47 protein-coding genes, 6 tRNA genes, 1 rRNA gene and 1 pseudogene are annotated in these 53,625 nt (G+C 42.9%); 6 read left to right on the forward strand and 49 right to left on the reverse strand.

The window, feature by feature from the left end; translation table 11 throughout:
• Positions 1-191: 191 nt before the first annotated feature.
• Positions 192-307, forward strand: a 5S ribosomal RNA gene (rrf, locus tag D3222_RS16980).
• Positions 308-436: 129 nt separating this feature from the next.
• Positions 437-600: pseudogene (locus D3222_RS16985) on the forward strand (IS630 family transposase); the annotation flags it as partial.
• A 282-nt stretch (positions 601-882) separates the two neighbouring features.
• Here the strand turns inward: D3222_RS16985 and pssA are convergent.
• Positions 883-2,238: a CDP-diacylglycerol--serine O-phosphatidyltransferase gene (pssA, locus tag D3222_RS16990; RefSeq protein ID WP_198672842.1), complete on the reverse strand. Its 1,356-nt coding sequence runs from the start codon at positions 2,236-2,238 to the stop codon at positions 883-885.
• 163 nt (positions 2,239-2,401) lie between these two features.
• Positions 2,402-5,044 carry a bifunctional acetate--CoA ligase family protein/GNAT family N-acetyltransferase gene (locus D3222_RS16995; RefSeq protein ID WP_118987212.1) on the reverse strand — a complete coding sequence of 881 codons (2,643 nt, stop codon included), beginning with the start codon at positions 5,042-5,044 and terminating at the stop codon, positions 2,402-2,404.
• 320 nt (positions 5,045-5,364) lie between these two features.
• On the opposite strand from D3222_RS16995, the gene D3222_RS17000 reads away from it, so the two are divergent.
• The gene (locus D3222_RS17000) at positions 5,365-6,381 is read left to right on the forward strand and encodes a tRNA/rRNA methyltransferase (protein WP_118987253.1); all 1,017 of its coding nucleotides are present in this window, start codon (positions 5,365-5,367) and stop codon (positions 6,379-6,381) included.
• A gap of 47 nt (positions 6,382-6,428) precedes the next feature.
• Here D3222_RS17000 and emrB read toward each other — a convergent pair whose 3' ends face one another.
• From emrB to nrdH, 13 genes are all read right to left on the reverse strand, one after another.
• Entirely contained in the window at positions 6,429-7,970 is a 1,542-nt protein-coding gene (gene emrB, locus D3222_RS17005) for a multidrug efflux MFS transporter permease subunit EmrB (RefSeq protein WP_118987213.1), read from the reverse strand.
• A 14-nt stretch (positions 7,971-7,984) separates the two neighbouring features.
• Complete coding sequence (emrA, locus tag D3222_RS17010) at positions 7,985-9,169, reverse strand: multidrug efflux MFS transporter periplasmic adaptor subunit EmrA (protein WP_118987214.1); 1,185 nt, start codon at positions 9,167-9,169, stop codon at positions 7,985-7,987.
• 232 nt (positions 9,170-9,401) lie between these two features.
• On the reverse strand, positions 9,402-9,929 hold the full coding sequence (gene mprA / locus D3222_RS17015; RefSeq protein WP_118987215.1) for a transcriptional repressor MprA: 528 nt from the start codon (positions 9,927-9,929) through the stop codon (positions 9,402-9,404).
• 129 nt (positions 9,930-10,058) lie between these two features.
• Positions 10,059-10,397 (reverse strand): L-valine transporter subunit YgaH, encoded by a 339-nt coding sequence (ygaH, locus tag D3222_RS17020; protein ID WP_118987216.1) that lies wholly within the window; start codon positions 10,395-10,397, stop codon positions 10,059-10,061.
• Positions 10,394-11,152 (reverse strand): AzlC family ABC transporter permease, encoded by a 759-nt coding sequence (locus D3222_RS17025; protein ID WP_118987217.1) that lies wholly within the window; start codon positions 11,150-11,152, stop codon positions 10,394-10,396. Before D3222_RS17025 ends, ygaH begins: the two co-directional genes overlap by 4 nt.
• A gap of 125 nt (positions 11,153-11,277) precedes the next feature.
• Positions 11,278-12,468: an MFS transporter gene (locus D3222_RS17030; RefSeq protein ID WP_118987218.1), complete on the reverse strand. Its 1,191-nt coding sequence runs from the start codon at positions 12,466-12,468 to the stop codon at positions 11,278-11,280.
• A gap of 375 nt (positions 12,469-12,843) precedes the next feature.
• Positions 12,844-13,842, reverse strand: a complete 999-nt coding sequence (gene proX / locus D3222_RS17035) for a glycine betaine/L-proline ABC transporter substrate-binding protein ProX (protein ID WP_118987219.1) — start codon at positions 13,840-13,842, stop codon at positions 12,844-12,846.
• 69 nt (positions 13,843-13,911) lie between these two features.
• The gene (proW, locus tag D3222_RS17040) at positions 13,912-15,000 is read right to left on the reverse strand and encodes a glycine betaine/L-proline ABC transporter permease ProW (protein ID WP_118987220.1); all 1,089 of its coding nucleotides are present in this window, start codon (positions 14,998-15,000) and stop codon (positions 13,912-13,914) included.
• Positions 14,993-16,192 carry a glycine betaine/L-proline ABC transporter ATP-binding protein ProV gene (gene proV / locus D3222_RS17045; protein ID WP_118987221.1) on the reverse strand — a complete coding sequence of 400 codons (1,200 nt, stop codon included), beginning with the start codon at positions 16,190-16,192 and terminating at the stop codon, positions 14,993-14,995. The genes proW and proV overlap by 8 nt, the downstream gene beginning before the upstream one ends.
• A 593-nt stretch (positions 16,193-16,785) precedes the next feature.
• On the reverse strand, positions 16,786-17,745 hold the full coding sequence (gene nrdF / locus D3222_RS17050) for a class 1b ribonucleoside-diphosphate reductase subunit beta (protein ID WP_118987222.1): 960 nt from the start codon (positions 17,743-17,745) through the stop codon (positions 16,786-16,788).
• A 21-nt stretch (positions 17,746-17,766) separates the two neighbouring features.
• On the reverse strand, positions 17,767-19,896 hold the full coding sequence (nrdE, locus tag D3222_RS17055; RefSeq protein ID WP_118987223.1) for a class 1b ribonucleoside-diphosphate reductase subunit alpha: 2,130 nt from the start codon (positions 19,894-19,896) through the stop codon (positions 17,767-17,769).
• A gap of 2 nt (positions 19,897-19,898) precedes the next feature.
• Positions 19,899-20,315, reverse strand: coding sequence for a class Ib ribonucleoside-diphosphate reductase assembly flavoprotein NrdI (gene nrdI, locus D3222_RS17060; protein ID WP_198672846.1), 417 nt, complete (start codon positions 20,313-20,315; stop codon positions 19,899-19,901).
• 13 nt (positions 20,316-20,328) lie between these two features.
• Entirely contained in the window at positions 20,329-20,559 is a 231-nt protein-coding gene (gene nrdH, locus D3222_RS17065; protein ID WP_118987225.1) for a glutaredoxin-like protein NrdH, read from the reverse strand.
• Between the two features lie 331 nt (positions 20,560-20,890).
• On the opposite strand from nrdH, the gene D3222_RS17070 reads away from it, so the two are divergent.
• Positions 20,891-21,352 carry a methylated-DNA--[protein]-cysteine S-methyltransferase gene (locus D3222_RS17070; protein ID WP_118987226.1) on the forward strand — a complete coding sequence of 154 codons (462 nt, stop codon included), beginning with the start codon at positions 20,891-20,893 and terminating at the stop codon, positions 21,350-21,352.
• 218 nt (positions 21,353-21,570) lie between these two features.
• Complete coding sequence (gene cspE / locus D3222_RS17075) at positions 21,571-21,780, forward strand: transcription antiterminator/RNA stability regulator CspE (RefSeq protein ID WP_157975347.1); 210 nt, start codon at positions 21,571-21,573, stop codon at positions 21,778-21,780.
• Between the two features lie 76 nt (positions 21,781-21,856).
• Here cspE and crcB read toward each other — a convergent pair whose 3' ends face one another.
• The 24 genes from crcB to miaB all read right to left on the reverse strand — a co-directional run bounded on the left by crcB (position 21,857) and on the right by miaB (position 45,663).
• Positions 21,857-22,231, reverse strand: a complete 375-nt coding sequence (gene crcB / locus D3222_RS17080) for a fluoride efflux transporter CrcB (RefSeq protein WP_118987228.1) — start codon at positions 22,229-22,231, stop codon at positions 21,857-21,859.
• Positions 22,232-22,392: 161 nt separating this feature from the next.
• The gene (lipA, locus tag D3222_RS17085; protein ID WP_118987229.1) at positions 22,393-23,358 is read right to left on the reverse strand and encodes a lipoyl synthase; all 966 of its coding nucleotides are present in this window, start codon (positions 23,356-23,358) and stop codon (positions 22,393-22,395) included.
• A gap of 110 nt (positions 23,359-23,468) precedes the next feature.
• A complete protein-coding gene (gene lipB, locus D3222_RS17090; RefSeq protein ID WP_198672847.1) occupies positions 23,469-24,110 on the reverse strand; it encodes a lipoyl(octanoyl) transferase LipB in 642 nt (213 codons plus the stop codon).
• A gap of 131 nt (positions 24,111-24,241) precedes the next feature.
• Positions 24,242-24,505: a DUF493 family protein YbeD gene (gene ybeD / locus D3222_RS17095; RefSeq protein WP_011145617.1), complete on the reverse strand. Its 264-nt coding sequence runs from the start codon at positions 24,503-24,505 to the stop codon at positions 24,242-24,244.
• A gap of 157 nt (positions 24,506-24,662) precedes the next feature.
• Positions 24,663-25,874: a D-alanyl-D-alanine carboxypeptidase DacA gene (dacA, locus tag D3222_RS17100; protein WP_118987254.1), complete on the reverse strand. Its 1,212-nt coding sequence runs from the start codon at positions 25,872-25,874 to the stop codon at positions 24,663-24,665.
• Positions 25,875-26,035: 161 nt separating this feature from the next.
• Positions 26,036-27,034 carry an endolytic peptidoglycan transglycosylase RlpA gene (gene rlpA, locus D3222_RS17105; protein ID WP_118987231.1) on the reverse strand — a complete coding sequence of 333 codons (999 nt, stop codon included), beginning with the start codon at positions 27,032-27,034 and terminating at the stop codon, positions 26,036-26,038.
• A gap of 13 nt (positions 27,035-27,047) precedes the next feature.
• Positions 27,048-28,160: a peptidoglycan glycosyltransferase MrdB gene (gene mrdB / locus D3222_RS17110; RefSeq protein ID WP_118987232.1), complete on the reverse strand. Its 1,113-nt coding sequence runs from the start codon at positions 28,158-28,160 to the stop codon at positions 27,048-27,050.
• 8 nt (positions 28,161-28,168) lie between these two features.
• Positions 28,169-30,064, reverse strand: coding sequence for a peptidoglycan DD-transpeptidase MrdA (gene mrdA / locus D3222_RS17115; RefSeq protein WP_118987233.1), 1,896 nt, complete (start codon positions 30,062-30,064; stop codon positions 28,169-28,171).
• 39 nt (positions 30,065-30,103) lie between these two features.
• On the reverse strand, positions 30,104-30,574 hold the full coding sequence (gene rlmH, locus D3222_RS17120; protein WP_118987234.1) for a 23S rRNA (pseudouridine(1915)-N(3))-methyltransferase RlmH: 471 nt from the start codon (positions 30,572-30,574) through the stop codon (positions 30,104-30,106).
• 2 nt (positions 30,575-30,576) lie between these two features.
• Positions 30,577-30,903 (reverse strand): ribosome silencing factor, encoded by a 327-nt coding sequence (rsfS, locus tag D3222_RS17125; protein WP_191214694.1) that lies wholly within the window; start codon positions 30,901-30,903, stop codon positions 30,577-30,579.
• A 98-nt stretch (positions 30,904-31,001) separates the two neighbouring features.
• Complete coding sequence (gene nadD / locus D3222_RS17130; RefSeq protein ID WP_118987235.1) at positions 31,002-31,679, reverse strand: nicotinate-nucleotide adenylyltransferase; 678 nt, start codon at positions 31,677-31,679, stop codon at positions 31,002-31,004.
• On the reverse strand, positions 31,663-32,703 hold the full coding sequence (gene holA, locus D3222_RS17135) for a DNA polymerase III subunit delta (RefSeq protein ID WP_118987236.1): 1,041 nt from the start codon (positions 32,701-32,703) through the stop codon (positions 31,663-31,665). Before holA ends, nadD begins: the two co-directional genes overlap by 17 nt.
• Positions 32,700-33,248: an LPS assembly lipoprotein LptE gene (gene lptE / locus D3222_RS17140; protein WP_198672843.1), complete on the reverse strand. Its 549-nt coding sequence runs from the start codon at positions 33,246-33,248 to the stop codon at positions 32,700-32,702. The genes holA and lptE overlap by 4 nt, the downstream gene beginning before the upstream one ends.
• Before the next feature lie 13 nt (positions 33,249-33,261).
• Entirely contained in the window at positions 33,262-35,844 is a 2,583-nt protein-coding gene (gene leuS, locus D3222_RS17145; RefSeq protein WP_118987238.1) for a leucine--tRNA ligase, read from the reverse strand.
• Positions 35,845-36,007: 163 nt separating this feature from the next.
• Positions 36,008-36,733, reverse strand: coding sequence for an amino acid ABC transporter ATP-binding protein (locus D3222_RS17150; protein ID WP_118987239.1), 726 nt, complete (start codon positions 36,731-36,733; stop codon positions 36,008-36,010).
• Complete coding sequence (gltK, locus tag D3222_RS17155; protein ID WP_118987240.1) at positions 36,733-37,407, reverse strand: glutamate/aspartate ABC transporter permease GltK; 675 nt, start codon at positions 37,405-37,407, stop codon at positions 36,733-36,735. The genes D3222_RS17150 and gltK overlap by 1 nt, the downstream gene beginning before the upstream one ends.
• Positions 37,408-38,148 carry an amino acid ABC transporter permease gene (locus D3222_RS17160; RefSeq protein ID WP_118987241.1) on the reverse strand — a complete coding sequence of 247 codons (741 nt, stop codon included), beginning with the start codon at positions 38,146-38,148 and terminating at the stop codon, positions 37,408-37,410. It lies immediately after the preceding gene.
• Positions 38,149-38,281: 133 nt separating this feature from the next.
• Positions 38,282-39,175: an amino acid ABC transporter substrate-binding protein gene (locus D3222_RS17165; RefSeq protein ID WP_118987242.1), complete on the reverse strand. Its 894-nt coding sequence runs from the start codon at positions 39,173-39,175 to the stop codon at positions 38,282-38,284.
• Positions 39,176-39,626: 451 nt separating this feature from the next.
• Positions 39,627-40,088 (reverse strand): carboxymuconolactone decarboxylase family protein, encoded by a 462-nt coding sequence (locus D3222_RS17170; RefSeq protein ID WP_118987243.1) that lies wholly within the window; start codon positions 40,086-40,088, stop codon positions 39,627-39,629.
• Positions 40,089-40,212: 124 nt separating this feature from the next.
• Positions 40,213-41,742 (reverse strand): apolipoprotein N-acyltransferase, encoded by a 1,530-nt coding sequence (gene lnt, locus D3222_RS17175; RefSeq protein ID WP_118987244.1) that lies wholly within the window; start codon positions 41,740-41,742, stop codon positions 40,213-40,215.
• 7 nt (positions 41,743-41,749) lie between these two features.
• The gene (gene corC / locus D3222_RS17180) at positions 41,750-42,631 is read right to left on the reverse strand and encodes a CNNM family magnesium/cobalt transport protein CorC (RefSeq protein ID WP_118987245.1); all 882 of its coding nucleotides are present in this window, start codon (positions 42,629-42,631) and stop codon (positions 41,750-41,752) included.
• A 72-nt stretch (positions 42,632-42,703) separates the two neighbouring features.
• A complete protein-coding gene (gene ybeY, locus D3222_RS17185) occupies positions 42,704-43,171 on the reverse strand; it encodes an rRNA maturation RNase YbeY (protein WP_118987246.1) in 468 nt (155 codons plus the stop codon).
• Entirely contained in the window at positions 43,168-44,145 is a 978-nt protein-coding gene (locus D3222_RS17190) for a PhoH family protein (protein WP_198672848.1), read from the reverse strand. Before D3222_RS17190 ends, ybeY begins: the two co-directional genes overlap by 4 nt.
• 87 nt (positions 44,146-44,232) lie before the next feature.
• Positions 44,233-45,663, reverse strand: a complete 1,431-nt coding sequence (gene miaB / locus D3222_RS17195; RefSeq protein ID WP_118987248.1) for a tRNA (N6-isopentenyl adenosine(37)-C2)-methylthiotransferase MiaB — start codon at positions 45,661-45,663, stop codon at positions 44,233-44,235.
• Between the two features lie 189 nt (positions 45,664-45,852).
• Between miaB and ubiF the strand changes: the two genes are divergently transcribed.
• A complete protein-coding gene (ubiF, locus tag D3222_RS17200; protein ID WP_198672844.1) occupies positions 45,853-47,043 on the forward strand; it encodes a 3-demethoxyubiquinol 3-hydroxylase in 1,191 nt (396 codons plus the stop codon).
• Between the two features lie 123 nt (positions 47,044-47,166).
• Here the strand turns inward: ubiF and D3222_RS17205 are convergent.
• The 10 genes from D3222_RS17205 to nagE all read right to left on the reverse strand — a co-directional run bounded on the left by D3222_RS17205 (position 47,167) and on the right by nagE (position 53,155).
• A tRNA-Gln gene (locus D3222_RS17205) sits at positions 47,167-47,241 on the reverse strand.
• A 5-nt stretch (positions 47,242-47,246) separates the two neighbouring features.
• Positions 47,247-47,323: transfer RNA gene (locus D3222_RS17210), tRNA-Met, on the reverse strand.
• A 55-nt stretch (positions 47,324-47,378) separates the two neighbouring features.
• Positions 47,379-47,453 (reverse strand) — tRNA-Gln (locus D3222_RS17215).
• Between the two features lie 52 nt (positions 47,454-47,505).
• Positions 47,506-47,580 (reverse strand) — tRNA-Gln (locus tag D3222_RS17220).
• A gap of 28 nt (positions 47,581-47,608) precedes the next feature.
• A tRNA-Leu gene (locus D3222_RS17225) sits at positions 47,609-47,693 on the reverse strand.
• Between the two features lie 5 nt (positions 47,694-47,698).
• Positions 47,699-47,775: transfer RNA gene (locus D3222_RS17230), tRNA-Met, on the reverse strand.
• 151 nt (positions 47,776-47,926) lie between these two features.
• Positions 47,927-49,150: a DNA-binding transcriptional regulator NagC gene (nagC, locus tag D3222_RS17235; protein WP_118987249.1), complete on the reverse strand. Its 1,224-nt coding sequence runs from the start codon at positions 49,148-49,150 to the stop codon at positions 47,927-47,929.
• 15 nt (positions 49,151-49,165) lie between these two features.
• Positions 49,166-50,326: an N-acetylglucosamine-6-phosphate deacetylase gene (nagA, locus tag D3222_RS17240; RefSeq protein ID WP_118987250.1), complete on the reverse strand. Its 1,161-nt coding sequence runs from the start codon at positions 50,324-50,326 to the stop codon at positions 49,166-49,168.
• 84 nt (positions 50,327-50,410) lie between these two features.
• Complete coding sequence (gene nagB / locus D3222_RS17245; RefSeq protein ID WP_118987251.1) at positions 50,411-51,223, reverse strand: glucosamine-6-phosphate deaminase; 813 nt, start codon at positions 51,221-51,223, stop codon at positions 50,411-50,413.
• A gap of 402 nt (positions 51,224-51,625) precedes the next feature.
• Positions 51,626-53,155, reverse strand: a complete 1,530-nt coding sequence (gene nagE / locus D3222_RS17250) for an N-acetylglucosamine-specific PTS transporter subunit IIBC (RefSeq protein WP_118987252.1) — start codon at positions 53,153-53,155, stop codon at positions 51,626-51,628.
• Positions 53,156-53,625: the final 470 nt, after the last annotated feature.

Below are 53,625 nucleotides of genomic sequence, written 5' to 3' on the forward strand. Positions count from 1 at the left end.
GTGTAAGTGCAGCGATGCATTGAGCTGACCGGTACTAATGAACCGAGCGGCTTAACCTTACAACACCGAAGGTGTTTTGGCGTCATAAGACAGCGGTCGGAAGACGGAGAGAGTTTCATTCAGCTTGTTCAGAGATTGGTTTTGGGTGTTGCGGCCGAAAGGGAAGCGACAGCCGGAACGGAATGAATTTGCCTGGCGGCGATAGCGCGGTGGTCCCACCTGACCCCATGCCGAACTCAGCAGTGAAACGCCGTAGCGCCGATGGTAGTGTGGGGTCTCCCCATGTGAGAGTAGGGAACCGCCAGGCTTTAAATAGAGTAGAAACCCTCAGCGAAAGCTGGGGGTTTTTGCGTTTTTAAAATATTATTTTATTGCATATACCCGTGATCATTGAAGATGCGTGATTTTCCTCAAAATGAGGATCATGGTATCAGTCATGAAAATATTCATTACTGATGAACAGAAAGCCGAACTCGAACACCTCCATCACATCTGCCGTGATAAGAGGGGTGTGATCGTATAAAAGCTGTTCTGCTGACCTCTGAAGGCTGGAGCTCAGTCATGATCGTTCAGGCCCTGCGTCTTCATGAAACAAGCATTATATGATTAATAAGGTATTCGGAGCAGAGAAATAATATTTTAAAATAGAACATTCGAGGATTGTAATTCGATTAACTTCTTGTTGAAAATAGAGTATTGACACGATTGGTTGTTTTATATTTTTTTAATCTCTAAAATCTAAATCTATGTGCTTTTTAATATTACTGTTATTTAAACAAAGTTGAGATTTATCAAATTAAAGTTTGATGGTAAAAAATCTCCCGAAATTATTCAATATCAGGAGATTTGATTTAGAAAAAATAATTCGCTTTATCGATTCAATTACAGAATACGACTAATCAATTTGTCTACCCGGATGCGACGTAAGCGGCGGATAAGTTTACGTACTTTGACTGGGTAAAACTGGATGCTGTCCAATTCCTGATAATCACTGACAACCGTAGTATAAGTACGGATACAGTGCAGTTCTTTTGTACGTTGTTCTTGCATTTCTTTATTGGGATCGTGGATAAGAATAGCATTTTCTAAATCCAGTCCCCAGGCACGTGGATTAAGATTATTTCCTGTAATCAATTGCCATTGATTGTCCACCCACACACCTTTTAGGTGGTAACTATTATCACCATCTTTCCATAACCTGATAGTCAGTTGATTATTGTCAACATAACTCTGTAGTCTACTGATGAAACGGCGTAGATTAATTTCATATAAATAGGGTAATGCCCCAATAATTTTAAATGGTTCTTCCGGCGGAATATAAAAATCGTTGGCAGTTTTATCGCCAACAATAATTTCTACATGTTTACCTTTACGAAGCAGATGAATAATCTGCCGGACAATGATGGCGGGAAGATTAAAATACGGGGTACAAATAATCAGCTTTTGTTCTGTGCTGGCGATCAGATGACTAATGGTTTTATTTAGTAGATTTTTCTTTCCCAGCCCGGCAAGTGGAGTGACAGATAGTTCATCATTCGTTGCTTGATTATTTATTTTGTAGGTAGTGTGCCGCAGAGAAAAACGTAATTGACGGATTAGGTTTTTAATTTCAGGAATACGAGGACGGTTCTTACAATCCAGTTTCTGTACGGCCCCTGTAGCGATAATGTAATTATCAACAAAGTGTTTCATTGTTTCCGCAAGTTTTGCATTGTGAAGCACGTGGTAGCGATCATAACGATATTTATCATGTTGGTGGAGATAAACGTCATTAATGCTTGCTCCGCTATAAACCACAGTATCGTCGAAGATAAAACCTTTTAAATGTAAAACACCCAGTGCTTCGCGGGTATTTACAGGTACACCGAGTACTGGAATTTTCACATCAGGATAAGCTGCTGCCATAGAACAATACCAATCGGCATTCGTTACCATTGCAGCAGCACCAATGCGTCCACGTTGTGCTCGATGCCAGTCAACGAGCACTTTAATGTCCAAGTCTGGGCGTTGTTGTTTAGCTGTATAAAGTGCATTAAGGATATCTTTCCCTGCGTCATCATTTTCCAGATAGAGGGAGATGATATAAATATGTTTTTCAGCGTTAGCAATTTTTTCCAGCAGGGTGCTGCGGAACACTTCAGGTTGATAAAGTGTTTTAACATCAGCAACTGACTGAGGTAGCTTAGGCAGTTGTGCAAGGTGTTGTTGATGTTTAGCTTGTTTGAATTTAGACAACATCACAGTGCGCTTTTTCTCTTATGTTAGATGGCTAAAAGACTACTATGTAAAGCAATGAATCAAATGATCTGGCGATAATACCATTAGTTTGGCTAATTGTGAGCATGATTTAACGCTCTAATGCCTAATGATTCAAGTCTGTGCGGTTCATCACGTAGTTGATTTAGAGTTCGAGGGATAAGTTTACAATGCTATCCTCAAATTGAACATCTATGGTAAATCCTAGTTTTTTAGCCAGTTTTATCATAGTACGGTTTTCTGGCATGGTGATAGCGTTGAGGCGGCTTATGCCATGTTCTCGTGTATAGTTAATCAGTTTTATCATAAGTTGATATCCAAGGGTGATCCCTTTTAAGTCAGAACGCACTAGCACAGCGAATTCTGCTTCGACATTATCAGGGTCAGCTATGGCACGGGTAACCCCGATAATTTCTGGGGTAGTTTTAGGATGTCGTATGGCAACAAATGCCATTTCACGGTCATAATCAATTTGAGTCATATTTGCCAGATCATCGTGTGTGAATTCGCTGATTTCACTAAAGTAGCGGTAATAGAGATCTTCTTTAGTAACCTGGCCGATAAAATCTTTCAGCAATGGTTCATCTTCTGGCAGAATCGGACGTAACAGGCATTCTGCATCCCCTCTGAGTCTTATAGTCTCTTCTAGTTCGCTTGGGTATGGACGGATAGCTAATCTAGTTCGTGAATCACCTTCTATTGAAGATAATTCCATTGATACATCCAATAATGTGAATTCATCGCCAGAAGCCAGTAACGGATGAATATCTAGTCGTACAATTTGCGGGCAATCAAGTAACAGATTAGATACCTGAACTAACAGTCGGCTGAGTGCCAGTACGTCTAATGATTGAGGAGCTCCCTTGAGCTTAATTTTTCTACTTTTAATCGCTTGAATAACCAGGTATCGCGCTAACGCCATATTAAGAGGTGGCAGCGCAACGGCTGCTTGTGTTTCGTGTGACCACTCAATACCTCCTTCACCTAACATAATTAGTGGGCCAAATACCTCATCTTGTTCGACTGCAATTCGTAGTTCTTGTGCGCCGGCACGGTTTGCCATGCTCTGAACTAACAGTCCTTGAATTCTTGCGCGTGGGAAATTCTGATTGACACGTTCGATAATCGCTTGAGCAGAAGCCTTGACCTCATTTGCATTTCGCAAATAGAGCATAACCCCCTGAACTTCTGATTTATGCGGGATATCTGGCGAGCGTAATTTCAGCGCAACAGGATAACCTATCTGTTGGGCAATATTGACTGCTTCATCACTGTTATGAGCAATCCATGTTGGCAATGTATTGAGACCATAAGCTTCCAGAATAGGTTGAACTTCATGGGTATCCAGACGAGAATTTCCCTGTTCCAGAGCCTGTTGTATGCACTGATGGGCACGCGCTGTGTTAGCTGTGATGTTTGCTGGTAGTGCGGGTGTTTCTGTTAATTGTTTCTGATTACGGCGATATTCCACCATGTGCATGAAAGCAGTAATCGCGCCTTCAGGGGTGCGATAAGTTGGAATACCGGCTTCACTGAACAGACGGCGGGCTTCTTGTGAAGAGAATTCACCGCACCAATTGGTAAAGATAGTTAGCCATTTTCCCCGTGGGTGTTTACGGATTGTTTCAATGACTTTGGTTGCGGTTTGAATACCGGGAGCAATCGCGCTAGGAGAGTGAATAAGTAACAGAGCATCATGGTCGTGGCTGTCTAGTAACGGTTTTAACGCAGCGATATAACGTTTCACCGTGGAGTCATCTTTTAAATCTAGCGGGTTATGTAGGGAGATAGTTTCTGGTAGTTGTGTTTTTAATGCCTTCGTTGTCTCTTCACCTAATATTGCGAGCTTACCGTTACGGAGGAATAACGCATCCAGCGCCATTGCAGCTGGAGCAGCACCATTGCTGACGATAAATAGCCGTTCTCCCCGTAAAGGTGACATATGGCTTAATGTTTCTACAGCAGAAAACATTTCATGTGTATCTTGCACGCGCAATAATCCTGCTCGCTGAATTGCTGCATCATAAGCCGCATCCAGATTTTGTTGTTCACCAAGTAATTTCTGTGCTCGTTTAGTACGGCCGCTTTTAACCACCAAAATGGGTTTATTGCGAGAAGCACTTCTAGATGCTGAAAGAAAGCGACGGGCATCATGAATATGCTCTAAATAGAGCAGTATAGCGCTGGTTTTACTGTCACGAGCCAGAAAATCAAGTAGATGATCAATATCGATATCTACACTGTCACCTAACGCTATAAAGTAGGAAAATCCGACTCCCCGGTGTTTTGCCCAATCAAGAATTGTATTTGAGACTGCCGCCGATTGAGAAATAAAGGCTAATTTCCCTTTGAGTATTGGAACCGGAGAAAAGCTGGCATTTAGCCCTTGCCAGGGGGCTAATAGTCCTAAGCTGTTTGGCCCAAGTAGTCGGATACTATAGCGCTGGCAGCACTGCTTTAGTTCAGCAAATTGGGACGTTGGTGAAGAAAGAATAATCACCGTTTTGCAACCCAACTGCCCCAGTTGTTTTAAACATTGCAAATTACGGTGGTGATGAGTACAAATAACAGCCAAATCTGGTGTGATCGGTAATTTATCTATTGAAGGGTAAGCTAAAACCCCTTGAACAGAACGGCTATTGGGTGTAATCGGTAGTATTGGCCCGGCAAAACCTCCTGCAAGCAAGTTGCGCATCATAACCGAACCCGCTCGTTCTGGTTTTTCTGAGGCACCAATTACAGCAATGGATTTAGGGCGTAATAAAGCTTCAAGTCCGCGCTGGCTCATCAGGAGGCTCCTTTTTGTGGTTAGTTGATAACTGTAGCGGATTTCGCAATTTGTTACTGTGATTTACGCTATCGGATGCAGTTGCTGAGAAGCAATTAAATTGCCAGCTTGTTTCAAAATAGTACCAAGCTGTAGCTTGAATATCTTCGGTGGGTGTCTGTTTCAACAGATAGCCTGACTATGCCCTCGATAGCAAGTACAGCATGTCTCGCCGAAAGCAGGAAAATTAAGAGTGCATTTTAATGGATTATGGTTGTCAGAGGTAGCTTAAGATGCGCACATCAGGTAATCTTCGCGCCATAAAGCAGTTGGAGAAACGAATGAACGATTCATACAGTGGTAAAAATGGCAAAGTCAAAGTGATGTATGTCCGTAGTGAGGGCGATAATGACAGCCGCAGCAATAACAAACGTCCATCTGGCAAGGGACACGATCAAGGTCAGCGTCGTCGGGACAATGAGCGAACATCTCGTTCTCCGCGTGACAATGAGCGTGAAAGATCGCCTTGGAAAACAGTGTCACGCCCTGAGAGTGATTCTTTAACGTCAGTGCATGGTGGTATCAGTGGGAAAAGCCAGATTGATCCTGAACAGCTCCGTCGCCAACGAATGGAGGAAACTCGGATTTATGGTGAAAATGCTTGTCAGGCGATGTTTAAAAACCGTTCTGAAGCGATAGTTCGTGCCTGGTTTGTTGAGTCAGTGACACCACGTTTCCGCAATGCGCTGAAATGGATGGCTGCTAACCGTAAAGCCTATCATGTTGTGGATGAGGCTGAACTGACAAAAGTGTCAGGTACTGAACATCATGGTGGTGTTTGTTTTCTGATTAAGAAACGCAATGGTTTGGATGCAGAGACCTACCTGAAAGGTGCTCCAGTAAAAGATTGTGTTTTGGCTCTTGAAGATGTGGGTAATCCTCACAACCTTGGCGCTATTATGAGAAGTTGCGCACATTTCGGTGTGCAAGGGGTGATTCTGCAGGATGTGGCCTTGCTGGAGTCGGGGGCGGCTATCCGTACAGCAGAAGGTGGTGCTGAGCATATTAAAGGTATTGATGCTGATAGCTTCAGCACTACACTAAATAACTTTCGTAAAGCGGGTTACACCATTGTGACGACATCCAGCCATAAAGGTAGTACCGATTTAGCTAAAGTTGAATTACCGGAAAAAATGGTTCTGGTACTTGGTCAAGAACGTGATGGTTTGAGTGACAGTGCTTGGGAACATGGTGATATGAGTTTGTTCGTTGGTGGCACGGGTTTGATTGAAAGCCTGAACGTTTCTGTTGCAACTGGCATTATGCTAGCTGAATGGTGGCGACAGAATAAAGCTTGATTAGGAAAAGCGGGAGCTGGGGTGCTCCCGGTTTTACCATTTAAGATTTAGTGGGCTCCGCTCATGCCTTCTTTACTTCCTTGGGTAAATGGTGGCTTGGCTAGCCAGACGAGCATAATCAAAATCAGGAATACTCCGGCTGAAAGCCAAAAAATTTCATTCGCTGAGATTATGAGTCCTTGATGGGTAACTTCTTTTGCTAGATAAGCAGAAATTTGCTGGTTACTCATACCTAATTCCGATAATTGTTGATAGATCTGTTGAGTATCGGGACTATAAGGATTGATATGTTCAGTAAAATGGGAATGATGCATTGACTCGCGTTGGGTCCACATGGTTGTCGTTAGTGATGTTCCTATTGAACCCGCCAGTGTCCGAATAAAATTCGATAAACTGGATGCGGATGCCACCCGCTCTGCTGGCAAGCCGGAAAGGGTAATGGTTGTGAGTGGCATAAAGAAACAGGCAATAGCAAACCCCTGGATAAACTGAGGCCATGCGACTGCTGCAAAATCCATGCCTGGTTCGAATGTATATGCACGCCAGTAATAACAGATGGCATAAACAACAAAACTGAATGTCACTATGTAGCGCATATCTGCTTTATTGCCGAATTTACCAATCAGTGGAGAAATTATTAGTGGCAACAATCCTACCGGTGCCGATGCAAGACCTGACCAGGTTGCTGTATAACCGAACACTTCCTGTAATAACTGAGGTAATAACACAATTGTGCCGAAATAGAGCATATAAGCTAAGCTCAAACAGAAGCACCCAATGGTAAAGTTGCGCTCTTTAAACAGTGATAGGTCAATAATTGGGTTATTATCGGTCAGTTCCCATACCACCAGAAATGCTAATGAGATGATTGCGATAACTGTCAAAACGATAATTTCTGTAGAATTAAACCAGTCCAGCTCTTTCCCCTGATCTAGCATAATTTGTAAACAACCAACGCCGACCACTAACAACATGAGCCCTATTGTATCGATAGGCTTGATCTCTGTTTGGGTTTCACGCCCTTTCAGCGTTTGCATAGCAATCAGAATAATCGCTATACCAACAGGAACGTTGATAAAGAAAATCCATCCCCAATGGTAGTTATCACTGATGTAGCCACCCAAAATAGGGCCAAAAATTGGCGCAATAATAATCGTGATTGACCATAATGCCAGTGCCATATTTCCTTTGGCTGGTGGATAATTGTTCAGGAGTAGACTTTGTGAAAGGGGAATAAGAGGACCGGCAACTAATCCTTGAATAACCCGGAAGAAGATTAGCATACCAAGACTGTTGGAAATACCGCATAACCAGGAGGCTATGGCAAATAGAGCGGTTGACCAGATGAATAACTTAACTTCGCCGATGCGTTTTGCCAGCCATCCAGTAATCGGGATGGAAATCGCATTGGCAACCCCGAAAGAGGTAATTACCCAGATCCCTTGAGAATTTGATGAGCCTAAATTACCTGAAATCGTGGGTATCGCTACGTTAGCAATGGTAGAATCTAACACTTGCATGAATGTTGCCAAGGATAATGCAATGGTCATCCATGCAAGTTTGGCACCTGTAAGCGGCTGTCTCGTCACCTTAGCCTCCGGTATTATTTTCCAGCATTACTATTAGTAATGTCATTAACTATTTTATTGGCAGGAGACATATCTATTGCCAGAGCAGCGGTGTGATAAGCTGATTTAGTGCGTGTTCTATCAGACAGAACGGTTCCATCAGGACTCGTAGTATCTACTCTGACTTTAGTCGAGAGGCCGATGCGTAATGGGTATTTTTCTAGTTGCCCAGGATCAAGCTCAATGCGGACGGGTAAACGTTGTACAACCTTAATCCAATTACCACTGGCGTTCTGAGCGGGTAATAAAGAGAAGGCGCTGCCGGTACCCATATCAAGGCCAGTGATTTTGCCGCTAAATACTTTGCTTCCACCATAGAAATCGCTGGTGATTTCCACGGGTTGACCAATACGCATACCAGAAATTTGCGTCTCCTTGAAGTTAGCTTCGATCCACATATCGTTTGCCGAAACTATCGCCATTAGTGGAGTATTTTTATTGATTTGTGCACCAACTTGTACACTACGGCGTGAGACATAACCATCGATTGGGCTGACTATTTTCGTGCGTTGTAACGCCAGCCAAGCGTTACGGACTTCCGTTGCAGCTTGTTCAATGGCAGGTTGCTTCTCTAGAGGTGTATCCAGGACAATTGCTTGATTAGCGTTATATTGTTCAATGGCAATATCCAGCGCAGCTCGGGCACTGGCGACAGCTTCCTGTGCATGTTGCAACTCTTCTTTGCCAATGACTTTTTGAGCACTAAGTATTTCACGACGGCTAAGATCATTTTGAACTTTGGTTAATTCGGATCTGCGTAGAGCGATATTAGCCTGATATTGTTTACTGTTAACTATCTGTTGATGAGTCTGGCGAACGCTGTTGGCTAATGTTGTTTTTGCTTTTTCTAATGCTAATTCTGCATCACGGGGATCGAGTTGTACCAATATACTACCGCTTTTCACAAAGTCAGTATTATCAAAGTTAACTGTGATTACGCTGCCAGCAACTTGCGACATGATCTGAACTTGATTACCTGTAACATAGGCGTTATCTGTTTCTTGATGGTGGCGTAAAATGAGAAACCAATAGAAAAAGTAGGCAACACCGAGCAGGGTAAAGATAAGGGTTAGTAACACTAAGGCACGACTGCGTTGCCTTTTTTTGCTACTGGTTGGATCTTGTGCCGCTTGTACTTCTATTGCCTCATTTGCGCTCATAGTAAATCCCCATGCTTGTTATTTATCTTCTAGTAATACTATTTTCAGATCACTTTCCAGTAGTGGTATATCATCACTACTGGAAAGGTGAATGACACAGGATCCAATGTTATCGAAGAATAATAGTTAGCTTTTTGCAGAAAATATCATCTTGGCTAACAGGAAAAATTTTTTCGAACAATTTAACCAGGAAAGTATTGTTTGGATAAAAATTGATCGATCAAACAACAAGCTATTTCTTGATACAATCGCCCATTGTATCAAGTCTGACCAGTAATTTTCTCATTAACTTTTCTAACTGTTTTTGTTCCTCCTGGTCAAGGCATGACCAAAGTTTTCTCAAGCAATCATGTTGAGGTGGAAGCAAACTATTTAAAAATTTTGTACCTTGTTCTGTCAGATGAAGATGAAGGCAACGGCGGTCGTTATGACTTTCCTTTCTTTCAATCCATTCCTGCTTTTCTAATTCATCAGCAATACGAGTGGCGTTAGTACGGGAAGAACCTAATGCGGCACTTAATTCCGATGGCTGAATGCTGTGGCTTTCCTTAGTATCAAGGATCATCAGAGCCATGAACAAAGTTTCATTGATACCTTGAGCTTTCAGCATATTATTACGGTTTTCAAGCAATTTACTTTGGACGTGCATTGATAACCTAGTCAACAGGATCTCTTGATAAGGGATATCTTTATTTAATTTGGCTTGCTGTGCTGCACGAATATTCAGTAATTCTTCGGTAGGCGTAAACGAACTTTCCATTATTTAGATACCTTATTAGTTTCAACTGGTAAGATAACTTTTGTTATCAAACATCCAAATGGTATATTAAAAGATAAATTTAGCAATTGTAGTTATTTGTTATCATCATATTTCTTTTGATATTGATACCTAATTCATAAATATTTTGAATGTTAGTCCAAAAAGCAGCGCTCCAAATAACGTTGCGAGTATAATTTGCCTTGTTTTGTAAAAGACTAAACAGATGGTCAGACAACCTATGAGGGTAGGAAGTAGTTTCTGACTCTCTCTCATCACATCAGGTACACCCGATACGATGAGTAAAGAACAAATGGATGCAATGCCAATACTGTCAAGAATAATGCTTGTTTTTCCACTTTTCCTACCGGCGGATTGACGTGCTTTCCCAAATCGTAGTGGCAGATAGCGAAATGAAAAATTAGCTAACCCAACAAATAGCCCGATGAGCAAAATCTTGCTATCAATCATGGTGTTTCCTTTTGTTCAGAAGAGTCATTGCCACTGTTTTGCGGTTGTAACAGTGCCGCGATACAACCGCCGACAATACCTGCCAGAATAGCAACTGGAATTGAGAAAAATGTAATCCCCAAAAGTGCTCCGGTTAGTGCGGTTGCAACACAATAACTATTTTGCTTTCTGCAAGAAGCAAGAAGAAAGCTGAGAAACAGTGCTGGTAACATGAAAATCATGGCAGCTTCTACAGCAGGATAGGATTCCAAATAACCGTTACCAAGAAATGCCCCGGCTGTGGTACCTGCGACCCAGGCCAGCCAGGAACAGATTGCAATAGCAACCATCCAGTTTTCACTCCAGCTCCGTTGGTTCTTAATGAGTTTTGCAGTAGCGGCGGCAAAAACCTCATCTGTCAGGCCAAAAGCCCAGACAACGGTTTTTTTCTCCGTTAACTTATCTTTGATTCGGTGCCTTAAAGATGGACCATAGAGAATATGGCGGACATCCATTGCCATGATTGTTAGGGCCGAAATCCATAATGATGTACCCGCACTCAGTAAAGCTGTGATGACGAACTGGCTTGCACCGGCGTAGATGATGCATGAAAAGAAAATGGCTTCTATTGGATTGAAGCCAAGTTTGACGGCATTGAGACCAAAAGCAAAGGCGACGGGAATATAACCGATAACAATGGGTAAACTGTCTATTATTCCTTCAGTAAAAGAAGACTTTTTACTGGTTAAGGATGATGTTGTATCAGAAACAGGCATAAAATCTATCTGGTCATGTGAATGTTATATAACATTAACAAAAGGAAACCAAATAGAAAATATCATCCTTAACAAATGTTTCATAAATGTTTTTATTTAAGTATTCTTTTACTATGACCTGTTTCTTACAACGTCTTTGGTTCATACTTTTTGCCTAAAAACCACACGATTAGGCTTATTATGCAGATAGTAATGCCAGCAGCGGCAACACCATACCAACCTGAGTGTTTGTAAGCATAGCCTGAAATCAGAGAGCCAAGGGCCCCACCAATAAAATAGCTGGTCATGTAAGCGGCGGTGAGTCGATTTCTGGCTTCTGGCATGATGCGGTATATCGTACTTTGATTTGTAACGTGAACACCTTGAATCGCAATATCAAGGAGAAAAATACCAATTATAAAGCCAATGAGTGATTCTTTGACTAAGCCGATCGGTATCCATGAAAGAAGTAATAGCACCAGAGAAATGCTGGTGGTCAGAGAACCTTTTCCTTTATCAACGAGTTGCCCGGTTTTGCTTGCCATCAATGCTCCGGCGGCACCGACTAATCCAAATAAGCCGATGACTCCTTCAGAATAGTTAAAAGGAGGTGCTGAGAGCAGGAATGCCATTGATGTCCATAGCAGGCTGAAATTGGCAAATGTCAGTGCACCCAGTATAGCGCGTACTCTTAGCAGCGGGCTTGTAGTGATAAGGTTTACAATAGAGCCAAGTAATTGGAAGTAATTGAGATTGGTTACTTGTTTATAACGGGGCAGGTAGCGCCACAGCGTTAGAGAAAGAATCACTAATAAGACACTGGCAACCCAAAAAACAGTTCGCCAGCCACCCAGAGTCGCCATTGTTCCTGAGATGGTTCTTGCGAGTAATATTCCAAGCAGTAAACCGCTCATAATCGTACCGACAGCTTTTCCTCGTTGATGGGGAAGAGCAAGTGTTGCGGCCAGCGGGACCAGTATTTGAGCAACCACCGAAAATAAGCCCGTCATTGCCGTTCCCAGTAACATTTGCCAGATGTTCTGCGACGTGGCGGTAATCAGTAATCCAACAGTGGCTAATATTGTCATTGAGACAATTAAACTGCGTCGTTCGAACATATCACCTAATGGCACAAGGAATGTTAGGCCAACGGCATAGCTCAATTGAGCCGTGGTTACAATAAACCCCGCTTCGTTGACGGTCAGATTAAATTGTAACGCAATAGTATCGAGTAGCGGCTGTGCATAGTAGTTGCTGGCGACAACCAGACCTGTGGCAATTGCGATCAGTGCAATCAAAGCGGGACTTAATGGTGTACGGGAAATATTTTCTTCCATAAATGTATTTTCTTATATTTAAACGGCAGGTTAGGGGTGAATGGACTGCTCGTTGAAGTCTATAGTCACGAGCTAAACTTTTTGCATTGTAATGAATTTTTATTCAGGTTCAATGGTAAAGCCGAGAGAATGGTTGCTAAAGAAACTCTATTGCGTATTCATTGTGTTAGGTAGTTTTGACCTTGTGATTTGACGATCAAATCGAACTGAGAATGAAATGTGAAAACGATATTAATTCTTATTATTTGTCATATTATAGCAATAATAACTATAAAACTGTTGAAATATAAATTTTAATAAGAATTTTGGGTCAAAAAAATAACAGTAAAAAAACAGTGAATTGTTTTATACCAATTCACTGTAACGCTCTAGATATTAATTTTTTCCAGTGGCTTCAACAGCGGTTTTAACCCAACTATCAAACAATTTCTGATGAACCTTAATCCAACCGTTGGCATGACGTTCAATATCCGCTTGTGATGCTTCACCATTATGCATTCGCAAGTTTTGGGCATTGATATCCGCAAGGGGCATTTTCATGATAGAAAATAACCTGGCGGCGGCTGGGTTGTCTTCCGCCCATTTTTTAGTGGCAGCAATATGCATAATACTGGGTGGAAAACCATAATTAGCGCCATTTGGCAATTTCGTTTCTATTTTCTCATCATTAGGCATAGCGGAGAAAGGAACTTGCAGCCAGACAACATCTTTACCCGGTTTCAGCACGTCACTAACCCAATAAGGTGTCCATGTGTAATATAAGATGGGTTTGCCTTCTTTATAGCGGGTAATGGTATCTGCCATCATGGCTGCATAGTTACCTTGATTGTGTTCAACGCTATTGTTTAAACCATAAGCTTTAAGGTGATGGTTAATGGCGATTTCACAGCCCCAACCGGGATTACAGCCAGTTAAATCGGCTTTGCCATTACCGTTGGTATCGAATAATTTGGCTATTTTCGGATCTTTTAATTGAGCAATATTCGTAATGTTGTATTTTTCCGCTGTTTTTTTGTCGATCAAATAGCCTTGTGCGGCATTTTCTACATAGCGACCAACACGGTAAAATTTGGCATTACCACCTGCTGCCTGATATTGGGTGTTGTGCAGTGGTTCCCAACTTACGGCCATAAAGGTTGCGTCACCGGAAGCAATGGAGGAATAGGCGACGTTGTAGTCCACCTCTTTGATGGGCTTGACATTATAACCAAGTTTTTCCAATGCCTTACTGACGATCAGCGTTTGGAATGTTTCTTCGCTAAGGGTACTTTGTATGGGTTGTACACTGATACCTTTACCCGGTAATTCGACAGCGAATAATTGAGAACTTATCAGTGATGACAGGGATATAGCCCAGATAACTATTTTGCGCATGGTTTTTCCTCCTGTTGCAGTCATCATGTGTTTATCAAACAATTGTGGTTTGATAGGTGTTTGGGAAGGTTATGCTTTTTGATTAAATAAACGGGTAATTAATCCAATTGGGCCAGTGGTATACCAGCGATTTACGCCTTTAGCCCGGTTGTCACGGCCAAGAGATTGTGTAAGGCGGTCAAGGAGAATCGCAAGAATAACAATCCCGACTCCACCTACTGTGGCAAGCCCCATATCGAGACGGCCAATACCTCGCAAAACCATTTGGCCTAAACCACCAACGGCAATCATTGATGCAATAACCACCATTGATAGGGCCAGCATCAGGGTTTGGTTGACACCGGCCATAATGGTTGGCATAGCCAGGGGTAATTGAACTTTAAACAGCATCTGACGAGGGCTGGCGCCGAAAGATTCAGCTGCTTCTACCAGATCTGTTGGAACCTGTTTGATGCCTAAAATTGTCAGACGGACAATTGGGGGTAAGGCAAAGATAATGGTGACGATAACCCCAGGCACGTTACCGATGCCAAACAACATGACAATCGGAACCAGATAGACGAATGCTGGTGTGGTTTGCATAGCATCAAGCAGAGGTTGGATAATTTTCGCGGCTCTCTTGCTGTGTGCCAGCCATATACCGAGCGGCAAACCAACAATAATGCAGAATAATAGCGATGTCAGAGCCAGTGATAGAGTGACCATAGCTTCAGACCATGCACCAATTGCACCAATAATTACCAGAGAAATCAGAGCAGTAATACCCATACCAATGCCTGATAACTGCCAGGCAATCAGGGCAAAAAATAGGATGGCAATGGGAGCAGGTATTGAAGTCAGACATTGTTCAAAGCCACTGAGAACAAAATCAATGGGAACGCGTATTCCCTGAAATGCGGGACGAAAATTCAGCACAATCCAATCAATAGCGTGGGTTACCCATGAATCCAAGGGGATAAGTGGATGCTGGAATGGGTCCATTATATTGAAATGTTCAGATTGTTCAGCGGTTGTAGGGGCGGCATCCAGCCAGTCAGAACCTGTTGAATTATCGGCACCGGTTCCGTTGTTCCAGGGATCTGCATTATCGGCAGCGATGGGGGAGGTATCCCATGTATTCTGTTCAGGCTGAGTTTGATGTTCGTTTTGATTACTCATTTGGTGTCTCCTTATCTAATGCCTGCAACAGCATCCCTTTGGAAATAACGCCGATATATTTGTCATTATTTCCAATCACCGGAATCGCACAAGGTGATTGTGCTACAACAGCAATCAGCTCATTGAGGGGCATATCCGCGGCAACGGCGGTCGGTTCCGCCAATATGGCGTGTTCGATAGGTTTTTTTTCCCGTAATGCTTTTTCCAATGAATTTACGGAAACTATACCGGCGAATTTTTGTCCACGCTCGATCAGGTAACCATAGTTTCTGTTTTCGTCATCGAGGACTTTCAATGCAGAAAGAGGACCAAAACCGGGTGCAATATGAAGCAGAGAGTCAGGACGGCGACGGGCAATGTCTTTAGCACTAAATACATGGCTGATATCTACGCCACGAAAGAAAGTTTTTACATAGTCATTCGCTGGATTATTCAAGATTTCATCAGGTGTCCCGACCTGCACAACAACACCGTCTTGCATAATGGCAATCCGGTCTCCGATACGCATTGCTTCATCCAAGTCATGAGAGATAAAGACGATAGTCCGTGGCTGATTGCCTTGCAGGCTTAACAGCTCATCTTGCATTTCTGTACGAATTAATGGATCAAGGGCAGAAAACGCTTCGTCCATTAGCAAAATATCTGGGTTATTAGCTAGTGCTCTGGCAAGCCCTACACGCTGGCGCATCCCGCCTGAGAGCTCATTTGGATAAGATTGTGCATAATTTTCCAAGTTTACCTGTTTCAGTGCATCCAACGCTTGTTTATTGCGTTCTTGTTTGGTGATTCCGGCAAGTTCCATACCAAAGGCGCTGTTTTCCAGTATGTTTAAATGCGGCATCAGTGCAAATGATTGGAAAACCATACTGATTTTGTTACGGCGAATTTCTCTTAACGCTGTTGCTGAAATCTCAGAAATATCTTCACCATCAATTAATACCTGGCCGCGAGTCGGTTTTATCAGACGATTGAGAAGGCGTACCATTGTGGATTTGCCGGAGCCAGATAATCCCATGATGACAAATATTTCGCCTTCTTCAATAGTCAGATTGGCATTTTGTATACCAACAGTCATACCTGTCTTTTCAAATATCTGATCTTTACTCAAACCCGAATTCAGTAATTTGAAAGCATATTCTGGATGGTCACCAAATATCTTATATAGGTTTTTAACTTCAAGTTTAATTGCCATGAAATAGTTACTTTCCTTTCAATGGTTATTTAATGGTGTTATGCGTTATTCATCTCTGCATGATTCTTTGAATATATATACCCTAACATACTGAGAGAGTCTGACAACCCTATATTAATGATAATTAATGTAAAAGTTAGTGAAATTGAATACCTTAAATTAGATATATTTGTAGTCATTTCATTGTTATTAGCAATTTTCTTACCCTAACTCATGTTGTCATTGAAAGGATGAATTGTATCTATATCACTGTTATTAATATATTTTTTAATTTTGTCAGCAAATAAATCATTCACCACGTTGTAAATAGAATCGATTATTAGTTTATCATGTTGATTATGTCTGATTAGAATGAAATTTAATTTAAAATTAATTAGCTATATTAATGTTTTTTTGTCGTTTCGGATGATATAAGAGGCGGAGATGGCAAAAAATATCCATGGAAATGGCGATAATCATGAAAAAACGCCATAAAAATATAAGGATTTCATGGCGTTTTATCGTTTAAAAAACAGGCTAAATAATAGGGCTTTTAAAATATTAGAGTATTATGGTTATTTTGAAGTATTCTATATAAAATAAAATCATTCTCTTTAGAAATTCCAATCCTCATCCTCAGTATTAACTGCTTTACCGATAACATATGATGAGCCTGAACCAGAAAAGAAATCATGGTTTTCATTGGCATTCGGTGATAATGCAGAGAGGATTGCAGGGCTGACATCTGTCATTTCTGGGGGAAATAAGGTTTCATAGCCAAGATTCATTAATGCTTTATTGGCATTATAATGCAAGAATTTCTTAATATCTTCAGTCCAGCCAACAATATCATAAAGTTCTTCTGTATATTTAATTTCATTTTCGTATAATTCCAATAATAATGAAAAAGTGAATTCTTTAATTTCTTTTTGCTCTAATGTTGAATATTTATTTAATGATTGTTGAAATTTATATCCAATATAATAACCGTGAATGGCTTCATCTCGGATAATAAGTCGGATTAAATCGGCTGTATTTGTTAATATTCCTCGGCTTGACCAATACATAGGTAAATAGAAACCTGAATAGAATAAAAATGATTCTAGAAAAACACTGGCGACTTTTTTCTTTAATGGATGCTGATAACTATAATAATTTAGTATAATTTTGGCTTTATTCTGTAATGAAAAACTCTTTTCACTCCAGTGATAGGCGTCATCCACATCAGTTGTTAGGCATAATGTTGAAAAAATGGAACTATAAGAACGTGCATGAACAGCTTCCATGAAACTAATATTGGACATAACTGCTTCTTCGTGAGGTGTTAGGGCATCTTCCATTAACGCTGGAGCACCAACAGTGTTCTGAACTGTGTCCAATAGTGTCAGTCCGGTGAATACCCGGATAGTCAGCTTTTTTTCTTCTGTCGTCAATGTATTCCATGAAGGAATATCATTGGATAATGGAATTTTTTCCGGTAACCAAAAATTGGTTGTCAATCGGTTCCAAACTTCTAGATCTTTGTCATCTTCAATTCGGTTCCAGTTAATTGCGCGTATAGGATTACTAATCATAATAAATTTCCAGAATTCATTTTACAGTGAGCATGAAACACAGCCTTGTACTTCCGTGCCTTCCAGATCAGTTTGTTTCAGACGGATGTAATAAAGTGTTTTAATTCCTTTACGCCAGGCATAAATTTGGGCTTTGTTAATATCACGGGTAGTGGCATCGTCTTTGAAGAAAAGTGTCAGTGATAATCCTTGGTCGACGTGTTGAGTGGCTGTAGCATAAGTATCAATAATCTTTTCCGGTCCTATTTCGTAAGCATCTTGGTAATATTCAAGATTATTATTTGTCATAAATGGCGCTGGATAATATACCCGTCCTGTTTTACCATCTTTACGGATCTCAATACGGGATACCATCGGGTGAATGCTTGAAGTTGAATTGTTGATATATGAAATAGAACCTGTAGGCGCAATAGCTTGGAGATTTTGATTGTAAATACCATGAGTCATAATTGAGGCTTTTAATTCAATCCAGTCTTGTTGATTAGGAATGGTTATTCCTGCTTGTTCAAACAATTGAGAGACTTTTTTGGTCTGAGGTTGCCATTCTCTTTCTGTATATTTATTAAAAAATTCACCACTGGCATAACGAGAATTTTTAAAGCCTTTAAAGTAGCTATTGCGTTCAATGGCGATCTGATTGGAAGTACGCAGAGCGTGATAAGTGACGATGTAGAAATAGATATTAGTGAAATCTATTCCCTTTTCAGAACCATAATGAATTTTTTCTCTTGCCAGATAGCCGTGAAGATTCATTTGTCCTAAACCAATGGCATGAGAATCCTGATTTCCTTTTTCGATAGAAGGAACTGAACGGATATGGCTCATATCTGATACTGCGGTTAAAGCGCGGACAGCCGTTTCAATAGAGAGGGCAAAATCAGGTGAATCCATTGTATGAGCAATATTCATTGATCCCAGATTACAACTAATATCTTTCCCAATATGGCGGTAACTTAAATCATCTTCATATTCGCTGGCACTGTTAACTTGTAAAATTTCGGAACATAAATTACTCATATTAATCCGTCCCTTAATTGGGTTAGCGTTATTCACAGTGTCTTCATACATAATATAGGGATAACCAGATTCGAATTGGATCTCAGCTAACGTCATGAAAAATTCACGGGCATTGATTTTTGATTTCTGAATTTGTTGGTTATTCACCATCTCAGCATATTTTTCTGTCATGCTAATTTCGGACATTGGCACACCATAAACCCGCTGAATATCATAAGGTGAGAATAGATACATATCTTCATTATGTTTAGCTAGCTTAAACGTGATATCAGGAATAACGACACCAATAGAGAGTGTTTTTATACGGATTTTTTCGTCGGCATTTTCCCGTTTTGTATCCAGAAAACGGAGAATATCGGGGTGATGAGCATGGAGATAAACGGCTCCTGCACCTTGACGTGCACCGAGTTGATTGGCGTATGAAAACGCATCTTCCAGCATTTTCATCACTGGGATAACACCTGATGATTGATTTTCAATCATTTTTATCGGTGCACCCGTTTCCCGTAGATTACTGAGTAAGAATGCGACCCCACCGCCACGTTTTGAAAGCTGTAAGGCTGAATTAACTGAACGTCCGATGGACTCCATATTATCTTCAATGCGTAGCAGGAAACAGGAAACTAATTCTCCTCGCTGTTTCTTACCGCAATTCAGAAAAGTTGGCGTTGCTGGTTGAAAACGGCCACTGATCATCTCATTCACCAGACGACAAGCTAACATCTGATCGCCTTGGGCTAGGGTCAGTGCTACCATGCATACCCGATCTTCATAGCGTTCTAGATAACGTTTATTATCGAAGGTTTTCAGAGTATAACTGGTGTAATATTTGAATGCGCCCAGAAAGGTTTGAAAGCGGAATTTTTTACTATAGGCTTGCTGAAAGAGCTTTTTAATAAAAGTAAAATCGTACTGTTCCAGCACGTTTGTTTCGTAATATCCCTCTTGTTGGAGGAAATCCAGTTTCTCTTTTAGGCTATGGAAGAATAGTGTGTTTGGCTTTACATGCTGGCGAAAATAATAATGAATAGCCAGTTTGTCTTTATCAAATTGAATCTTTCCTTCACTATCGTACAGATTGAGTAAGGCATTTAAAGCATGATAATCCTGTTGTGCATTAATTTGAAAAGTCATAATTACATATTCTCTAATGAATCATGTTGCCAGAATCTTTGAATACCTTGGTGTACCCGTTGTACATCTTCTTTAGTACCCAACAGTTCAAAACGGTATAGGAGGGGTATCCGGCATTTCTCTGCAATTATCCGTCCAGCGATACCGTAAGCTTCGCCAAAGTTTGTATTCCCGGCCGCGATGACTCCCCGGATTAATGCTCGGTTTTCGACGATATTTAGAAACCGGATCACTTGTGGTGGAACAGCACCTTTAGCACTGCCACCACCATAACTGGGGGTCAGTAAAATGTAAGGAGAGTCTACGTTTAATGGGCTGCCTGATTGATTTATTGGAATACGAAGGGCTGGTATCTCCAGTTTCTGAACAAATCTATGGCTATTACTGGATGAACTGGAGAAATAGATCAGCGGATTTATATTCATAATAAACCTACAAATTCTCGGTTAATGCGTTGATTTTATCAGGACGAAATCCTGACCAATGCTGTGTGCCCGCGACAACCACAGGAACTTGCTGGTAGCCCATAGTACGGATAGCCGCTAAAGCCTGCGGGTTTTCGGTTAAATCGATAATCTGATAAGGAATGTTTCTTCGGCTTAGCGCCTGATAGGTTGCGCTGCATTGTACGCAGTCCGGTTTGCTATAAATGGTAATGCTCATTAACGGCTCCTTTGTCAGTTTGTGGGCATGCAATGGCAAAATTTGGTTCATGAGTAATAATTTCCCTAAAGGCCATAACTTGAACTATACTATATATAGTGAAATTTTATTTCAACCATACTATATATGGTGTTAATTTTACATCGAGTGACTATCATTAAAATTACAATGTTGGTTATTCTCTGTTTGTTGGCAGGCTTTTCGCCTTCAGACAAGTTTAAGTTTTCTAGTCGGTGGTAAGGGAGCAACTGAATTCATCATTGCAATTTGTCGAAAAGACGATTTACTCTAATCCCTATAATGATTGATATTTTTTTCAATGGAGGTGGTTATGTATCATCACTATTTTGATGCACCCAAAGGATTTCCTAAACCGTATATTCATATCACCGCGGATGATAAGGGAGTGACCAGTCTATATTTTGTTGATGAAAAAACAGCGCCTGAAGTGAAAAATGATATTACTAAGCAGTGCGTGAAAGAGTTACGGGGATATTTTGCGGGTAAGCGTACTGAGTTTTCCGTTCCACTCAACCCAGTAGGAACTGAATTCCAGCAGCGTGTATGGTTACAGTTATGTAAGATCCCGTTTGGAGAAGTGTGGAGTTATAAGCAACTTTCATTAGCATTAGGTTCAGTTAATTATTGTCGTGCGGTAGGAATGGCTAATTCTCGTAATCCGATCTCATTAATTGTGCCTTGTCATCGTGTTATTGGACATGATGGTAAATTGGTGGGATATACCGGTGGCCTGAATATTAAAAGCTGGCTATTGGAACATGAAAAAACCTAGTCATTTGTTTGTTAGATAATTTGTGTGATAAAAGACCAGGGAAGGTTATAGATATTTATATATGTGTATTATTTAGTAATAAAACTAAATAAAGATAACATCTATCGTATTTTATTATGCTTTTCGTGATCTTGGTTGTAGACAGTGAGCCAACTTATTTGCTGTACTGTATGCGACGCAGATTTTGTGTCTTAATTTTCACGTTAAAGGTAAGTTTGATGTCAAAAATTAAAGGTAACGTTAAGTGGTTTAATGAATCTAAAGGATTCGGGTTTATCACTCCAGAAGATGGTAGCAAAGACGTATTCGTGCATTTCTCTGCTATTCAGACTAACGGATTTAAAACTTTGGCAGAAGGTCAAAAAGTAGAGTTTGAAATCACTGACGGCGCTAAAGGTCCATCTGCTGCAAACGTTGTCGCTATCTGATTTTAACTCCGTATTTCGAAAACCCGTTATTTCAACGGGTTTTTTTTGGCTTGTGTGATACGTAGGTAATTTTAATTTAAAGCTCATGCATCAATACAAAAGCTAACATGGTCATCAGTAATGATCCAGAAAGATTAAGCAAAACTGTTCCCAGTGCCCATCCTGGTTTTCCGTCCAGTAACAAATAAACAACTTCAACAGAGAATGTGGAAAAGGTTGTTAAACCTCCGCAAAAACCGGTGGTCAGCATCAATTTCCAAGCCGGATCAAGGTGTGTGGATTTATTAAAATAGGCTAACCCTAGTCCGATAATTAATGCACCAATACAGTTAACGGTAAGGGTGCCAATCGCGATATTAGAAGAAATATTATTAAGGCGGAGGCTGATAAACCAGCGTAATACGCTGCCTAAGCCACCTCCGATAAATACAGCCAGAATAATATTAGTCATAATAACTGCCTACCCAATAGGGCTATTTTATTTGCCATTTTGAACCTGGGCAGTGCTCGAAATCCTCACGTACTACGTGTACGCTCCGGTTTTTCCGCGCTGTCCGTGTTTAAACTGCCTGCAACAATTACGCCTATTTGGATAGGCACTAAGATACTGGGTTATTTGACCTCTTCACCTTTGGCTTGCAAGTCAGCATGATAAGAAGAACGGACAAATGGACCACAGGCGGCATGGGTGAACCCCATGGCTAACGCTTCTTCTTTCATTTCATCAAATTCCTGTGGGCTGACGTAGCGCTGTACCGGTAAATGATGACGACTGGGTTGTAGATATTGTCCCAGAGTCAGCATTGTCACACCGTGGCGGCGCAGATCACGCATAACATCAATAATTTCTTCGTTGGTTTCACCGAGACCTACCATCAGACCCGATTTGGTTGGAATATCAGGGTGGGCCTCTTTAAACTTTTCAAGTAATTTTAGTGACCACTCATAGTTTGCGCCAGGGCGCACCTGACGGTAAACCCGGGGTACGTTTTCCAAGTTATGGTTAAAGACATCAGGCGGTGTCGCTGTCAATATTTCAAGTGCACGATCCATACGCCCCCGGAAGTCAGGAACTAAGGTTTCAATCTTAATGGATGGATTTTTTTCACGAATAGCAGAGATGCAGTCAGCAAAGTGCTGAGCACCACCGTCACGTAAATCATCACGGTCAACGGAGGTGATGACAACGTAGCGCAGTGCCATATCTTTAATGGTTTGTGCCAGTTTTACCGGTTCGTTAGTGTCAGGTGCCATTGGGCGGCCATGCGCAACATCACAGAAAGGGCAACGGCGGGTGCAAATGGCGCCAAGGATCATAAAGGTTGCTGTACCGTGATTGAAGCATTCCGCCAGGTTAGGGCAAGATGCTTCTTCACAAACGGAATGCAGACCATTTTTGCGCATGGCGGATTTGATGCCCTGAATGCGGCTGGAATCCGCAGGAAGTTTGATTTTCATCCACTCAGGTTTACGCAAGATTTCTGTACGTTCGGTCATCACTGTTTTGACAGGGATCAGCGCCATTTTGTCTGCGTCGCGGTACTTAACTCCGCGTTCCATCTGAATTGGTTTACTCATAATCGTGCTGGTTCCAGTGTTAAATTCATCAGGTTGAGATTTATCATTCAGTCTACTGTATGATAAACAATTAAAAAATTTTTGAAAAATGTTAAAAAATTATAGCATCTTTAACTATTCAGTTTAAATCCTAACTGCTGGCAAAATTTCTCCACCAAAACAGGTTGTACTTGTTCAACAGCAATTCCAGGAACTAAGTCACTGAGTTGAATCATTTTCATGCCGGCATAGCCACAAGGGTTAATACGCTGGAAGGGTTCTAAATCCATTGCGATATTGAGGGCTAATCCGTGGAAAGAACAACCTTTGCGTATCCGTAATCCAAGAGAGCAAATTTTGGCTTCATTGACATAGACACCAGGGGCATCCGGGCGGGCATAGGCTTTCACACCAAAGTGAGCAAGGGTTTTAATGACAGTATCCTCTATCGCCGTAACCAGTTGCCGTACACCAATTTTGGCGCGTTTAATGTCAATCATGACATACATAACCTGCTGGCCAGGGCCATGATAGGTGACTTGTCCACCACGATCGGATTGAATAACCGGAATATCACCGAGGGACAGCAAATGCTCAGCTTTACCTGCTTGCCCTTGAGTAAAGACTTTTGGATGCTGTACCAGCCAGATTTCATCAGGAGTATTAGTATCTCGCTGCTCGGTAAACAAGTGCATTGCATCGGAAATCGGCTCGTAGGGCTGTATTCCTAATTGACGTAAGAAAATCGTTTTATGTTGCAATTGAAACTTTATTTGATAGCTATAAGATTTGGTCAGTATAACCCTCAGAAGAGGTTCTCACCAGTTTAGTGCACCTGAAACTGTGGTATTCCTGATAGATAAAGAATCCCCTGCGAAATTATAGGGGATTTCTCTAGTGCGTATTACAATACTACCCGTACCAATTCAAGGTTACCTAACTCTTCATACAGCGTTTCTACTTGTTCAATATGAGTCGCATTGATAGTAATGGATACTGAGTGGTAGTTACCTTTGCTGCTTGGCTTCACTTGTGGAGAGTAATCGCCCGGCGCATGACGTTGAACCACTTCAACGACCTGATTGACGAGCTCAGGCTCTGCCAAGCCCATCACTTTGTAAGTGAATGAACAAGGGAACTCAAGCAGTTCATTTAATTTCGTTTTCATGGGCGCTCCTGTTTTGCTTTCCGCGATACGTATGGTCAGTTTCTGCTGTAAAATTTGATACTTTCCTCCGCCTTAAAACGCGGAGATGCTTATTGCGATCGGGCGATAGCCCGATTCGCTTTGATTGGCTCTGTTTATCGATTAATTATCTCAAGAATTAGCCAAACCAATGATGAAATAGTAGCTTGATGTAATCGATAAAGCGGCCGAAGATGCTGCCTTCTTTTATTTCATTCATGACGACTAAAGGCTGCTGTTCAATAGTCTTGCCATCAAGTTGAAAGTTGATAGTACCTACGACTTGATTTTTCGCCAGTGGTGCATGTAATTCACTGTTATTCACGACATAGCTGGCTTTCAGATCTTTCAGACGACCACGGGGAATAGTCAGATAAACATCTTTATCAACACCTAACTGAACCCTATCATTATCGCCAAACCAGACTGGTTCAGAAGCGAATTCTTTACCTGCTTTCAGAGGCACAACAGTTTCAAAGAAACGGAAACCCCAGGTCAGCAGTTTTTTACTTTCTGTTTCTCGGCCTTTATAAGTGTGGCCGCCTAATACTGCGGAAATCAGCCGCATATCGCCTTCCGTTGCAGAAGCGACTAGGTTATAGCCCGCTGCACTAGTGTGACCGGTTTTAATACCATCGACATTCAGGCTCTTATCCCACAATAAGCCATTACGGTTTGTCTGGCGGATATTGTTGTAGGTAAACTCTTTCTCTTTATAGATGGTGTACTCTTCAGGAACATCACGGATCAGCGCTTGACCAATCAATGCCATGTCACGGGCAGAGCTGTATTGGCCTTCTGCATCCAGACCATGAACGGTTTTGAAATTCGTATTCTGTAATCCAAGCGATTTCACATAACCATTCATTAAATTAACGAAAGACTCTTGGCTACCGGCAACATAATCTGCCATTGCAACACAGGCATCGTTACCGGATTGCAAGTTTATACCGCGGGATAACATAGAAACCGAGACCTGATCGCCTGGCTTGAGGAACATCAGGGAAGAGCCTTTAAATACCGGATTACCGGTTGCCCATGCGTCAGTGCCAACAGTGACCATATCATTTGGGTGGATTTTGCCTGATTTAATTGTTTGACCAATAACATAGCTGGTCATCATTTTTGTCAGACTGGCAGGATCACGGCGTGCATCTGCATTCATCTCAGCCAGCACTTTGCCTGAGTTATAGTCGATAAGGATATAAGCTTCCGCATCAATCTGAGGCACGCCTGGGATCATCGTTTTCAGGTTGACATCATTCCCATTGGCAAAGGCAGAAGCACTTATTGTCAGCGCAATACCCAAGGTGGCGCTTTTTATAAAACGAGAAGTGGTTGTATATTTCATGGTTAGTTTGACAACATCCGTGAGAAAAGGTTGATATCGAGCCACATCATAGCAAATGAAAAAAATACTGACATTGCCAAATTTTGACAAGACTTAGGTTTACATTTTTTTACTCCTCTTACTGATATCTGAATCAAAGTGAGATATCAGTAAGAGAACGATTAGGGACTGACGATAAAAGAAGATTGTTGTATCTGGTCAGCCAGTTTTTGTTGTAAATCGGCAGCTTGCTGGCGATTGTTAAATGGCCCTAATTGTACACGATAAACGTTACTATATTGAGTTACGCGTCCTTGAACATTAAAGCGTTGCTCCAGTGTTTGTTGCCACTCTTTTGCTCGTTGCTCATTGCTAACAGCGCCAACCTGAACCATAAAACTATTTGCTGATACGGTTGTTGGCGTTGTGACTATTGAAGTACTGTTTGTAACAGGTTTAGGTGGTTGTAGCTTCATTGCGGGTAGTTGCTCAGTCGCTTCCGGTTGTACCGTCAGTTTCATCGGCTGATTTGTTAAGGGCTGGCTGCCAGTCTGATCAGGGACATTCTCCATTGTTGGTGTTCCTAATGGGCTGGTTGTCAGCGTTGGTCTACCCGGTAGAGCGTAACTTTGTTTAACTATCTGGCTGCCAATGGTACCGGGACCCGATACAGAACCATCCTGGGCAACCTCAATAAAATCAACCTTAACTTTGGTACTTTGAGTCAGGTTTAACCGCTCAGCGGAAGCCTTCGATAGATCGATAATTCGCCCTGGTTTATAAGGACCACGGTCATTGACTCTAACAATCATCATGCGGCCATTGCTCAAGTTGGTCACACGGACATAACTTGGAATTGGCAGGGTAGGGTGGGCAGCTGTCAGAGCATAAGGATTAAAACGTTCACCAATTGCGGTCATTTTACCGCTAGATTCTTCACCGTACCAACTAGCATAACCTGTCTCACTAAACTGAGAGGGGGCTTGCACAATGTGATAAGTATGTCCGTTCATCTGATAATCATTATTGGCGCTAGGATGATAAGGCTCATAGCGAGGTTCTGCACCCAGAACATCCTGCGTTGGTACTGCTGGTAACGGGGAAGGTTTTGGTTTGTCAGGAGCAGTACAGCCAGATAGCAGGGCTGCAATCATGCCGAGTATAAGCCAGTGTTGACGCATTGAAACCTCTTCTCTATAAACTTTTGGACAACAATTTTCTGTGTGTGTGAATCGACATGATAATGCCGAAACCCGCCATTAAGACGATTAACGCTGAGCCGCCATAACTGACAAATGGCAAAGGAACGCCTACTACAGGCAGGACACCACTCACCATGCCGATATTGACGAAGATATAAACAAATAGAATTAACATTAGGCCGCCAACCATAACCCGGCCAAAAGTGTTCTGTGCTCTGGTTGCGATAACCAGCCCACGCGTAATTAATAACATATATAATGTTAATAACAGTAGTACGCCAATCAAACCAAGTTCTTCCGACAGTACGGCAAATATGAAATCTGTATGACGTTCTGGCAGAAATTCCAATTGAGATTGTGTTCCTAATAGCCAGCCTTTACCTGATAAACCACCAGATCCAATCGCGATTTTTGATTGAATAATATGGTAACCCTTACCAAGAGGATCACTTTCTGGATCAAGTAGCATCATGACGCGATCGCGCTGATAGCCATGCATCAGGAAGAACCACAAGATGGGGATAAAACAGGCTAACAGTAGAGCTGCGATACCGATCAACCGCCAACTCATGCCCGAAAGGAACAAGACAAACAGGCCAGAAGCCGCGATCAGAATTGAAGTCCCCAGGTCTGGCTGAGCGGCAACCAGTAAAGTAGGCAGAAAAATGAGCATCAGAGCGATAGTCGTATTTTTCAGTGATGGGGGACATAAATCGCGGTTCATAAAGCGTGCGATCATCAGTGGTACGGCTATTTTGGCAATTTCAGAAGGTTGGAAGCGGATGATTCCTAAATCCAGCCAGCGTTGGGCACCTTTACTTATTTGCCCGAAAGCATCAACAAAAATCAGTAAAATGACACAAACAATATAGAGATGGGGCGCCCAGCTTTCATAAACTCTTGGTGGAATTTGCGCCATGATGAGCATGACAACCAGCCCAGCACCAATTTGGCTAATTTTGCGCTCCATCATACCCATATCTTGACCACTGGCACTCCACATAACAAAAGCGCTGTATATCAGCAATGCCAAAATGCACAGGAGTAATGGTAGGTCGATATGTAATCTGGTCCAGAGAGGAACCCTTTTTTGGTTTTCTGTCATGGTGTTAATCAGTCACTTTCTGTTCCGGGAGGTGTAGGGACAGCATTCGGCAATGTTGTGTTGTTATCCCCTAATAGTACATGGTCGAGGATTTGGCGAACAAGAGTTCCCACTGCTGGACCTGCACCACCATTCTCTAAAATAATGGAAAGGGCTACTGTCGGATTTTCATAAGGAGCGAAAGCGATCATCAGCTTATGATCCCGTAAATGCTCAGCAATTTTACTGGCATTGTAGGTTTCATAACTGTAGACCTGTGCTGTTCCCGATTTGATCGCGGCTTTATAAGGCGTACCGATAAAACTTTTGTGGCCGGTACCGTTTGGCAGGTTAGCAACACCGTACATGCCGCTTTTTGCCAATTCCCAATATCCTGAATGGATATCACCGATCTGAATATTTTCTATTTGTTGATAAGGGATCATCTCACCTTTCAGCTTCTTGCTTAGCAGAAGATGTGGTGTTTTTACATTACCGTCGTTAATTAAGGTTATTAGCGCTTTTACCATTTGAATGGGGGTTGCTGTCCAATATCCCTGGCCGATACCCACAGGAATGGTATCTCCTTGATACCAAGGTTTTTTATATTTTCTTTGTTTCCATTCGCGGGTAGGCATGATACCGGTGCGTTCTTCGGCTAGGTCGATTCCAGTATATTCGCCATAGCCAAACTTGGTCATCCATTCAGACAGACGATCAATTCCCATATCATAGGCAACTTGATAGAAGAAAGTATCCGCCGATTCTACAATGGCTCTATGTACATTGAGACTACCGTGTCCCCAACGTTTCCAGTCACGGTAGCGTTTTTCTGAACCCGGTAATTGCCACCAACCCGGATCAAAAATGGTGGTATTTTTATTGATAACGCCTGTACTGAGTGCTGCAACGGTAATAAAAGGTTTCACTGTCGAAGCTGGAGGATAGATTCCTTGAGTAGCACGATTAATAAGCGGCCTATCAGGATTGTTTAATAGCTCCTGGTAGTTCTTATTGGAGATACCGTTTACGAATAGGTTTGGATCATAGCTTGGGTTAGATACCAGTGCCAGAATTTCCCCATTACGTGGATCACTGACAACGACCGCGGCACGGCTGGTTGTGAGGAGTTTCTCAATGTAAATCTGCAATTCGAGATCGATAGTGAGGTAAATATCTTGTCCGGCCTGTGGTGGTTGTTCATGTAATTGGCGAATCACCCGGCCTCGGTTATTCACTTCGACTTCTTCATAACCCGTTTTGCCGTGTAAAATAGTTTCATAATAGCGTTCAATACCCAGTTTGCCGATATCATGGGTAGCTGCGTAATTAGGTAAAATACCTTCTTTATCCAATCGTTCTACATCTTTATCATTAATTTTAGCAACATAGCCGATGATATGTGTCAGTGCTGAACCATAAGGATAGAAGCGGCGTTGGTAGCCTTTTATTTCAAAACCAGGGAAACGATATTGGTTAACGGCAAAGCGTGCTACTTGAATATGATCAAGTGAAGTTTTCAATGGAATAGAGGTAAAGCGGCGCGAGCGTTTACGCTCTTTTTCAAAGTTGGCAATATCTTCGTCAGTCAGATCGATAACATTACGTAAATCATTCAGCGTTTGCTCAAGGTGTTCTACCTTTTCAGGTATGATTTCTAACTGATAGATAGTTCGATTAAGTGCCAATGGCGTACCGTTGCGATCATAGATGATACCGCGGCTTGGCGCAATTGGAACCAGTTTAATACGGTTTTCGTTTGAACGGGTTTGATAGTCTTCGTGGCGGGTGATTTGTAAATGGTAAAGATTGGCAACCAGGATACCAGTCAGTACCAGGATGATAATAAACGCCACCAATGCGCGGCGAGCAAATAGGGCTGATTCAGCCGTATAATCACGAAAAGGAGTACGTTTATTCTTCATCCCATTGCCAGAATTCGCTTTTATCCGTTGATAACCAAATTATTCCCGATGATAGGGATGATTGGTCGTAATACTCCATGCCCGGTACAGGCTTTCCGCAACCAAAACTCGGACCAGAGGATGGGGTAAGGTCAGTGGTGACAGTGACCAGCTTTGTTCTGCGGCAGCTTTACATGCCGGAGCGAGACCTTCGGGCCCACCTATCAACAAACTGACATCTCTACCATCCCGTTTCCAATATTCAAGCTGTTGCGCCAGTTGAGGCGTTTCCCAACGGGAACCCGGAATGTCCAGGGTAACAATACGACTGCCTTTGCCGACAGCGGCCAGCATTTGTTCGCCTTCTTTTTCCAGAATGCGTTTAATATCCGCATTTTTGCCCCGTTTGCCAGCCGGAATTTCTATCAGATCAAATGGCATGTCGTTGGGAAAACGACGCAAATAATCTGTAAAGCCGGCCTGTATCCAGTCCGGCATTTTTGTACCTACAGCGATTAATTGCAGCCTCAAACTCAGCTCCAGAGCTTTTCAAGTTCGTACATGCGGCGGCTCTCTTCTTGCATGACATGTACGATAACTTCACCGAGGTCTACGACAATCCAATCAGATACGCCTTGTCCTTCAACGCCAAGTGGGATCAGGCCGCTCGCACGACAGTCATCAACCAGATTATCTGCGACAGACATCAGATGGCGGTTGGAAGTTCCGGTGCAGACAATCATGCAATCGGTAATACTGGATTTCCCTTGGACATCAAGGGAAACAATATCCTGTGCTTTGGAGTTTTCAAGCTTATCAATAACAAACTGTTGGAGTTCTTTACCTTGCAAAAGGCTCATCCTTATTTTTTATCACAATTGATTAAATAGTGCGGAATAATAGCATGTCAGGTCACTTAAGGGTAAGCCAACTAAGTGACTAATCGAGGTAGATTTCGCTATTGGCGATATAACCCCTGTGAATCTATATACTTCTGTACTGAAAGGGGGAGTAAATCGTCACAACTTAACCCTTGCTGGTGGCGTTGACGGATGTCTGTTGCTGAGATCGGTAGCAGAGGTGTATCTGCCAGATAGATATAACCATTAGGTTTACTGCCAAGCTGGCTTGGATCGCGGATTTGATGTTTTGTAAGCCATTGTTGCATTTCGGTTGTGGAAAGCTGAGTTTGATAACCGGGCCGAGCACAAACCAGCAAGTGGCAGAAACTCAACAGTTCTTGCCAACGATGCCAAGTGTGCAGTGATAACAAAGCATCCTGGCCGATTATAAATGCTAGTGGTTGTTTGTTACCAATTTCCTGACGGAATGATTCTAGCGTATCAATTGTGTAAGAGGGGGTAGTGCGCTCCAGTTCACGCTTATCGACGGTAAATAGTGGGTTATCCTGTACTGCCAGCTGTACCATTTCAAGCCGCTGTTGTGCAGTGGCTTCCGGTTGTGGGCGGTGTGGGGGGACGTGATTTGGTAGTAAAATCACTTGCTTCAGGCCAGTTTGATATGCCAGGGTTTCAACTGGCTGTAAGTGCCCGTAATGGATGGGATCGAATGTTCCACCAAATAATGCTTGAATAACGGGTTGTTTCGAGCAAGTAGAATCAATGGTATGAGGCATTAAAAAAGCTCTCAGGTAAGGTTTTTCCACATAACAGCATGGAAAGCGTTTCTAAATCTGACCAAATAGACTGGCCGTAATCCTGTTTGATCTGGCGTTCCATCTGTACAAGTAAATGAATTGCTCGCTGCAAATCATGTTGAGTGAGACGTTGCAGTGCGCTTGTCAGTAATGGACGGCGGTTTTGCCATACCCGATGCTGATCTAACAAGGTTTTCATCGGGGTTGTGGTACTTTGACGTTTCAGCGTGAGTAGCAGCAATAATTCACGCTGTACGGTACGTAATAGAATAACAGCTTCGCAATCTTCCTGTTTTAACTGTTTCAGAATATGCCAGGCTCGTTTTGCTTTACCTGATAATAGCGAGTCTACCCAGTGATAGGGTGTAAAGTGAGCCGCGTCATTCACCGCATTTTCGACACGATGTAAGGTCAGTTTACCGTCTGGGTATAGCAGTGAGAGTCGCTCAAGTGCCTGAGTTAACGCCAGTAAATTTCCTTCATAACAATAACACAGTAGTTGATTAGCTTGTTCTTCCAGCATCAATTTCATGGCTTTGGCCCGTTGTGCAACCCATTGTGGCAGACGGTTCTGTTCGGGTGTCTGACAACTGACATAAACACCGTTTTTTCCTAGTATCTTGAACCAGTTACTGTTCTCCTGAGCCTTGGTCAATTTCAAACCACGTACTATTAGCAGTAGATCTGGGTGAAGTAGTCCTGCCAGTTTCAGCAGTTGTTCGGCTATGATTGCGTTAGGGCCATTTTCCGGCAGTAGTAAAGTGAGTGTTTGACGGCTAGCAAACAGACTTAATGACTGACAAATATTGAATATCTCATCCCACTCGGTGTGATTATCCAGCGTATAGGTGAAGTGTTCAGTGAAAGCCTGTTTTTCAGCAGCCTTGCGGATATGATCCTGGCTTTCCTGTAATAGTAGGGGTTCATTACCCCATATCAGATAACAGTTTCGCAGCCCCTCATTGAGCTGCGAAATCAGTTGTTCGGGATAGAGTTTGATCATTGTGCTTGCGCAGCTTGCTGTCCCACCTGTTTTTCTCTGGCTTTCTGCTTTTCTGCGTTGTGAACGGTCAATAACTGGCGAACTAACCGGCGAGCTGCTTGTTCACGCATTTCCTGATTGATTATCTCGTTTTCAGCATCTTTCGCCAGGGCCTCTAATGGATTGTCGAAAAAAGAGCGGTCAACCCTGGATTGCAGCGGGTATACGCTACCATCTGGCATAATAACCTGAGCATCGACATTTAATGTCAATTGGCGTTCTGCCGCCTTACCATCTTGGAAAACAGAGACAGTATCTTTATTTTCAGAAGAGCCAATTAACTTCAAAACAGGAACATCAGCGCTATTATCCTCAAGGATAGTGACGTTATTCAGACGAAGCTGTTGGCGAACGGAACGGGCCAGTGGCCCATATGGGTCACTGCTTGTTAATTGTAGCTTTTTGAGTTCCGCTGGCACCTGAGTGGTGCCGCGCAGATGGAAACCGCAGCCAGCGGTGACCAGCACCGCTAACCCCAGCAATAGCGTTAAAATACGATGTCGCACATTGCCTCCTTTATCAGCCGACGACCAGATTCAGCAGTTTGCCTGGTACATAAATGACTTTGCGAATAGTGACGCCTTCAAGATATTTCGCCACACCATACTCTTTTGCTGCCATATCATGAACATACTCTTTAGTCGCCTCTGCTGGCACAGTAACACGACCACGCACTTTACCGTTAACTTGAATGACGACTAACTTGGTATCGTCAACCATTGCCTGTTCATCAGCTTGTGGCCAATCAGCTGTATCAATATCACCTTCACCCTCCAGTGCTTGCCACATAATAAAGCAAGCATGAGGAGTTATTGGTGACAACATACGGACAACTGCCAGCAGGACCTCTTGCATCAGAGCGCGATCCTGCTCAGTTTCCTGTGGTGCGCGGGCCAGTTTATTCATCAATTCCATTACGGCAGCGATAGCAGTATTGAATGCCTGGCGGCGACCGACATCATCTGTGACTTTAGCAATGGTTTTGTGCAGATCTCGGAATAGATCCTTTTGTTCCACTGTCAGGTTTGTGATGTCTAGCGGTTGAGTTGCTCCTTTGCTGCTATGTTCATAAACTAGGCGCCATACACGTTTCAGGAAGCGATTTGCCCCTTCAACACTGGATTCTTGCCATTCTAGCGTCAGCTCTGGTGGCGCAGCGAACATCATAAACAGGCGAACGGTATCAGCACCATATTTTTCTACCATCGATTGTGGGTCAATACCGTTGTTTTTGGATTTAGACATTTTGCTCATGCCGGTATAAACCAGCTCATGGCCTTCTTTATCCGTTGCTTTAATGATACGGCTTTTATCATCACGCTCAACAATAGTATCAGCTGGGGAAACCCAGATTTTTTCGCCATCTTTGCCGATGTAATAAAAAGCATCTGCTAGAACCATGCCCTGACATAACAGACGCTTAGCGGGTTCATTGGAATTTACCAGGCCAGCATCACGCATCAGTTTATGGAAGAAACGGAAATACATCAGATGCATGATGGCATGTTCGATACCACCGATGTATTGGTCAACTGGCAGCCAATAGTTAGCTGCTGCTGGATTGAGCAGGCCCTTGTCATAATCTGGACAGGTGTAGCGAGCGTAGTACCAGGAAGACTCCATAAAAGTATCGAAGGTATCTGTTTCACGTAGTGCTTGCTGGCCGTTGATAGTGGTTTTCGCCCACTCAGGATCAGCTTTAATTGGGCTGGCGATGCCGTCCATTTTGACATCTTCCGGCAGAATAACTGGCAGTTGAGTTGCTGGAACCGGAACAACTGTGCCATCTTCCAGCGTTGCCATTGGAATAGGAGCACCCCAATAACGTTGACGAGAAACCCCCCAGTCACGCAGACGATAGTTGACTTTTCGCTTACCTACGCCCATTTCCACTAGTTTATCAGCAATAGCATTGAAACCATCTTCGTGATTCAGTCCGCTAAATTCACCAGAATTAAACAGGATGTTCTTATCTGTCACAGGCGCTTCATGGACGTTTGGTTCATTGCCTTCGCTGCCCAGAATAACGGCTTTTATTGGCAGGTTATATTTTGTCGCAAATTCCCAGTCGCGTTGATCGTGGCCGGGAACTGCCATGACAGCACCGGTGCCGTATTCCATCAGGACGAAGTTTGCAACCCAAATTGCTACTTTCTCTTTGGTCAATGGATGAATGGCAAACATACCGGTTGCCATGCCTTTCTTCTCCATTGTTGCCATATCTGCTTCGGCAACTTTGGTATTACGGCACTCATCAATGAAAGCAACGAGTTCAGGGTGATTTGCTGCTGCTTGTTTTGCCAGGGGATGACCTGCGGCAACCGCAACATAAGTGGCACCCAGGAACGTATCAGGACGAGTGGTATAAACAGTCAGTTTTTCCTGACTATCAGCTACATCAAAGGTAATCTCTACTCCCTCGGAGCGGCCAATCCAGTTTCGCTGCATGGTTTTGACCTGTTCAGGCCACTCTTCCAGCGTATCCAGATCGTTTAACAACTCTTCGGCATAATCAGTGATTTTGATAAACCATTGTGGAATTTCTTTACGTTCAACTTTAGTGTCACAACGCCAACAGCAGCCATCGACCACTTGTTCATTAGCTAGGACGGTCAGATCGTGGGGGCACCAGTTAACTGCGGAGGTTTTTTTATAAACCAGGCCCTTTTCATACAATTTGGTGAAGAACCATTGTTCCCAACGGTAATATTCCGGGGTACAAGTTGTGACTTCACGATCCCAATCGTAACCAAAGCCCAGTGTTTTCAACTGACCTTTCATATATTCGATGTTGGCATAGGTCCACGGAGCAGGTGCGGTATTGTTTTTGACCGCGGCGCCTTCTGCGGGCAGGCCAAATGCATCCCAACCGATAGGTTGCAAGACATTTTTGCCAAGCATACGCTGATAGCGGGAGATAACATCGCCAATAGTGTAGTTGCGTACATGGCCCATGTGTAGTCGACCAGAAGGGTAAGGTAGCATGGACAGGCAGTAATATTTTTCTTTGCTGTTGTCTTCTGTCACTTTGAAAGTTTGCTTCTCTTGCCAGTGAAGCTGAACTTGCGGCTCTATATCTTCTGGACGGTATTGTTCTTGCATGGCACCGATGATCCTATGGTGAGTAAAAAGCTACGCTTGTAGCAATCATTTAGTTGGTAAAATATGAGGTCGGCATAGCATATCTGATTTGATACGCCAGCAACAGAGGTTATGAGGGAAAATCCGGTGGTGACAGGCATCCCCACCGGGAGCAAGCGGGTGTTTAGTGAAGAATTTTAGCTAGAAATTCTTTGGCGCGATCTGATTTTGGATTCGCAAAGAAATCTTCTTTTTTGCTATCTTCAACAATTCTGCCTTCATCCATAAAGATAACTCGGTTGGCTACTTTACGGGCGAAGCCCATTTCGTGAGTAACAACCATCATGGTCATCCCTTCATCTGCGAGTTTAACCATGACATCGAGCACTTCATTGATCATTTCAGGGTCGAGTGCGGAGGTAGGTTCGTCAAATAGCATGGCAATCGGGTCCATACAAAGAGCACGGGCGATTGCTACACGTTGCTGTTGACCACCGGAAAGTTGAGACGGGAATTTATTCGCTTGACTGGCAAGCCCAACGCGTTCAAGTAATTTCAACCCCTTTTCTTCCGCTGCTTTTTTATCACGATTAAGCACTTTAATCTGCGCTAGAGTTAAATTCTCAATGATGGATAGATGGGGGAACAGTTCAAAATGCTGGAATACCATGCCGACTTTAGAACGTAGTTGTGCCAGATTGGTGTTTTTATCATTAACTTTAATGTCATTAACCAGAATTTCACCCTGTTGGATGGATTCCAGACCATTGACCGTTTTTATCAGGGTAGATTTGCCTGAGCCAGATGGGCCACAGACCACAACGACTTCACCTTTTTTAACTTCGGTTGAGCAGTCGGAGAGAACCTGAAATTGGTCATACCACTTGGATACATTTTTCAGGGAGATCATCAAACAGTCCTTTTCTTCAAATAATTAACCAGCATAGATGCGGCAATACTAATAATAAAATAAACCAAACCAGCAAATAGGATCATTTCGACCTGAGTGCCATCACGCTCACCGATATTTGCCGCAGTCCGGAAAAAGTCCGCTAGACTGAGCACATACACCAATGAGGTGTCTTGAAACAGTACGATACCCTGTGTCAGCAACAGCGGGGTCATCGCACGGAATGCTTGAGGTAGGATAACCAGTCTCATACTTTGCATTGGTGTCATACCCAATGCCAATGCCGCTGAAGATTGCCCACGGGAGATACTCTGAATTCCCGCTCGGATAATTTCTGAATAATAAGCCGCTTCGAAAAAGGCAAATGCGACCATGGCTGAAATTAAACGAATATCTGTTTTCGGAGAAATCCCCAGAACGTTCTGCACTAGGCTAGGCACAATCAGATAGAACCATAACAGTACCATAACCAGTGGCACAGAACGGAACAGATTGACATATAAAGTGGCAAACCAACTCAGTACTTTTACAGAAGAGAGGCGCATAACGGCCAGTACGGTTCCCCAGAGAATACCGACAATAACAGCAATAATCGTGATTTTTGCTGTAATGACTAAGCCTTGTAGCAGAAATGGGATACTGGGGATAATCGAACTCCAGTCAAACTCGTACATTTATTGACCTCCAATGTTACCCGGTAAACGCATTTTTTTCTCAAGCAAGTGCATGGCAAGCATAATCACCAGATTGATTCCGATATAGGCTAGTGTAATCGCCGTAAATGTTTCATAAGCATGTGCTGAGTAATCAAGTAACTTACCTGCTTGTGCTGCCATATCTACCAGACCAATAGTGGAGGCGATGGCGGAGTTTTTTACCAGATTCATCATTTCTGACGTCATGGGTGGAATGATCACTCGATAGGCATTGGGTAATAGGACATAGCGATAGGTTTGTGGCAGGGTTAGCCCCATTGCTAGCCCTGCCGATTTTTGACCGCGTGGTAGTGATTGTATGGCGGCACGAACCTGCTCACACATCCGTGCAGCGGTGAAAAGACCTAAACAGATAGTGGATGAGAGAAAAAATTGAATATTAGGGTCCAGTTCAGTTTTAAACCACAGACTGATATTTTCTGGCAGTAGTTCAGGTACAACCAGATACCAGATAAAAAATTGAACTATCAGTGGTACGTTACGAAAGAGCTCAACATAACAGGTACCTATCCCAGATAATATTTTATTGGGAACAGTGCGTAAGATGCCGAACAGTGAGCCGACAATGAAAGCGATAATCCAGGCGCAGATAGACAAGGCAATCGTCACCTGAAATCCAGCTATCAACCAGCCTAGATAAGTCGTATTGCCGAAAGGAGCAGCTTGCAAAAAGATGCCCCAATTCCAATCGATTGACATAATAATACTCCCTGTTAGGGTGTAGCTTAATCCCCTGAAAACGATTGATTGGCTGAGAAAAAAAAGCGAGGTAGGGAACGGCCACCTCGCACCCTGTGATGCCAATCAAATAGTCATTTTTTTAATTATATTTCTAGTCAAGCGCCTTATCATTTGGCGATTTAAATAGTGCTTTCATTTCATCAGACAAAGAGAAATTCAGATTCAGGTTCTTGGGCGGAATCGGGTGTTTGAACCAGCGCTCAAATGATTTCTCAGCCTCTCCGGAGGTTTGCGCTTGAACAATGGTCTCATCGATCAGCTTCTTGAATTGAAGATCGTCTTTGCGTGATATACAACCATAGGCTTCTCTAGACTGAGGTGTACCAACAATTTCCCACTGATCAGGTTTTTTCGCTTTGGCGCGTTCACCTGCTAGTAGTGCATCATCCACCATAAAGGCGATTGCACGGCCAGATTCCAGAGTACGGAATGAGTCACCATGATCTTTTGCACTGATGATGCGCATTTTCATGTTTTTCTCATCGTTGAGTTTATTCAGCAATATTTCAGAAGTCGTACCTGCCGAGACAACGACATTTTTACCCGCTAAATCTGGGAAGTCTTTGATACCGGAACCTTTTTTAGTCAGCAAACGCGTAGTAATAATGAAGATGGAGTTAGAGAAAGTGACTTGTTTCTGACGTTCAAGGTTATTGGAAGTGGAACCGCATTCGAAATCATAAGTTCCATTTTGTAGCAATGGGATGCGATTTTGCGAAGTCACGGGTATCAATTTTACTTGCAGATTTGGCATGTCCAGTTTCTTCTTCACTGCTTCAACAATCAGATTAGAATAATCCTGAGAGTAGCCGACGACTTTTTGATGGTTATCGTAGTAAGCAAAAGGTACGGAGGATTCACGATGTCCCACAATGATCACACCACCGTCTTTAACCTTTTTCAGTGTTCCCGTTAATTCTTCGGCCTGAGTAGCCCCCGCCATGCCAAGTAACATCATGGTTAATACTAAGTTACGCATACGCATATACAACTCCTTTAATGTGGCTATCGTTTGCGATGTTGTGTTTGCAAAAGTCTCTCTGTGATTTGTTTTTAATCGAGGATCATTTGCTGCTATATGTATATATAGTGTTAAAAAATAGTACAAAAGGGTTAGATAATGAAAATGAATTGTTTCTATTTCGGGAGCTATCTCGCACTATAAATGAACAATCCTACTTATCTTGCACAATTAAGGTGGGTGATTATCACTTTTCTGGTGCATTTTCCCGTTTTTATTAGTGAAACAGCTATTTCCCTTTTCATTCATAGAGATAACAGCAATTAGCATGCCAAAATAATAAAGAGGGCTAAAATTAAGGCCAATAAATCATTCAATCAGATTATTTTTGTAACATAAATCATTGAGGATTGGCATGGTTAACTATCAGTGACAGTTGTTTGGAGTTATTACAGAATAACCATGCCGGATTGTATCAGGAGGGATCAATGGTGGGATTGGGCAAAGTATATTTCATACCAATTGCCAGACGATTCCAGAGATTGATAAGGCCGATCAATAACGTCAAATCGACAATCTCTTTTTCATCAAATTCAGCCAATAATGGGGTGTAATGTTCATCATTTGCTTCAATTTCGGCAATCCGGGATAAAACATCTGTCCAACCTAAAGCGGCACGTTCCCGTGATGTGAAAATAGTGGCTTCTTTCCAGGCGCTCAGGAGATAGAGTTTTTGCTCGCTGCTTCCTGCTTTACGGGCAGCTTTGGAATGTATATTAAGACAAAAGGCACAGCCATTGATTTGGGAAGCTCTTACCTTGACGAGTTCGATAAGTTCTTTACCGAGGGTTGATTTGTAAGTTAATTCATCGACCTTGGCTACCGCGCTATAAAGTTCTGGTGAAATTTCCGCTGGCTGCGGACGGTTTGTTTGCATAACTTGTTACTCCTTTGTTTTTTCTATCGATTGAATGAAAAAATGGATTGAAAGTTAATTTGCTTCTGCATGATATAAAGGAGCTATTTCATTTCGCTCCCTTTTGTTTGTATGGATATTTGGATTAAGATTGCCGACGGTTATAGATCAGTGCAAATAGGGTAAACAATACCGTGATTCCCCATACCGGCCAGTTACCCCAGCGTGCATAGGGTGTTATCCCGGTTGCAGGTGTCACTTTAGCTACCAAAACATTACGGGTAAATTGTGGGAGTGCTGCTTGCACTTTTCCGTCCGGGCTGATAACGGCTGTAATGCCGTTATTGGTACCACGTAGTAATGGGCGTCCTAATTCGAGGGAACGCATGCGCGCCATTTGGAAATGTTGCCAGGGGCCGATTGAACCACCAAACCAAGCATCATTGGAAACCGTGAGTAAGAATTCGGTATCCGGTTTGAAATTCGCACGAACCTGTTCACCCAGTATAATTTCATAACAAATAGCAGCCGTCAGGTTATATCCTGCAACAGAAAGCTGTGGTTGAATGTAGTTGCCACGACTGAATGAAGACATGGGTAAGTTGAAGAATGGCGCTAGAGGCCGGAATAGAGACTCCAGAGGAACAAACTCGCCGAAGGGTACCAGATGATATTTATCGTAGCGGATGGCCGCAGGATATTGGTAAGGTATTTTATCACCAAGGACAATCACGCTGTTATAGATCTTATCACTGCCGCCAATAGTTCTTTCATCGACAATACCGGTAATAAGGCTGGTATGTTGATTGCGTAACAGCTCATCCAATTTTGTTAGAAAGTGGCGTTGATAACTTTCCAATGAGGGAATAGCAGACTCCGGCCAGATGATTATCGGCATTTTTCCGATGTATGGCAGGCTATTGTCCATGTAGATGTCCATAGTTTCGTTGAGCATTTTAGGGTCCCATTTCAGGGATTGTGGAATATTTCCCTGAACCAGCGCGACATCAACAGTTTTTTCAGGTAGTAGGCTGTACCACTGATAATGGCGTATTGACCACGGTAATAGCAGAATAGCGACAGCGATAATACCAGCGACTATTTTCCGATGTATGACGGCCAGAACGAATAACCCGCTGAGAGCCATTAACAGGAAAGTGATGGCCTCAACACCCAAAATTGGTGCAATGGCTCTCATTGGACCATCTAATTGACTGTAGCCGAATTGTAGCCAAGGGAAACCGGTTAGAATCCAGCCTCGCAGGAATTCGGTGAGTTGCCATAATGCAGGTGCTGCTACAGCCAGCCTCAACCCGTTCGTTTTTGCGAAGAAACGGTTGAGTAAGCCAGCGAATAAAGCAGGATAGAGCGAGAGATAGGCGGCCAGTAATATGACCAGTAGAATATTGACTGCGGTTGGCATGCCACCGAAATTAGCAATACTGACATACACCCAGTTTGTACCACTGCCGAACAGACCGAATCCCCAACAAAAGGCAATCAATGCCGCTTGTCGGGGTGTTCTGTTTAAAGTCAGAAGTTGCAGCCCAAATAAGGAGATAATGGCGGCAGGCCAGAAGCCAAAAGGTGAAAAAGCCAGTGTTCCACTGGCTCCGAAAGAGAGTGCCAGCAAGGCACGAAGCCGCTGGCAATTTAATAATGAGACTTTGTTCATCCAGACTCTATTCTTCTTCAAGGTTAGGTATTGGCGCATCGTCCGGTATCGTAACATAAACCTGAATAATCCTTCGGCTATCGGCCATGGCAACTTTAAAGAGATAGCCGTTGATATCAATGGACTCTCCTCTGGCGGGTAAATGACCGAATGCCTGCATAACCAGACCGCCAATAGTATCCACTTCTTCATCACTGAATTGGGTGCTAAAGGCTTCATTAAAGTCTTCAATCTGAGTCAGCGCTCGTACCGTATAGGTATGACGGCTCAAGGCACGAATATCGACATCTTCTTCTTCATCGTATTCGTCTTCAATTTCACCGACGATCAGTTCAAGAATATCTTCAATAGTGACCAGACCCGATACACCACCAAACTCATCAATGACGATTGCCATATGATAACGTTGAGAACGGAATTCTTTCAGCATGCGGTCAACCCGTTTACTTTCAGGTACAACGACAGCCTGACGCAGAACCTTATCTATGCTGAATGGTGGGGCATCGGTGCGCATAAATGGCAATAGGTCTTTTGCCATTAAAATCCCTTCAATATGATCTTTGTCTTCACTGATCACAGGGAAACGGGAGTGAGCCGAATCGATAATCACATCCAGACATTCGTCCAGGGTTTGATTACGTTTTAAGGTAACGATTTGAGAACGGGGGATCATGATATCGCGGACACGCTGATCGGAAATATCCATTACCCCTTCGAGCATATCGCGGGTATCAGGATCAATCAGATCGTTTTGTTCAGAGTCACGGATCAGTTCCACCAGTTCATCACGGCTTTTTGGCTCACCGTGAAAAAGTTGGTTAAGAAGAAGAGTGAAAAACCCTTTCTTAGGGCTAGGGTTGTCGTTACTTGAAGGATGGTCGTCGCTCATGGAGTTTTAATGAAAATTTCCCATTAAATAAGTTATTGTCGGTATTTTTTAGCATAAAAATGGTACGAATGGTTACTCTTTTTCTGCAAGATAGGGGTCAGCGTAACCTAACTTTTGCATAATTTCTGTTTCCAAAGATTCCATTTCTTCCGCTTCATCATCTTTGATATGGTCATAGCCCAGCAGATGCAGGCAGCCGTGCACAACCATATGGGCCCAATGTTCTTCTATTGTTTTTTGTTGCTCCTCCGCTTCTTTTTCAACGACCTGAAGACAGATAATTAAATCGCCAAGCAGGGGTAAATCAACCTCTGGTGGAGCTTCAAATGGGAAAGATAACACATTTGTTGGCTTATCTTTACCACGGTAGGTCAGATTTAAATCGTGGCTTTCTGCCTCATCAACAATGCGAATAGTGACTTCACTTTCAGATTGAAATTGAGGTAAAACCCCATCCAGCCAGTGCTGGAATAGGGTTTCTTCAGGAAGACCTTTGGCATGTTCACAAGCAATTTGTAAATCAAGTATGACTGAACTCATTGTGCTTCCTGCTTGCGTTGTTCACCGAGTGTCTGTTTGCGTTTTTGCTCGGTTGCTTCCCACTCTTCATAGGCAATGACGACTTTGGCAACCACCGGGTGACGGACAACATCATCACTGTGGAAAAAGTTGAAACTCAGCTCACCGACGCCTGATAGAACTTCAATGGCATGACGTAGGCCGGATTTCTGCCCACGGGGCAGGTCAATCTGCGTAACGTCACCGGTAACAACCGCTTTGGAGTTGAAACCGATACGGGTCAGGAACATCTTCATTTGTTCGATGGTTGTGTTCTGGCTCTCATTCAGAATAATAAAAGCGTCGTTCAGGGTTCGTCCTCGCATATAAGCTAATGGGGCAACTTCAATAACGTTACGTTCGATCAGCTTCTCAACTTTTTCAAAACCTAGCATTTCAAACAACGCGTCGTAGAGTGGGCGCAAGTACGGATCCACTTTTTGGCTCAGGTCACCCGGTAGGAAACCCAATTTTTCGCCCGCTTCTACGGCCGGACGGGTTAGCAGGATACGGCGAATCTCTTGTCGTTCCAGTGCATCAACCGCAGCAGCAACGGCCAGGTAAGTTTTTCCTGTGCCAGCAGGACCGATCCCGAATGTAATATCGTGGCTAAGAATATTGGCAATATACTGTGCCTGATTGGGCGTACGTGGTTTCACCATGCCGCGTTTGGTGCGAATATTAACGGATTTACCGTATTCGGGCATGCTCTCGGCGGTTTGCTCCAGAACCCGGCTCTCGGTAATTGCCAGATGAATCTGTTCTGGCTTGATATCAGGGATTACCCCACGGACAGGGGAAGTTTCCGCATATAAATGCCGTAGGATATTGGTGGCTGCGCTAATGCACAGCGGTTTACCCATCAGTTTAAAACGGTTATCACGACGGTTAATTTCAATACCTAGTCGGCGTTCAAGCTGCTTCAAATTATCATCAAACGGACCACACAGGCTCATTAGGCGCTGATTGTCGGCGGGTTCGAGGAAAATTTCCTGGGTTGCTATTTGTGAATGAATTTGTTGAGTCACTGATTATCTCTATATTTAGGGCTGATAAGTGCCGACCCCGATTTCGTCTTCTTTACGGGTACGGGCTATAACGGACTCAGGTGATTCGTGTATACGAAGATCCATTTGATCTTCGGTACGGATAACTTTACCGCGTAGTGAGTTGGCGTAGACATCAACAATTTCAACATCAACGAATTTGCCAATCATATCAGGCTGGCCTTCAAAGTTGACAACCCGATTGTTTTCGGTACGGCCAGAAAGCTCCATCACATTCTTACGGGAAGTTCCTTCAACCAGAATACGTTGTACACTGCCCAATATAGCACGGCTGTAGCTCATAGCTTGTTGGTTGATACGTTGTTGTAACAGGTAAAGGCGCTGTTTTTTCTCTTCTTCACTGACGTCATCAGGCAGATCGGCTGCCGGCGTTCCCGGACGAGCAGAATAGATGAAGCTGTAGCTCATGTCGAAATTGACATCAGCGATCAGTTTCATGGTTTTCTCGAAATCATCTTGGGTTTCACCTGGGAATCCGATAATGAAGTCAGAGCTTATCAAGATATCAGGGCGTGCTTTACGCAGTTTGCGGATAATGCTTTTATACTCAAGAGCTGTATGTGCACGTTTCATCAACGTTAGAATACGGTCTGAGCCACTTTGCACCGGTAGATGCAGGAAGCTAACCAATTCCGGTGTATCTTCGTAAACGGCAATAATATCGTCCGTAAACTCAATTGGGTGGCTAGTCGTAAAGCGAATACGATCAATACCATCTATAGCCGCCACCAAACGAATTAACTCAGCGAAAGAGCAGATATCACCATCATAAGTGGCTCCCCGATAGGCGTTTACATTCTGACCGAGAAGGTTGACTTCACGTACGCCTTGAGCGGCAAGCTGAGCGATTTCAAACAGAACATCATCACATGGGCGGCTAACTTCTTCTCCGCGGGTATAAGGTACGACACAGAAAGTACAGTATTTGTTGCAACCTTCCATAATAGAAACAAATGCAGACGGGCCTTCAGCACGCGGCTCAGGTAGACGGTCAAATTTCTCGATTTCCGGGAAGCTGATATCAACAACCGGGCTGCGGGTGCCTTTCACTTGGTTAATCATTTCAGGTAAACGGTGCAATGTTTGCGGCCCAAAAATAATATCTACACATTGAGCGCGCTGACGGATGAAATCCCCTTCCTGAGAGGCTACACAGCCCCCGACTCCAATGATGATATCTGGATTAGTATCTTTTAGGTGTTTCCAACGGCCTAATTGATGGAAAACCTTTTCCTGTGCTTTTTCGCGGATTGAACAGGTATTCAATAGTAAAATGTCTGCTTCTTCGGCGACATCGGTTAACTGATAACCGTGAGTACTTTCCAGCAGGTCGGCCATTTTAGATGAATCATATTCATTCATCTGACAGCCCCAAGTTTTAATATACAGTTTTTTTATCGTCGACATTTTCTTGTGCATCCGAGCTTTCTACCGTGCTGAAAGGTGTTATTACACGGCAAAAGCAATTGTGTATTAGGCATAAAGTTGTCGGATATTGTAGTCATTTGCAGGAGCAGTGACCAGACTGTTAAACAGGATATTCTCTACCGGAGAATTAAAAATTCGGTACACTGTACTAATCAATGGGTTAATAGCATGACTGAGATGAATAATTCACAACAGATTTTTGATGTAGTGGTGGTCGGTGCTGGCATGATCGGCGCTGCAACAGCATTAGGGTTGGCACAGGAAGGTTGGACAGTTGCTTTATTGGATCATCAACCACCACAATCTTATGATATACAGAGTCATCCTGATGTGCGTGTATCAGCAATCAGTTGTGCTTCTGTAGCTTTGTTCAAACAACTTGGCGCATGGGATGCAGTATTACAGATGCGCAGTGCGCCGTATCGTACATTAGAGACTTGGGAACAGAATGATTCTAATTTGGTGTTTGATGCACAAAGTCTAGAGTTGCCTGAGTTGGGCTATATGGTTGAAAACCGTATCTTGCAACTGGCGCTGTGGCAGCAGTTTGAAAAATATCCCAATTTGACTTTGCTATGCCCGGCAGTATTGCAATCAATGCAGCGACAGAAAGTGGGCTGGTTAGTGACTCTGGTTGACGGAACGGAAATAGCTGCTCGTTTGATTGTCGGGGCTGATGGCGCTCGTTCCCAGGTTCGGCAAATGGCAGGAATTGGCAGTCGTGGCTGGCAGTACAGACAGTCTTGTATGTTGATCACGGTAAAAACAGAACAGCCACGGCAGGATATTACTTGGCAGCAATTTTTTCCTTCTGGCCCGAGAGCGTTTCTTCCACTGTTTGATCAATGGGCTTCGCTGGTGTGGTACGACAAACCGGCACGCATACGACAATTACAGGCAATGTCAATGGTTCAACTTGAGCAGGAGATTTTTCAGGCATTTCCTGCGCGATTAGGTAAAGTGACTCCCGTGGCTGTTGGTTCATTTCCTTTGACTCGTCATCATGCTAACAGTTATGTGCGTGAAGGATTAGTATTGTTGGGTGATGCGGCTCATACCATTAATCCACTGGCCGGGCAGGGGGTAAATCTTGGTTATCGGGATGTGAATACTCTGCTTGATGTTTTGGTGAAGGCGAGAGAATTAACAGAAAAGTGGGATTCATTGGAAGTATTGATGCGTTATCAGCGCCGCAGAATGCCGGATAACCTAACGATGCAAGCTGGAATGGATCTATTTTACACCGTGTTCAGTAATGAGTTGCCGGGGCTGAAAGTCGCTCGTAATCTGGCGTTGATGGCAGCTCAACGGGCTGGCGTAATGAAAAAAGCGGCGCTTAAGTATGCATTGGGATTGTAACGTATAAATTGGTAGTGAATATCACAAACACGTCGTAAATCTATTTATGTTATGGCGTGGATAATTTGCTTTTTTTAATATGCGGCTAATTGACAAGAGAGAAAGGTAACACATTGATAAATATGGCTGGGGTACCAGGATTCGAACCTGGGAATGCTGGAATCAGAATCCAGTGCCTTACCGCTTGGCGATACCCCAATGAATGGTGGCTACGACGGGAATCGAACCTGTGACCCCAGCATTATGAGTGCTGTGCTCTAACCAGCTGAGCTACGTAGCCTTTTTTTGATGCGAGAAAATTTATTAGAAAATACCAATGATCACCAGCCAGTCAATGGCTGGGGTACCAGGATTCGAACCTGGGTATGCCAGGATCAAAACCTGGTGCCTTACCGCTTGGCGATACCCCAACTGAAAGTGGTCACTGTGCAACATGTTGTCGGAATTGTGCTATCAGAATTATGGCTGGGGTACCAGGATTCGAACCTGGGTATGCCAGGATCAAAACCTGGTGCCTTACCGCTTGGCGATACCCCATCTGAATAACGACAACTCGATGAATGAATGGTGCGGGAGGCGAGACTTGAACTCGCACACCTTGCGGCGCCAGAACCTAAATCTGGTGCGTCTACCAATTTCGCCACTCCCGCAAAGATGGTGGCTACGACGGGAATCGAACCTGTGACCCCAGCATTATGAGTGCTGTGCTCTAACCAGCTGAGCTACGTAGCCATCTTTTTTGCATTACCTTCATCGGCGTTGCGGGGCGCATTATGCGTATATCAGCTAAATGCGTCAACTGCTTTTTTCTCGAAATCTGTTTAAAGTCGCTTGTTTGTTTGGCATATAAGCATTTTGCTGACAAAATCAACAAAAAATAACATTACCTTTCGAGTAAGTGTTGTAACAGAACACCATTAAGCATAGCACGTTTAGTCAGAGCGAAGGCGCCAATAGCAGAACAGTGGACTAATTCAGAAACAACGATCGGCAGATCTTGACGAAATTCTTTCAGAACCTGAGAGTTGATACAGCTTTGAATAGCGGGTAAGAGCACTTTCTGAGCTTCAGTAATTTCTCCCGCCAGAACAACTTTCTGTGGATTAAATAAATTAATCGCGATAGAGATAGCTTTACCGAGGTAATGGCCGACACTTTTTATCACTTCAGATGCTAATGGATCATTTTGATTAGCGGCTTGGCAGATAGCTCTGATATTGCAATTATTCAATGTTAACTGGCTTGGAAAACCTTGTTTTAATTGATGCTGAACTCGCGCTTCTATTGCTGAGTTAGCGGCAATAGTTTCCAGGCAGCCAAAATTGCCACAGTGACAACGTTCACCGAGTGGATCAATTTGAATATGACCAATTTCACCTAAGTTTCCTCTATTATTGAGAAGTATCTGGTTATTGATAATCACCCCGGCACCGGTACCCCGATGGATACGTACCAGTATTGAGTCTTCACAATCACGGGTGGCGCCGAAATAGTGTTCAGCCAATGCCAAACTGCGAATATCATGACCAACAAAACAGGTAATGTTGAAATGCTTTTTCAAATTATCGACCAGAGTCCAGTGAGTCACTTTAATATGAGGCATATAACGGACGATGCCGGTGTCTGGGTCAACTAATCCGGGCAGGATAACTGCAATGGCGATGAGTTCGCGGATCCTTTGTTGATTTTGTTGAATAAAGTTTTCTATTGCGTTGATAAGCTGGTTTTCAACTTTTTGCTGAGTTGCTTCAGGCAGTGGATAATGTTCTTCAACCAATGCCTTACCACTCATGTCATAGAGAGCAAGAGTAGCATCATGACGGCCAAGGCGGACACCAATAGTATGGAAGTGACGATTTTCCGTAACGATGGAAATGGCGCGGCGGCCTCCGGTAGAAGCTTGTTGATCGACTTCTTTAATCAAGCCACGTTCAAGTAATTGACGAGTAATTTTAGTCACACTGGCTGGCGCCAGTTGACTTTGCTCAGCAATTTGAATGCGAGAGATTGGCCCTTTCTGATCAATCAACCGATATACCACAGCCCCGTTAAGTTGCTTTACAAGGTCAATATTACCAATTTGTTTTTGTGTGTTGTTATAACTCATCAGTTATTTCGTCCGTCAAAGTTCAGTTTCTTTTCCGTTAATGATGGTCTTGCAGATTTTAAAGTCGTGATTGAAAACACAGAGGTTAGCGATTTTCCCGGTTTCAACAGTGCCAAGATATTTATCAACACCAATAGCGCGGGCAGGGTAAAGAGTTGCCATCCTCAGTGCTTCATCCAGTGCAATACCAACATGTTCAACGCTATTTTTAACGGCATCTATCATAGTGAGAGAGGAGCCACTTAGAACGCCGTTTTTATCAACACATAATCCGTTGCGATAGTATATGGTCTTACCTGCAAAGGTGAAATGTTCCATTTTACTGATGGCAGGATCGAGCCCTGCTGGGACTGTCGCATCCGTTACCAAAATTAATTTATCGTTTTTCAAACGCTTAGTATTACGAATATTTGGCCATGAAACGTGCAACCCATCAGCGATGATTCCAGCATAGATTTCGGGTGTATCAAAGATAGCGCCAATCAAGCCGGGTTGGCGGCCTGAAATAGTTGGCATGGCATTATAAAGGTGGGTTGAGATAGTAATTCCGTTTTGGAATCCCTGTCGGGCCTCTTCATAACTGGCATTTGAATGACCGGCGGAAACAACAATACCGGCTTCTACCAACTGCTGAATATATTTTTGCTCAACCATTTCCGGTGCGAGGGTCAACTTAGTGATGACATCAGCGTTATCGCACAGGAAATTTATCATTCCAGATGTAGGCTTACGGATAAGCTCTGGATTATGAGTGCCTTTTTTTACCGGGTTGAGATAAGGTCCTTCCAGATGCAAACCTAAAGCCTGATGCTGATTATGCTTAAGATAAGTGCGCATTACCTCAACAGAGGTCATCATCAATTCGTCCGTGCTGGTAATCAGAGTCGGCAAATAGCTGGTGCAGCCAGAGCGTTCATTGGTTCTTTGCATGATATCCAGCGTTTTTTCTGAAATGTTTTTCAACTGATCGTTGAACTGAACACCACCACAGCCATTAACTTGCAAATCAATAAAGCCGGGACAAAGCACTGCACCATTCAGATCGCGCGTGACAATATCTTTTGGTAAATTTTGTATTGAGCAAACACTTTTGATTAAGCCGTCTGCAATTATAACGGCATGCTCATCTAGTCTGTCGTGACCGGTATAGATAATGCAGTTGGTTAAAGCATACATCTTAGCCTCCTATGGGATCGGGAGATGATGATTGAAGATAATGACGGTAATCAGCCTGGGAGAGGCATCAGGCTGCATGGATTCTTATTTTTTGCTGGCGAATTCGCCGATAATATCTGCTTCCAGTTGATGGAAGTATTTGACTGTTTTTACCTTCAATTCCATTGTTGCAGGTTCGTCACAGACAATGATGGATTTAGGATGCATTTGCAGACAGCTTATGGTCCACATATGGTTAACATTGCCTTCAATTGCCGCCTGAATGGCTTGGGCCTTATTTAGACCCGTTGCAAGGATCATGATTTCTTCTGCATCCATTAACGTGCCTACACCTACGGTCAGGGCGTATTTAGGCACCTGATTAATATCATTATCGAAGAAGCGGGAGTTAGCTGTGCGGGTTTCTACGGTAAGTGTTTTAATGCGTGTACGGGAAGTCAGGGATGATGCGGGTTCATTGAAAGCAATATGACCGTCATTGCCGACGCCCCCCATAAATAGATGAATCTGACCATAAGACTTAATTTTGTCTTCATAACGTTGACATTCCGCTTCGACATCAGAGGCATTACCATTAAGTAGATTGATATTTTCTTTTTGAATATCAATATGATCAAAGAAATTCTGGTACATAAACCCATGGTAGCTTTGTGGATGATTTTCGGCGATGCCAACATATTCATCCATATTGAATGTCACGACATGTTTAAAACTAACTTTCCCTGCTTTATGCAAAGCAATTAATTCTTTGTAAGTTGCCAGTGGTGTACTGCCGGTTGGTAGCCCCAAAATAAAAGGGTGCTCGGCGGTGGGGTTAAATGTATTGATTTTACTAACGATATAGTGTGCGGACCATTTACCAACATCACTTGCATTCGTTAGGGGGATCAGTCTCATAAATGCCTCTTAAAACAAGAAATTATAGCAGTTGGATAAATTAGCTGATTAACTAATCTTCTTATCGTGTGAATACTATACCCGTCATCTTTCAAGTTGCCTCTTTGTTGGCTGCACTCGCTCACCCCGGTCACATAGTTATCTATGCTCCCGGGGATTCACTCCCTTGCCGTCGCGATGTATCTTGAAATCCATAGGGTATAAATCATTTTTATGAGCAGAGATATGCTGTACGTCAAAGATATTTTTTATCTTAAAATAAGATACAAAAAATAGCCAGGAAATTAATGGAGGAAGTGATGGATTTTACGGTTTTTGTCACTTATTAAGTCATCTTATTTTTGCAAGAAAAATAAAAGGGAACGAGAGATGAGTTCCCTTTTAAGTTCGAGGTGTTTTTAGCTATGATCTTTTATTTGGCGATCTTTTGTCTGGTCTATCTAAGGGTAGCTGAGTACGTATCTGCTCGGCAATACTTTCTGCCTGGGGTCCCAATACAACTTGAACACTCTGTTTCCCTATTTTCAGGACGCCTTTCGCACCTAATTGTTTTAACTGGTGTTCATCCAATTGTGTGTTGTCTTCAACGGTTAAGCGAAGACGGGTAATGCAAGCGTCTACGGTATGAATATTTTGTGCGCCACCAAGAGCGGTGATGTAATGTTGGATTGTTTCGTTGTCTTGGGAGGCGGAAGTCGCTTGAGTTGTTTCTCCAATTTCGCGGCCTGGCGTACGTAAGTTGAAAATACGAATCATGAGGGTGAAGCAAACAAAATACAGCACAAAGAACAAGGCGATTAATGGGATTAACAACCACGGCTTGGTTGCCAGACCCCAGCTCAATACAAGGTCAATTAATCCGGCGGAGAATCCAAAGCCATGCAGAATGCCCAATGAATTGACGATAACCATGCTAACACCAGCCAATATTGCATGCAGAACATATAAAGCTGGAGCCAGGAATAAGAATGAGAATTCTATTGGTTCAGTTATACCGGTTAAGAACGTTGTCAAAGCGACGGATAATAGCATCCCGCCAATCTGAGGACGACGTTCCTTTGGTGCTGCAAGATACATTGCCAGTGCAGCGCCGGGCAAACCGCCCATAAAGATGGGATAAGCCCAGGCCATGTAGATTCCGGCATGAGGATCACCGGCGAAGAAACGGTTCAAGTCGCCGCGGCTCATATCGGTGGCTATTTGGGTAATCGTAGAGCCGTCAATACCTGGAACCGCCGCGCCGATGGTCAGAGAACGGACAACATCTGGAGCCAGGCAGATATTATGTACAGAACTGGCTAAGTCATAAGTAATTTTCAGACAATCACCCAAACTAAACCAGAAAACAGAATGCAGGATATAGTGTAAACCAAATGGAATGAGAGAGCGGTTAAGCACACCATAAGTAAACCATCCGACCATACCGCTTTTTGATACTAAAAGGCTGAAAGTATCAATACCGTGCTGAACATATGGCCATGCATAGCCACATATCCATGCAATGAACAGACAAATAATGCCTGTCATGATAGGGACTAATCGCTTACCGGCGAAGAAAGCAAGAAACTCCGGCAGGCGTGTATCTGAAAAACGGTTATAACAATGACCGGCAACAATACCTGCGATAATGCCTGCGAAAAAAGACATATTGATTGTCGAATCTATGACTGCCGTAGCTTTAGTGAGTACTAAAAAACCAACGACACCTGCCAGTGCGGCAGCGCCAGCATTATCTTTTGCTAAGCCTATCGCGATACCTAATGCAAATAGCAGAGGGAGGTTTTCAAAAATACCCCCGCCAGCGCTGGCGATGAAAGGAATATTAAATACGTCGGGTTGACCAAAACGTAGCAAAAGTGCAGCTACGGGAAGCGTGGCAATGGGAAGCATTAATGCTTTTCCCAATCGCTGCAAATAATTGAATATACCCATAATGCTTACCTTAGTTGTAGGAAGTTTTATTGAAAAAATAGCGCGCTATTAACAACAGCAATACAACTTATTTTTAGTTGAAAAATAATAAAAAGCTACACATAAGTGAGTAATTGTGATCACTGTAGCGATATTGTTTAAAATTGCATAAATTGAGTCATTTGTAGTCAACGGGTTCAAATTTTTAACTGAATTAACTTAATGATTTATTTAATTTTATGGTTTTTAGCTATCGAAATAGATTGAATAACATCAAATTTAATTATAAAAAAACAGATAATTAGATAAGAAAATCTCGGACAGATATTGCCAAGAGTTAATAAATTGCAAAGTATTTTATTGTTTATTTACGACGGTTTAAACATTAAAATGAGTGTATGCAACGTAACTATTTGTTATATTTTGGTTAATTTTATTAGTCTGATTGTAAATTTATTTTTAAATAAATACCCAATAGAATAGCCGTATAA

This window comes from Photorhabdus sp. CRCIA-P01, from assembly GCF_003545805.1.
Taxonomy (GTDB): Bacteria; Pseudomonadota; Gammaproteobacteria; order Enterobacterales; family Enterobacteriaceae; genus Photorhabdus; species Photorhabdus antumapuensis.

Coding starts and splice junctions, on each gene's coding strand:
- pssA (WP_198672842.1), bottom strand. CDS start 2,238: ATGTTGTCTAAATTCAAACAAGCTAAACATCAACAACACCTTGCACAA.
- D3222_RS16995 (WP_118987212.1), bottom strand. CDS start 5,044: ATGAGCCAGCGCGGACTTGAAGCTTTATTACGCCCTAAATCCATTGCT.
- D3222_RS17000 (WP_118987253.1), top strand. CDS start 5,365: ATGAACGATTCATACAGTGGTAAAAATGGCAAAGTCAAAGTGATGTAT.
- emrA (WP_118987214.1), bottom strand. CDS start 9,169: ATGAGCGCAAATGAGGCAATAGAAGTACAAGCGGCACAAGATCCAACC.
- mprA (WP_118987215.1), bottom strand. CDS start 9,929: ATGGAAAGTTCGTTTACGCCTACCGAAGAATTACTGAATATTCGTGCA.
- ygaH (WP_118987216.1), bottom strand. CDS start 10,397: ATGATTGATAGCAAGATTTTGCTCATCGGGCTATTTGTTGGGTTAGCT.
- D3222_RS17025 (WP_118987217.1), bottom strand. CDS start 11,152: ATGCCTGTTTCTGATACAACATCATCCTTAACCAGTAAAAAGTCTTCT.
- D3222_RS17030 (WP_118987218.1), bottom strand. CDS start 12,468: ATGGAAGAAAATATTTCCCGTACACCATTAAGTCCCGCTTTGATTGCA.
- proX (WP_118987219.1), bottom strand. CDS start 13,842: ATGCGCAAAATAGTTATCTGGGCTATATCCCTGTCATCACTGATAAGT.
- proW (WP_118987220.1), bottom strand. CDS start 15,000: ATGAGTAATCAAAACGAACATCAAACTCAGCCTGAACAGAATACATGG.
- proV (WP_118987221.1), bottom strand. CDS start 16,192: ATGGCAATTAAACTTGAAGTTAAAAACCTATATAAGATATTTGGTGAC.
- nrdF (WP_118987222.1), bottom strand. CDS start 17,745: ATGATTAGTAATCCTATACGCGCAATTAACTGGAACCGAATTGAAGAT.
- nrdE (WP_118987223.1), bottom strand. CDS start 19,896: ATGACTTTTCAAATTAATGCACAACAGGATTATCATGCTTTAAATGCC.
- nrdH (WP_118987225.1), bottom strand. CDS start 20,559: ATGAGCATTACCATTTATAGCAAACCGGACTGCGTACAATGCAGCGCA.
- D3222_RS17070 (WP_118987226.1), top strand. CDS start 20,891: ATGTATCATCACTATTTTGATGCACCCAAAGGATTTCCTAAACCGTAT.
- cspE (WP_157975347.1), top strand. CDS start 21,571: ATGTCAAAAATTAAAGGTAACGTTAAGTGGTTTAATGAATCTAAAGGA.
- crcB (WP_118987228.1), bottom strand. CDS start 22,231: ATGACTAATATTATTCTGGCTGTATTTATCGGAGGTGGCTTAGGCAGC.
- lipA (WP_118987229.1), bottom strand. CDS start 23,358: ATGAGTAAACCAATTCAGATGGAACGCGGAGTTAAGTACCGCGACGCA.
- ybeD (WP_011145617.1), bottom strand. CDS start 24,505: ATGAAAACGAAATTAAATGAACTGCTTGAGTTCCCTTGTTCATTCACT.
- dacA (WP_118987254.1), bottom strand. CDS start 25,874: ATGAAATATACAACCACTTCTCGTTTTATAAAAAGCGCCACCTTGGGT.
- rlpA (WP_118987231.1), bottom strand. CDS start 27,034: ATGCGTCAACACTGGCTTATACTCGGCATGATTGCAGCCCTGCTATCT.
- mrdB (WP_118987232.1), bottom strand. CDS start 28,160: ATGACAGAAAACCAAAAAAGGGTTCCTCTCTGGACCAGATTACATATC.
- mrdA (WP_118987233.1), bottom strand. CDS start 30,064: ATGAAGAATAAACGTACTCCTTTTCGTGATTATACGGCTGAATCAGCC.
- rsfS (WP_191214694.1), bottom strand. CDS start 30,903: ATGAGCCTTTTGCAAGGTAAAGAACTCCAACAGTTTGTTATTGATAAG.
- nadD (WP_118987235.1), bottom strand. CDS start 31,679: ATGCCTCATACCATTGATTCTACTTGCTCGAAACAACCCGTTATTCAA.
- holA (WP_118987236.1), bottom strand. CDS start 32,703: ATGATCAAACTCTATCCCGAACAACTGATTTCGCAGCTCAATGAGGGG.
- leuS (WP_118987238.1), bottom strand. CDS start 35,844: ATGCAAGAACAATACCGTCCAGAAGATATAGAGCCGCAAGTTCAGCTT.
- D3222_RS17150 (WP_118987239.1), bottom strand. CDS start 36,733: ATGATCTCCCTGAAAAATGTATCCAAGTGGTATGACCAATTTCAGGTT.
- gltK (WP_118987240.1), bottom strand. CDS start 37,407: ATGTACGAGTTTGACTGGAGTTCGATTATCCCCAGTATCCCATTTCTG.
- D3222_RS17160 (WP_118987241.1), bottom strand. CDS start 38,148: ATGTCAATCGATTGGAATTGGGGCATCTTTTTGCAAGCTGCTCCTTTC.
- D3222_RS17165 (WP_118987242.1), bottom strand. CDS start 39,175: ATGCGTATGCGTAACTTAGTATTAACCATGATGTTACTTGGCATGGCG.
- D3222_RS17170 (WP_118987243.1), bottom strand. CDS start 40,088: ATGCAAACAAACCGTCCGCAGCCAGCGGAAATTTCACCAGAACTTTAT.
- lnt (WP_118987244.1), bottom strand. CDS start 41,742: ATGAACAAAGTCTCATTATTAAATTGCCAGCGGCTTCGTGCCTTGCTG.
- corC (WP_118987245.1), bottom strand. CDS start 42,631: ATGAGCGACGACCATCCTTCAAGTAACGACAACCCTAGCCCTAAGAAA.
- ybeY (WP_118987246.1), bottom strand. CDS start 43,171: ATGAGTTCAGTCATACTTGATTTACAAATTGCTTGTGAACATGCCAAA.
- D3222_RS17190 (WP_198672848.1), bottom strand. CDS start 44,145: ATGAGCCTGTGTGGTCCGTTTGATGATAATTTGAAGCAGCTTGAACGC.
- miaB (WP_118987248.1), bottom strand. CDS start 45,663: ATGTCGACGATAAAAAAACTGTATATTAAAACTTGGGGCTGTCAGATG.
- ubiF (WP_198672844.1), top strand. CDS start 45,853: ATGACTGAGATGAATAATTCACAACAGATTTTTGATGTAGTGGTGGTC.
- nagC (WP_118987249.1), bottom strand. CDS start 49,150: ATGAGTTATAACAACACACAAAAACAAATTGGTAATATTGACCTTGTA.
- nagA (WP_118987250.1), bottom strand. CDS start 50,326: ATGTATGCTTTAACCAACTGCATTATCTATACCGGTCACGACAGACTA.
- nagB (WP_118987251.1), bottom strand. CDS start 51,223: ATGAGACTGATCCCCCTAACGAATGCAAGTGATGTTGGTAAATGGTCC.
- nagE (WP_118987252.1), bottom strand. CDS start 53,155: ATGGGTATATTCAATTATTTGCAGCGATTGGGAAAAGCATTAATGCTT.